Raw genomic sequence first — 57671 nt, 5'->3', positions numbered from 1 at the left:
TTGTCATAGCCTGACATAATTCGGCATAAAGTGGACTTCCCACAGCCGCTGGGGCCTAGCAATCCTACAGCCTCCCCTTGTTTCACCTGGACATTTGCTTCCCGGAACAGCCACTGCTCCCTGCCATACCGCTTGCTTATGTTGTGAGCTTCAAGCATCATGAGCTTATCTCCCTACCCTCGGGTTATGTTCGTATCTTCTGCGTTTAACACTGCCCTGGCAGTGAATCAGATCAGCTGCTCTTCTCTTGCTGCGGCTGCCATGGCATAGTCAATTTCCTCCGGCACGGCAAAATCGTTCTGAGGCAGCGCTCGCCATAATGCCTGTGTATACGGGTGACGAAGACGCTCGCCCTTCCCAGTAAAATCAGCAGCCTCCGCCATTTCAAGTACCGTCCCGGAATAGAACACGGCAACCCGGTCCGCAATGGACAAAGCCGCTTCCAAATCATGTGTTATAAACACAACAGCTGTGCCGGCATCCGCAAACTGCCTGAACATATTCAGCGTCTCCTGTACAACCCCCTCATCGAGTCCCGGCGTAGGCTCATCAGCAATGAGCAGTCTGGCGCCGCTGACCGATGCAATGGATACAAGCACACGCCGGGCCATCCCGCCCGACAGCTGAAACGGGTAGCGCTTCGCCGCCTTCGGACCAAGCCGCATTTTTCGAAAGGCTTTGATTTGCTCCTCGACAGGATCTCCAACCCGCACAGCTTGTCTGACCTGCATGCCAACTCTCATCAGTGGATCAAGGAAGTCAACAGATTGTGGCACAATTGCGATTTCTCTGCCTCTCAGCTTCTTAATCAGCTTTGGAGTAAGGGACTGTCCATCGAAGGTGAGACTTCCATTCCATTTAGCGTTTCTTGGTAAAATTCCTAGTATAGCGTGGGCCAGCAGGCTTTTACCTGAACCGCTGGCTCCAACGACCGCTACAATTTCACCTGGATCAATGGTCATGGAAAGATTACGGATCATGGGCATATCCATCTGCCTGAGTCCCTTGTCATATCGGGTAAACGAAATATTTAAATCGTGGATTTCCAATAAAGATGTTGTCATAGGCTCTCCCTTCTACTCCTGTGAACGATGCGGACTGATCAGCGCATGCAAATTCTCGGCCAGCACATCAAACGCACGTACGACAATAAGCAGGCATAGTCCCGGGAAGAATGCCAGCCACCACATGCCTGTGGACAAATACCTCATCGATTCCGACAAAATGATGCCGATTGCCGGCTGATGCGGTGACAACCCCATGCCGAGGAAGGTTATAGAGGCCTCATGCAGAATCGCGTGCGGGAACAGCAGGAGTGTCCCAACAATAAACTGGGGGAGCAGATGAGGCAGCAGATGCCTCGTCGCAATCCACCATTTGGACCTGCCCATCTGCTCGGATATAAGCACGAACTCGCTCGTTTTCAAATACATTATTTCTGCACGAATCAAACGGGCAAGGCTCGGCCAATGCGTCAGTCCTACCGCAATAATGACTCCCTTGACGCCGCCGCCCATGACAAATGCGAGCAATATAAGCAGAACCAGATGCGGTACACTCAGGAACAGGTCAATCAGCCATGTAATGATTCGGTCGACGGTTCTGCCAAGGCTAGCTGCCATCAGTCCAAGTACAGCCGCAATGATCCCACTTGCCAGAGCTGCTGTCAGGCCGACACCAAGACTGAGAACAAGTCCTTTCATCGTTCTGGCGAGCATATCACGTCCCAGCCAGTCTGTTCCGAACGGATGTGCAAGAGATGGTGCCTGGTTCCGCTCAGTCAAATGAGTATCTAACATGGAGCTGCTCTGCAAGAGTGCAAGCAGTACCGGAATAACTAGCAGAACGATCGCAATGACTGAATAGATCACCGTTCTCGTTCTGCGATTAAGCGTGGTCATCATAGCGATTGTCCCTCCCTGATTCGAGGGTCAATCCAGCGGTATACAAGCTCTGATAGGAGATTACCTGTGAAAACAAACAGCGTACTGAACAGCACAATGCCCATCAATAGCGGAACGTCGCCGCGCGTGCTCGCCTCCACCGTTGCTTGTCCCAGTCCGGGGTAAGAAAATACCTGTTCGACCAATACGGCACCACCAAACAGCTCGCTGAAGGAAGCGAACTGCAGCGTCACTGCGGGCAGGAGGATGTTGCGAAGTCCATGCCGGCGGAACAGGATGAAGCCGGCTTCGCCTCTTGCCTTCGCAAACAGTACATATTCGCTATCCAGCACCTCGACCAGCTTCTCTCGGGTATGCAGAGCAATATTGGATATTCCTACAATGCTGAGCGTGAGTGCTGGCAGGATCATATGACGCACCCGGTCCAGCCAGGTAACCTCTGCCGCTTCAACCCCTGCTGGAACACCCAGACCCACCGGAAAGACAGGAATCCATACCGTAAACAGAATGAGCAGCAGCAGACCCGCCCAGAACGTCGGTGTGGATGACAGGCCATAGCAGTACCACTTGATGATGCGGTCAATCCAGGTTCCCTGCTTCATCGCTGCCAGTACTCCGGCGGCAAACCCGATCAATCCCGACAGCACCCAGGCTGCAAGCATAAGCACGAGAGAGCTCTTGAATCGATCTGCAATGACATCCAATACAGGTTCGCGGTGAATCATTGAAGTCCCGAAGTCGCCTTGTACCAGCGCATTGCCCCATGCTAGAAACCGCTCTACAGGCGGATCATTCAGCCCCCAGTATTCGGATATCGCTGCACGCTGCTCTGGGCTTACACGGAGCATATCTGCTCCGATATAAGCCTGCGTCGGATCAATCGGTGTATTGCTGATTAATATGAAGGTAATGACGCTAACGGCAGCAAGCAAGAGAATAAGCTTGAAGAACTGCCGTGCCACAAATTTAACGGTAACGGTCATCACGGCCATCAGCTATTCCTTCCATTCCCATTCTTCAATATTGGCCGTAATCGGCCAGCCGTGACCATGCGGGTGAATCTGCTGCTCCCCAATATCCAGCTTCTCGTTCACGAGATATAGATGGTTCAGGTTGACGAGCCAGGCCCATGGTGCGTCACCCGATGTGCTGAGGCCGGTCGTGCCGTCCCACTGTGCTTTTTTCCACAGCTCCATTGCTTCATCTTCGTCCGCAGCAGCAAGCGCGGCTTCCATATACTCATCAACCTGCGGGTTGTTGTAATAACCCGGGTTATAATATTCCATTCCAGCAAATTGGCTGCTGTACACATTGTACATTTCGAGCGGATCATTGCTTCCGAACCCTAACAATACAGCATTTGAGAACATCAGCTTATCAATCTCGTCCCAGCTCTTCCCTTCTACTGTAATGCGGATTCCCAATGGCTTGACCATGTCGGCGGCTGCGATGGCAAGGGACTGTCTGGTAGAATCACCAGAGGAGTAGATCAGCGTAAATTCCGCTTCAATACCATTCTTGTCCACGGTTCCATCTCCATTGGAATCCTCCCATCCACCTTCAGCCAATATGTCCTTCGCCTGCTCAATACTGCCATCCTCGAATACGGTATCCGAATTCCACCATGGCAGGTTGTCGCTGATGGAATAGGCTGGTGTTCCTTCTCCTTCCAAAATCCCTTCTACGAGCGCATCGCGGTCAATGCCGACATTTATCGCCTTTCGAATCGAAATATCCGCAGTAACATCATTGCCGATCGGGTAGCCCTCTTCTGTTGTACGGCCTTCCTCTGGCACATACGGGAACATAATGCCCCGGTTGTCAACGGACTGCAAGGATTCGAGCTTCATCCCTGGAATTTGCTGTGTGCTGAATGCCGGGGTCACAAATGCAGCGTCAACCGTACCTGCTTTTGCTGCCGCAAAGGCAGCATCCTCCTCCAGGAACAGGAAGGTCAGCTTGGAGAAGCTGGGCTTCTCACCATAATATAGTTCGTTTCGCTCGACGATCAGCTGCTGCCCTTTATCCCACTGGACAAACTTGAACGGACCCGAGCCAACGGGGTTCTGCGCGTAGTTATCCCCATAGGCATGTTCGGGCACGATGCCGAGTGTCGCCAGAACATAGACGAAGGTTGATTGCGGCTGCTTGAGCGTGAGCTCCACCGTATAGTCATCCATGGCCATTACAGAATCTAGATTGGTGAGATCAACTACGGAGCTGCTATCCTTCGCTGTTTCATATGTAAACACAACATCATCCGCCGTCAGCGCCTCTCCGTCGCTGAACCGGGCATCCTCTCTCAGCTTGACGGTCCAGATGAGCCCGTCCGTACTTGTCTCATAGCTTGCAGCCAGATCACTTACGATCTCCATCTCACTGTTACGTTTGAGCAGTGTGCTCTGGAACAAGGGCGAACCATACCGGCCCCAGCCTGTCGTTGGGTCAAATCCTGTATCCGGCTCACCTCCGACGGCAAGTATCAGTTCTTCCTTCCCTGCTGACTTGTCCGCTGTCGATGCAGAGGCTTGAAGCTCACTTCCTGTCTCCTTCTTGACCGGCTGTGCAGAACAGCCTGCTGCAGCAATTACCGCAAAAGCCAAAACCGCCAGTTGAATGGAACGGCCTCTTAACTTCATACTCCCCCGCTTCCTCTCTATGAACAACATAAAATGAACTTCGACAATTTTACCACTGCTATGCGATCTGTCTGTTACCTCACGGTAAAGGAAATGTAAAATTCTTTATTTTTCAATAAAATCATTCAACTTTCTTCTCTCTTTGACATTGTCATGATTAGCTTGGTGTACGTTTCTGGACCTGGTATTTATGTGGATACACAAAAAAATAGCCAGATCATCATGGCTTAGATAAGCGATGATGATCTGGCTATGTGGTTAATGTAACTTAATATGCTCTTCAAGTGCAGGAGTATCGGGCACAATGCTGAAGAAGCTTTTTCCCGGAACGAGCGGCAGCTCCTTCTCGTCCTTATAGAACCGAATGATGTCCCCTGAGGATTTCATCCACTCTGCACGGATCAGCTGGCCCTGCTGGAACAGCATCGCTTCACCGCCGGATGACAGATCAAGGGCGAGTCTGCCTACATCATCCAGCACCCGATGTGAGGTCGACAGCACAACAATATTTGAAGCAGCTAAGCGTGTTCCATCATTTGCATCCAAATCCTCAGTACCATTCACGCTTCTTAAATATTGCTGCCTAGTACTGTCGTATTCGTAGCTTACGGTATAGCTGTCGTTCAGATAATAAATATCAAATGAACGGACTGCTTCTCCGCTTACCTCCGCTCCTTGCTCCAAATACGAATATACGGGTGCGTTGTTCTCTAGTGAGTATCCTCGGTTCTCTGCGCCTTCTCGCAGCTGATCGACAGAAGAATACAGATTGTGCGGTGCTTTGCGGTCACTGCTGCGGAAATAATAAGGTCCTCCATTCGAGATTTCATCGAGATATGGCTTCCCCTCATTTTGCAGTATCGAGTAGGCAGCCGGGCTTCCTCCCGCATGTGCCAGTATACCTCCATAGCTCTCGCCAAGCTCAATGAGGTAAGGGCGAATGCTGCGGATTGGACCTAACGTTTCGGCAGCTCCTCCGCTCTGGAAGATCGCAATCAGCCGGGTAATGCCCCCCTCAGCCAGCACTTCATATATATGATCGGCTTGACTAAGCCCGGATTGGGGTCTTGCTGCCGGGGCATTATTGATCATTACCGCAAGAGGTCTTTCATCGACAGGCTCTGCAGAGCGAATACCTGTTAACGGAGCAGCATAAGCCAGCTCAGGCTCGGGCTCGGCTTCGGGCTCTTCTGTCAACTCCTCAGCGGGCCCCGGCGTCTCCACTACCGGCTCTGACGGCTCAGCTTCCGGGGTGCTATTGGATGAGCAAGCGGTTGTAAGCAGGATGAGTAAGAATAAGATGTATAATGAGGGCTTCCATTTTTCTACGATCTGCACGTAAGTGTGTTCCTCCTTCATCATCAGGGAAAGTAGCAGCATGCTTTTCTACCATTTAATCACAAATTCGAGCGAAATGTCTTTGATTTCCTGCGAGAAATTGCACAGATCTGATGAGATTCATGGAAATAGGCGTTTTTTTTGATATATTGTGATTTTTATCACAAACATACGATGGGATATGTTTTAAGATAAAGACATCAAAAGAGTGATCACTTTTATAGATAGAACGAGCAAAAGAGTGTACAAAGATAAAGGCATTAACTTCTATCGCTCAATCTATCTTGATATTAACGAATGATCTTCAGACAAGGGGAATCCTACGATTCCTCACAAAAAAAGGATGGAGTGGTTTATATGTTTACAACATGGCTGAGAGAAAACAAGGTTGCAATGTGGCTGCTGACCGTACTTCGGGTATATCTCGGATATGACTGGATGACTCACGGCTGGCAGAAGCTGACGGGCGGAGGCTTTGATGCTACAGGATTCCTGACAGGAGCAATCGAGAAATCGACAGGTGAGGGTGCTACAGTTCAGGGCTGGTGGGGTGCATTTCTTGAAGGCTTTGCCCTTCCAAACGTAGAATTGTTTAACTTCCTCGTACCGCTCGGTGAATTCTTGGTCGGTGTAGGCCTCTTGCTTGGATGCTTCACTACCTTGGCTGCAGTGATGGCGATGGTCATGAACTTTGCGTTCCTCTTCTCGGGAACGGTGAGCACGAATGCACAGCTGGTACTTCTGCAGATCTTCATCGTTGTCGCTGGATACAATGCGGCTAAGATTGGTCTCGATCACTGGGTGATCCCTTATATCCGCGGAATGTACAACAAGTTTAGACATCGTAAGGACCCGGTGGCAAAAGTGAACACGAAGACGCAGCACACCTAAGCCTCGAAATAGATGATATAGAAACAGGGCAGGCCGCCCGACAAATCTTCCTCCATCGAAAAAACATGGGGAGCAGGTTTATCGGGGACCTGCTTTTTGCTATAACCGTTCATACCGGCACGCTTCCGTGGTATACTCTCTTCACGGCCCGCTTGTATGGGCATTTAATCCACGATGGAGGTGTGACAACCCCTTGGCTACGAATCGCCGTTTAATTACCAACCTTGACTTTGAAGAAGCCATGACTCGCAAAAGACGCATTCGCGTTTTTAAAGATAACCAGCAGATCGACTCCGGCGGTGTTATTATCCGCTATGATGAGATGACCATTGTCATTCAATCCAGTGTCAGCGATATTGCCTATCATCAGCGGCAGGACTGTGAGTTCTTCGAGCTTAAATCTTAGGACCTGCCGGTTGCTCGTATATAAACAATAAAAGGCATCCCCTGGGGGAAGATCGTCTCTTCCATTAGGGAATGCCTTTAACTTCGTTATAAGTTAACCGAATTGCCAGCAATTCAGACTCAAACTGCCGTACTGATAGGCTTGAAACCGCTTCTGTGCTCTGCGTTCCTTGTCTGCTGCTCCCATCGCATAGAATAAGGGTGCAAAATGCTCGGAAGCATAAGAAGGGACCGCATCTTGGGCATTCGGGGCTTTTTTCTCGTAATCATACAGGTCTCGAAGATTCCACTCCTCCAGCTTCAATGTGAGCCATTCATCAAACTCGGCAGCCCACGCTGCGGGTTCAGAATCTGGACTAAGCTTCCTCAAATTATGTACCAGCCCGCCGCTGCCAATCACTAATATATCCTCGTGTCTTAAAGGCTCCAGCATACAGCCGATACGGTATTGCTCCTGTTCTGACCGCATGGAATCGACAGACAAGCTGACGACCGGAATATTCGCTTCCGGATACATATGCCGAAGAATGACCCAGGCACCGTGATCAAGTCCTCTTCCTGTAACGAGCTTGTAGGGCAGATTCTGTGCTGCCATCAATTGGCCAATCCTCATCGACAGCTCCGGATCGCCCGGGGCAGGATATTCAATCTTGTACATTTCTTTAGGAAATCCGTAAAAATCATGCATCGTTGTATGAAACTCATCTACAGACAGTGACTGCACCGGCTCATCATAATGAGCGGAGAATAAGGCAATACCTTTCGGGACCGGTAAGCTGGCACCAAGCTCTCTCAAGAACGCTGTGTAGTTGTTGTCCTCTATGACGAGGGTGGGTGAACCGTGCGCAATAAACAATGCAGGTAACGTCATCGCTGCCAAGCCTCCAGACACAGGTAGAATGGGTGTATGTGTTTATTTTACATCTAGAGGTGGACGAAATAAAGTTGATTCATTCAGTACTGAAACATTTATTTCTTCCATTAGATCATCCAATGCTGCCAGTCTTGGCTCGCATTACGCTGCTCTGTTAACCACGCACGGGTACGCTTGATGAGCTGCTCACGTTCCGGTCCCGATGAAAAGGTATGGTCTCCTTGAAAAATAATATCCTTATCACAGCGACCCTCGCTGCGCATCCAGAATACCTTCTGATATAAAAAGGCGTAATCGACCGGGATCGTATCATCGCTCGTTCCGTGAATGACCAGCACATCACCTGAGAATTTGAGCGCCTCCTGAAACGGCTGGAAATCGGCGAGCGATTCAAAGTATGCCGGAGTAAAGCGATAGCCTAAATAATCTGCCGCCCCCTCTTTGACAGAGGTGTCGTATTTGTCACGGCCTGTTATTTTTATAATATCATTAAAAGGATACCCTACAGCAGACCACAGAATAAGCTTGGTTACTCGCTTGTCCCTTACTGCGGTATGAAGTGCTGTAGCTCCTCCGAGACTGTGACCTAGCAGCGTCACCTGCTGAGGATCGACATCACAGCAATCCAGGGCATAGTCAAGCACGCTCTTCGTCTGATTTATCATCGACTGCAGCCCTTCAGCGCCATATTCACCTGTACTCTCACCACAGCCGATATAATCAAACCGAAGCACCAGGTTCCCGTCCTCCGCCAGTTCTCTCGCCGTTTTGACAAATAAACGGTCAACACCAATACGATTACCAACAAACCCATGGCAAATAACGATCAGCGGTACTCGTGCCGGCTTCTTGCCTTCTGAGATTTCGGATACCACCGGATAATGGATCGTTGCTGCTATTTCCTCTTCCCCATGCTTAATGCCAATTTGTCGTTCCATATGACTTCCTCCCAGTAAAAAGTAACACCTAAACGAATACCAAACTATATTTCAATTAATTCCGATAAGTTTAATGTGAATTAGTTGAAGATAGTGTAGCACCATTCTTTACCGAAAGTCAATCCACTCCATGGAATTCTCTATGGCCTATTCATAGCTCCGGCGAAACATCGCATGGGTTTCTGATTTGCCCTTCCATTCCACAGGCTCCGCTTCAGTCTCCCCGCGCGGTATTACTCCCTCATCATCTGATCCAAACTCCGTATCCGCTATTGTCCGATAGACGGGTGCTACATTCGCAATCTCAGCACTGATCTGGGCTGTTCCCTTCACCCGCTGGGTCTCTGCAGAACGGCTCACTTGATGAGCCCATGCAAATTCCTCATTACGACTCGTTGTTTCTTCAATATGTTCTGCCTTCACAACCTCATCCTTGACTCCTCTCGACTGGCTGTTTAACAGATACTGTCTCGTTGCATCGTTCTGTGTCATGATCGAAACCCTCCTTATATATGCGTACTGCTCTTAGATAAGCACACGACATAGTGTGTGACAGGAGATAACTGGCTATACACTCCCGCTCTGACCCTGAATTGGCCTCATAAAACTTAATGAGACGGATTAATCCAAGCTCTGATTCGGAATAATAACAAGCAGCAATCGAAGATTACAGGAAAGGAAGATATCACATGAAGCTCATGTTCCACTGGATTGAACATCACCTGGGAAGTGTATTTCTCTGTCTTGCCGTCATCGCTGCCATAATATATGTAGCTGTTCATCATACTCAGCTGTTCTATAAAGAATAAGCCTACACCTAACTTTGCTAATTCCACCTTACTCCCGTATACTTTATTCATATGATGTACGGATATAGGACAGAGGAGTGGACAATAAAGTAATGAATCGCAGCAAACAAATCATGCTGATCAGGAATCGGCAAACTACGGTCATTGGTCAGATGACATCTCCTTCCAGGGAGTTCTATGCCCTGATCGAGGAACAGGTCAGGAACTCGCGCATTCCTGAGCTCGAGCTCGAGGAGCTGCTGCTCCGCATGGGACAGGAAATCTTAGAAGCACAACGTAAGGGCACTAATCTGAAGCAATTATTCGGCGGTAAACCGGACAAGTATATTAAAGAAGAAGAGAATAAATATGCGCTGGGAGCAGCACCCGCTGCAAATTCGAAAGCCTCCTCCACCGTCTCAGCTAAAGATGCGGATAAGATTAATAATGAAAATACAGATAATACCAAAGGAATTAAATTCAATCTCATGATTGCCTGGGCTGCGGTATCGATGGTATTTCTGCTAATGGGACTCATCGGGCAGGTGACTTCGTTAGCGGGCCAAGATCCATCACCCTATACGAGTATCAGCCTGTTTACATTAGCCCTCATCGCCGGTGGCGCGATTGTATTAATTCAGATTCTCCTCTCTTTTAATCATGCACCGGAGGATGAAGAGACCCATCGGTCACCGAGACGCGCTGGATTTAATCTGAAATCCATCATCAATTATCTCATCGTCGTGGTCATCATTTTGCTTCTGGGCTACATATTCGGCAATATGCTTCCCGCTATTCAGCTGTCTGCCATTGCCCTCATCGCTATTGGAGCCATCGGACTTGTGCTCGTTAAACCGATCTTCGGAAGGAAAAGAAGGGCTGAATAATTCATACATAAACCCTAGAGAATCCTCAGCCATTGCGGGATGCTCTAGGGTTTATTAACATGTGGATAACATACCAAAGAAGCTCGAATTGCCGCTAATCGCAATTCGAGCTTCTTCCTACTTCCGTCATGCTCCTAAACTGCAGCCATTATATATCCTTAGAAGCCGAGTCTTCTCCGTGTTCACCTGATGTGCTCTGTGATTGAGGTGCAGCTGCAGCAGGCAATTCCTCCATTACAATCGTGTCACTTGCTCTCGACAGGCTGTTCACAGTTGCCTTGTCTCCATCAGCTACGGATAATACAAAGATACGATAGGTAACGCCCGCCTTCAATGTGCTGCCATCTGCATCCAGCGCGTACGTATCAAGCACCGCGCTCAGGTTGTCTCCCGTTCTGGAAACCGCGGTATACTGGCTTCTTGGCAATGCATTCGCTTGCTCCAGCGTAAATTGATCTGCATTCGCCGCCTTCACCGCAATGACTGCGTAGAAGGACAATCCGGCTTCATTGCCTGCCTTATTGAAATCCACCTTTATAGCCGGATTCTCAGCAGGCTTATTCTCCACCTTCGTTATGACGGCAGTGTCCACTGCGACAGGTGCTTTATTGATTACGAAGGTGTTAGATGGCTGTGACAAAGCATTTTCCGAGCGTACTTTGCCATCTGCTAGCGACAACACGAACACCTTATAATTTGTTCCCGGAGTGAGACGATCACCCCTGACGTCCTTGGTATTCTCGTTCAGCACTTGTGACAGATCCGATCCTTTCTTCGCCACTGCTGTATAATTCCCCGAGTCCACCCGATTTGCCCATGCCAGATCAAACCTGCTCGCTTCATCCGCCCGCACTACCATAACAAGATAACGGGACAGCCCTGTCTCATCCGAAGCCTTCTTGAACTTCACGGTGACATCACGTCCATCCCCATTGGTTCCGTTCACTACCGCCTCTACCGAGGAAGCTGGCTGGGCACTACTCGCCGATAGCTGGATCACAGATGAAGCACCGGACAGAGAGTTCAGCTTGCTGTCACCTCTGTTACTGACCGCAAGAACGAATACGCGGTAGCTTACTCCGCTGCGAATAATGGAACCGTCTGTATCTCTCGCATCAGCTGACAAGGCTACAGATAGATTGCCGCCTGTTTTGTTTACACGCGTGTATCTTGAGCTGTTCATGCTGCTTGCAATAGATACATTTAAAGCCCCTGCATTCCCCGATTTCACGACGAATACGCGATAATGATCCACACTTGCTTCATTCGATGATTTGTTAAACGTCACTCTGAGGTCACGGCCATCCCCATAATCCTGAATATCACTTACCGCAAGTCCACTGATCGGCTTCGTTACCGAGTTGTTCACAAGGGTAATCTGGGCTGAGGCACCAGAGAGCAGATTGGAGTATCCCCCCTGCTGATTGCCCATGGATGCAACAAAGACTCGGTACGTCTCTCCTTCTCGGATTGTATTACCGCTGGTATCCTTCAGTTTTTCAGGCAAGGTGGTGGTGATATTGTTACCTGTCTTGGAGATATCGTAGTATCGGTCCGAGCCCAGCTTATTCGCTTCAGTCATATTAAAAGACGATGCTTGATTATTCCTAACCACATATATTCTATAAAAACCGACCTTGGCCTCATTGCCTGCTCTATTGAAGGACAATTGTATATCCCGGCCATTGCCATAATCATTTACATCATTGACTGCCGTGATGGATGGAGCCGTCAATGTAGCACTGTCGAGTGTAATCGCAGAGGAAGCACCAGACAGCTTATGCTGCTTATTATTCGTGTTCGAGCTAGCCGAATAGATGTAGACGACATACGGGATGCCGTTCTTGATCATCTCTCCCGATGAATCACGTGTGCCTGAAGACAACGTCGTCGTAATCGTTGATGAGCTCGACTTATTCACGGGTGTAGAATAGCTGTTCGCTGCTCTGCTGGCTGCGTTCACATCAAAGGATGAAGCATCCTTTTGCTTAACGACAAAGATGCGGTAATTGGTAATATCCGATGTCGTACCCGGCTGCTTGAAGCTGACTTCCATATCTCTTCCGTCCCCATGATTCGCGATATCTCGTATCTTAACCTCTGAGGCTGCAGCCACTGCCGGCTTGGCATTCATCGTAATCGGATCTTTAGCCGAGGACAGCACATAGGAGAAATCAGAAGCATCATTCCCCACGGTCAGCACATAGACCTTGTAAGCCGTGCCAGACTGTATCTTTTGACCCGCTGCATCCAGTGTGTTCTCTTTCAACGTCACACTAAGCTTGCCATTCGTTCTCGATACGGGGGTGTAGCTCGTATAAGATACATTTCTGGCTTCATTCAGATTAAAGCTTCCACTGTTTGAGGCTTTGACCAGTATGACCCGGTATTCATGCACCCCGCCTTCGTTCTGCGAAGGGGTAAACTCCACGCTGATATCTCTTGCATCCCCGTACTGTGTACCGACCCTGGTCGTTACAGTGGAAGAAGACAGATCATTGCTGCTCGTAATAATATCTACACGTTTGGCACTGGAGTTCCACAGCACTTCCTCACCAAGTGCCTCCGTCACGAAGCGGATGGGCACCATAGTGCTGCCTTTGATGATCGACGCCGGAACATCGAGTGTGACTCTGCTTCCACTGATCGTGGCATAGCTCGATCCGATCGTCATGGAGACCGTCTGGTCTCCTTTTGTCGCTGTAACTGTCTTCGTCTTATTGTTCCATATTACATTCGCATCCAGCCCTTCAAAGATCGAGCGCAGTGGAACGAGAACCCGATTGCCCTTCATTACAGGCGCTTGGGGAGACGGAAGTCTTTCATTATCGATATAAATTTGGATGGCAGTCGCCGCGTTTAACATACCTGGCGTATGACCAACGCCCGCGGATACCAGTGCAGCAATCACAACCGAGGATACCCATTTCTTCATCATCATTTCCTCCAGCTTCCCATTGGATTAAAAAACATCAGATCCATTTGCAACTTATGCGGCTCATTTCACGTCAGCAATCTTATAACGCAGAATAGTGGGATAATGTTCCATATTTACAAGTCAGAAGAAAATTATTTTTTTGCGTGGGCCAAATGTTGGCTCGCTTGCTGAATCAGTAGAGACCATTGTGTGCAATTCGATCATTATTGTGCCACATCATTTCAACTAGAGCAGGTGGGCCTCGGGTAATTAGGGTAAATACTTTAGGTAACCCATGTATGTAAATCTATCCATCATTTTTAGGAGGTTATAATTATGAAGAACACGATACTTCGGCATAAGAACAACCGGAAATCCACCGTAAAATGGATGGCTGTGTTAAGCAGTGCAGCATTGCTGCTGCCTGCCGGATGGAGCCCCGCCTTCGCCCAAAATACCGCGCAAGCAAATACATCAGCACCTGCAGCTGCTGAGGCAGTTTCATCGGAGTCGTCCGTTATCCTGAACAAGTTTCGAGCTTTGCTTAAACAACCGAACGGTCTGCCGGAAGCTGCAACTTATCTGAATAAAAATATATCAAAAGCATCTCCCCATCATGCGACGCTTATGGTGCTCTATTTAGAGAATGCACGGATCAAAGCCATGCCGTCCATTGATAAGAAGTTGTACCCGCAGGACGTTCAAGAGGAGCTGCAGACCTTTTTCAAAGAAAACGACACCATGAACCAGCTGATCCAAAAGGCAAAAACTCAAAAAGTGAAAAACCTGCTGACACAGGCTAAAAATTACGGATACAAGGTCATTACCGCTGAAGGCATGTATTTCCTGACGATGGATTATTCTGCTTTTGAACGTTACGAGGAGGATGTCAAAGAGGATATTTCTGCCTACATCAGCATCCAGTCAGAGCTCTCTCGCAAACAGCTGGGTAAGGATGCCGCTCTTGCGATCGGGTATCAGGAGCTTGTCAATCGTGCGTTACTGCTCGAAGGATTTGTTAATAACTATCCGAACTCTAATCGCACACGGCAAATGGAAGATCAATATGACTTGTACAGACACGTTATTTTTTACGGGATGAATAATACCCCTCTCTTCCAAGACAATGGAGCGATCAGACCCCATGCCAAAACAGCCTACACGTTCATTGCCGGTCGCCCGAATGATAACAACAGTCAGCTGCACGAGCTGCTGAAGCAGTTCGTTAACGTACTGAAGGATCATCAGTTCAAGCAAACCTCTGAGGTAAAAGATTGGCTCGAGGAGCATGTCGGAACGAACGGATAGAATGCTAATGTGCAGCACAAGAAGCCCCGCTTACGATTGTAAGCGGGGCTCTATTTTTATCACCTAAAATATATCAGATCAAGAGATTAAAGAGATTAAGATCCTTGTTCAGCTCGGTATATTGAATATTTTTTCGATTCATACGCTCGATGAGCGGCTCGTAATCCTCGGTGTACATCAGCTCAATGCCGACCAGGGCCGGACCGTTCTCTTTGTCATTCTTCTTCGTATATTCAAACCGGGCGATATCATCATTTGGACCGAGCACATCCTCCAAAAATTCACGGAGTGCCCCCGCACGCTGCGGGAAGTTAATCATGAAATAATGCTTGAGCCCTTCATACATGAGCGAACGTTCCTTAATCTCTTGCATCCGGTCAATGTCATTATTGCCCCCACTGATGATGCAGACGACTTTTTTTCCTTGAATCTGATCCTTATACTGCGCTAGTGCAGCAACAGACAAGGAACCCGCCGGTTCAACCACAATGGCATTTTCGTTATACAATTCAAGAATGGTTGTACACGCCTTGCCCTCCGGCACCTTTAAGATATCATCCAGTGCGTTCTTGCAGATATCATAGGTGAGATCACCCACACGTTTAACCGCTGCACCATCCACAAATTTATCAATCTGCTGCAGGGTAACGACCTGCTTCTGATCAATGGCCTCCGTCATGGAAGCTGCGCCTAACGGCTCTACGCCAATGACCTTCGTTTCCGGATGAACGGTTTTGATATAAGCACCTACACCTGCCGCGAGTCCACCACCGCCAATAGTCACAAACACATAATCCGCGGGGGTGTCCAGATCCTCCATGATCTCCATCCCAATCGTTCCATTGCCTGCAATGATCTTCGGCTGATCAAAAGGATGAATAAACGTAAGCTCCTGCTCCTTGCATACACGCATGGCCGCTTCATAGGAATCGTCATAAGTGTCGCCTGTAAGCACGACCTCCACATTGCTTCCTCCAAAACGTCTTACCTGCTTAACCTTCTGACTCGGTGTTGTGCTTGGCATAAAGATCTTGCCCTGAATTCCCAAGGCATTACATGAAAAAGCAACCCCTTGCGCATGGTTCCCAGCACTCGCGCATACAATCCCCCGTTCTCTCTCCTCCTGGGACAGACTCCGGATCATGTTGTAAGCACCACGGATTTTAAATGAACGAACGACTTGCAAATCTTCTCTCTTTAGATAAACTTCGCAATTGTATTTCGCAGATAACACAGCATCACGCTGGAGTGGTGTACGTACGATAACCTCTCTCAGCACATGGTGTGCTCTGACGATATCTTCCATTCCCACAACAGGGACATTTCCACTTTTTGATGTCTCTACTGGTTCCATTCTCTCCACACTCCGCTTGAATTTGGTACGCGCAAGGCATGTACTCGAATCCATTCCACAACTCATCAAACGATGGGTGATATGAAAAGAATTCTCTTACGCAGCATTTCTCTGTCTATGACTTAGCTATCAGCTATCATTTCTATGTATTGTACCACTTTCCTGCGCGGCATGCCCTCCTCATCTGTACTTATTTTTACCAGCGAATCGAACTCCAATCAGACCATATTTTTGGGGATCTTATTTTCAAGATACCGATAATCATGATAGCCTGACAGTATAGCAATAGAGAACAGGAGATGAACAGCCATGGTCAATGATACAGATCTTGCACATTTGAAACGCTGCATAGAGCTAGCAGGAAATGCTCTTGAAGCAGGTGACGAGCCCTTCGGTTCCGTCCTTGTATCCGCTGATGGCACCGTACTTGCCGAGGAACGTAACCATGTAGGAGGCGGTGACCCTACCCAGCATCCCGAATTTGCATTAGCACGCTGGGCTGCAGAGCACATGGACCCACTAGAACGAAGCCAAGCAACCGTATATACATCTGGCGAGCATTGTCCAATGTGTGCCGCTGCCCATGGATGGGTTGGCTTAGGACGGATCGTTTATGCGAGCTCCTCAGCTCAGCTGTCCATGTGGCTGAATGATATGGGCGCCCGCTCATCTCGGGTGCTGAGCCTCCCTATTCACGAAGTTATTCGTGATACCGTAGTAGATGGCCCTGTACCGGAGCTAGCCGAGCAAGTCCGGAAGCTCCATCACCAGTTACATACCTGCTAAAAAAGAAAAAGCCAGTATTCCCGGCACTGTGCCCTGTCTCCTAAACAAGGTATAATCCCGGACATACTGGCTTTTGTTATTGTGAGTTATCGCGTGAATTTCATTATCCCATGCTTACCGTTACATTGACATTTCCTTTAATGGCTTTGGAGTACGGGCAGTAATCATGAGCAAGCTCTACATACTTGTGAGCTGTCTCCTCATCCAAACCGTCGATTCGCACATCCAGCTCCACCTCAAGCTTAACACCGTTATCTGCCGGATCTGTTTTTAAATATACCGTTGCGGACACGGTGCTCTTCTCGATCTGCACATTGTTCTTCTTCAATTGGAACTCAAGTGCTGAGTTAAAGCAGGCACTGTATCCAGCTGCAAACAGCTGCTCAGGATTGGTAGCCGTTGTATCCTTGCCGCCGAGCTCCGGTGGTGCAGCCACCTCCAGCAAAAATACATTATCTGGAGATTGCACAATGCCTTGACGCCCTCCTGTATTGATTACCGTTGTTTCATACAATGTTTTCATTTTCCTCATTCTCCTTTTCATTATCCATATTGAATATAGCCACTATTTAATTCGCTTAAAATTATATTGTTTACAATTTAATTTTACTAAATTTATTTTTACATGTAAAGCATAAAAAAATTTATATAGTAAATCCATACCTTGCTTGAATTAAATAAAAATAAAAATGACTGCCGAGAATTTCTCGACAGCCTAAAGATCTTTAAGGGATTAACTGGTCTTGCTTGATTGGTGATGAGAGTACGATCATGGTCGTTGAGTCACCATATTTTCCAAGCTCATTAATTGCACTCTCCAAGGTTAGTAAAGATTCGGTAACCAGTTTGACAAGAAAATTGTACTGATGTCCGCTGATTCGATGCAACTCAACGACATCGCGTGCTTCTTTACAGTAACTGACGAAGTTATCACATCCTTTAGTATAGAACAGAATGAATGCGGATATTTGCTTGTTGATCTTCTCTGGGGTAATGACTGCACGATAGTGATCAATAATTCCGTTCTCTTCCATGCGGCGTACTCGCTCCGTAACGGCAGGCTGTGATAAGGAGACGGCCTTTCCTAGATCCGTCATAGAGATGCGCCCTTCCTCCTGCAACCGCAGCAAGATTTGCTTGTCCAGATCGTCCATCAATCATACTCCTTTATATTCAAGGTATAATTCATCAAATGAAATGAATTTAAAGATTCGAACTCCATATTAACTTTAAAACTCTATAGTACCTAACATCGATATTATATAAAATTATTTATTATATCAATTGAAAGAAGAGGCATGGATATGATAAATAACGAATTGTTACAGCCCGTTCGAATCGGGCCCTGGCAACTACAAACACGGATTGTAATGGCTCCAATGACGCGCTCATTTGCCAATGATGTTACGGGTACGGTTGGTGAGGATGTCATTGCTTACTATCAACGCCGAGCGGAAGACGGAATAGGCCTTATCATCACAGAAGGCATTATACCGACAATCCAAGGAAAAGGGACCTTTGGAGTACCTGGATTATATACAAGCGAGCAAGTGAGTGCTTGGCGCAAAGTCACGGAGGCAGTACATGAAAAAGGCGGCACCATTATAGCACAGCTATGGCATGTCGGCAGGCTGACCCATCCTGATTTAACAGGGGGCCGTCCACCCCTTGCCCCCTCTGCTCTGCGTGCTGAGGGGCTTGTACATCGGTTGCGTAAACCTTACGCTATGCCTAAGGAAATGACGAATGAAGATATTCGTATGACCGTACATCACTTTAAACAGGCAGCTAATAATGCTATACAAGCCGGTTTTGACGGGGTCGAAATTCACGGAGCCCATGGCTATCTAATCGATCAATTTGCATCGGAATCCACAAATCGACGTACGGATGGTTATGGTGGTCACAGGACTCAGCGTCTGAGACTAATGAGAGAAATACTCTCTGCCATTGGTGAGGATATCGGTATGGAGCGTGTCGTTCTACGCTTCTCTGAATTGAAAGACGATGAGCCCAGTTTCCGATGGTTAGACCCTATCGCTGAGATCGAGTCATACATCGAGATGTTTCACGAGGTTGGTCTGCAAGTCATCCATCCATCTACAAACCATTTCTCCCAGCCGATGTGGGAAGGTCTGACATTTCACGAGCTCGTGCGGAGTCGATGGGAAGGTTATATCATCGGAGTTGGCAATCTGACTCCCGATTCTGCTGTGACAGCCTTCCGTTCAGGTGTCATCGATTTGGCTGCATTTGGCCGTCCCTTGCTGGCGAATAACGATTTTGTTAACCGCCTTAAGAACGGATTGCCGCTCAATCCATATAATTCAGCAATCCATTTAGCACAATTGATCTAGAAGAGAGCATTTAGCACTTTTAATTCACTTTTAATGCACTTTTTTAAGCGACCCAGGTTAAACGATACACCACAGGTGTGTACTTTTCCGGTTACTTGAATAAGTGCTTTTTTGTGTTTATTTGCTTTTTCAAATGCTGGTGAACATCAGGTTATCTGCAAATAATCAGGATATTCAATCCATTTTTTAAAATTATTTACAATTATGTGGTCGTCCGATATAATAAGCAACAAGACTGTAAACGTTTACATTAAGTAATTAATAAGGAGATGACTGTTATGTTGGCAAAATTCAAGAAGATTCCAGCTCTCTTGGCATTATCCCTGATATTCTCCGTTATCACTCTCCTGATTCCGCCTTCCTCTACTGTCCTAGCGAGTTCAGGAGAAACGGCAAGTATTTCCGACATACTCAAATATCAGCAAGCCGATGGCGGATGGAAAAAGGATTACAGCACGACGAGCGGAGAATGGTCCAAATCTACGATTGATAATAAGGCAACTTATACCGAGATCAGAAGATTGGCCGCGGAATACCAGAAAACCAACAATGCTCAATATTCTGCTGCTGCGATCCGTGGAATCAACTTCTTGCTAAACATGCAATATGCGAATGGAGGCTGGCCGCAAATATACAACAGCTCCGGTTATCACAAGCACATTACATTTAATGACAACGCCATGATTAACGTTATGATTCTACTCGATGACGTCGCTAACAAAAAAGGCGATTTTTCCTTTGTGGACAGCACGTTAGCCAGCAGAGCCAGTAGTGCTGTATCCAAGGGAATCAACTTAATTTTGCAAATTCAGGTGTCTGTGAACGGTAAACTTACCGTTTGGGGACAACAGCATGATTCCTCAACACTAAAGCCGGCTGGAGCAAGATCCTATGAGGTTCCTTCTCTTAGCGCACAGGAAAGTGTGAACATCGTTAAGTTCCTCAAGACTAGAGCCTCTACTACGGCAATTGCAAATAGTATCAAGGCAGCGGAAGATTGGCTCAAAGCTGTAAAAATCACCGGTATCAAAGTAGTAAAGACTACGGATGATGTTGTGGTGGTTAGTGATCCGAGTGCGCCGGCCATTTGGGCTCGTTTCTATGAGATCAATACCAATAAACCGATCTTTGTCGGTCGAGACGGTATAGTGAAGTACAAGCTAAGTGATATTGAACAAGAACGAAGAGTTAATTATTCCTGGTATGGGAACTGGGCCAATAGCTTGGGCATCTATTAAGATGAAGCGGCTAATCCTCCAATGGCTGATGTGATAGGAATGAAATAACAAGCAGCTTCTTTTGCATGTCTATGGGTCATTATGGTTAAATAAGAGCATTGACCTGCAAAGGAGGAACGATCATGACTGTTAACTATGAACAAGACCTGCTGCCGATCGGTTCTGTAGTACGCATTAAGGAATGGAAGCAGAAGCTGATGATCTATGGCCGGCTGCAAAATGATACTGAGTCTCAGAGTACATGGGACTATGTGGCATGTTATTATCCACACGGCAATTTAACAGAAGACTCTAATGTCTTCTTTAACCACGAGGATATCAAGGATGTTATATTTAAAGGATTTGAGGATCATGAGGAAGTTGCTTTCCGTAAAATCCTTGCTGAAGCGATCAAGGAAGCCGAGTAAATACGTTCGGTTTTTGGCTGAATCGAGCGTTCGGTTTTTGGCTGAATCACTCCGGTTAGTCGTTCTTCATCCAAAAATCTCACTAAGTGGGTGTAAAGAAGTAGCCCAGCTGTAATTTAGCTGGGCTTTCTTCAAAAATCCTTTTCAAATCTCTCTTCGAGTAACGAAATCACTTTTTTCATTATTTCAGTGCCTTGGCTGTATAGATCAGCTCGGTTTCACGGACGTTTGTTTTTCCTGCGGATTGGATCGCTCCGTATTGGTGCATGTTGGTTACAATGACAGGTGTAATTGTTTCGTAGCCTGCTTTTTCGACCTCTTCCCTGTCGAACTCCATCAGAAGATCACCCACGGATACCCTCGCTCCAGCTTGAACCTTCGGACTAAAGAATTGCCCTTTCAGCTTCACTGTATCAATACCGATATGAATCAGCATTTCCGCTCCGCTGTCACTCACAAGGCCAATCGCATGACCGCTCTTGGACAGTGAGAAGACAGTTCCGTTAATCGGAGAGACAACCCGGCCTTCGGATGGCTGAATGGCAAATCCTTGACCCATAATCTCTTCAGAGAACGCAGGGTCATTCACCGCACTCAGCGGTTTGACCTCACCTGTAATCGGGCTGTATACTTCCTGATCTTCTGTTTTTACTTCCTCCTCATTCACGGACACGGAAGCTGCAGCTCCTGCATCAGCTGTCACAGAAGTTTGTGAAGCATTGGCGCCCTGTGTATTCACTTCTTTAGCTTCCTGAGTCTCCACCGCGATCTCTTCATCAAATCCAAGAATATAAGTGAGGACTGCAGCTGCAGCCGAACCAATCACAAGACCGATAACAGCATATACGAAAGTTTCACCCAGAATCATGGGAATACCGGACAAACCGGCAAGGCCGCCGACAACATAAGCTTTCGTATGGAACAAGCTCATGAAGGCACCGCCGATACCCGCCCCGATCAGGGCCGCGATAAACGGTTTCTTATACTTCATGTTGACCCCGTACATCGCGGGTTCCGTAATTCCCATGAAGGCCGTAACACTCGTCGACATTGCGAGTGATTTCGTTTGTTTGTTCTTGGACTTGAGCGATACGCCGAGCGCACTGCCAGCTTGGGCAAAGTTCGCTACCATCATCATCGGAATCAGGTAATCATAGCCCAATGTTGCGATCGAACCGATCATGATTGGTACAAGGGCATAGTGCATGCCTGTAATAATCAGCAGCGAGAAAGCTCCGCCAATAATAAGTCCTGCAAACAGTCCTGTGTTATCAAACAGCCAGGAGAAACCATCCGTCAAGCCATTACCGATAATAACACCCAGTGGACCAACGGCAATAAGCGTCACAGGTACAATGACGAGCAGCGTAACTGTAGGAACAACAATTAGCTTAAGTGATGCATGGGTAACCTTGTCTACGGCTTTCTCAACATAGGAGGCGAGCCACACCGCAATTAGGATCGGGATCACCGATGAAGAATAGGTGGCTGCCACAACAGGAAGTCCGGCAAAGGTTATACTTTCACCTGTTCCTAGCAAGGCGGTTATCGTCGGATGGAGTACAGAAGCCCCGATCGCTGCACCGATGTACATATTGCTTCCCAGCTTGCGTGCTGTGCTAATCCCCAAGATAATTGGCAGGAAGTAGAACGCTCCGTCTCCGATCGCCGACAGAATTTGATACGTCGAACTTGTCTCGGACATCCAGCCCAGTGTGACCAGGAGTGCGACAATCCCTTTGATCATCCCCGCTCCGGTAATCGCCGGAAGAATCGGGGTAAAGACGCCGGAGATAAAATCAAACAAAGCACTCAGCGGATTTTTCTTCGTCTTTGTTTCGCTGGATGCATTCGTACCCGCATCCGGTGATTTGCTCATATTGCCGACTAGTGCGTTGTACACTTTAGGTACCTCGTTACCAATGATAACCTGGAACTGACCCCCGTTGATCATAACACCCATGACACCCGGGGTATTTTGGAGTGTCTTCTTATCGGCCTTACTATTGTCGTTCAGGTTAAAGCGAAGACGGGTCATACAATGCGTTACTTGATCAATATTTTCTTCACCGCCGACCAGCTTCAATATATCTTTGGACAATTGTTGTTTATCCATGATGATCTGCTCCTTTTTAGGAAAAGTAATAAGTTCAAAGCTCGTATTGCACTTAGAATAGGAAAGAAAAAAACCTAAACACTGAAACCAAGACAAGATCAACTTATCTGTGATTCAACGTTTAGGTTTTGCCTGTACGACAGTAACAATCCCGTATTATTCGGTTGGCTGTTCGTTTCTGACGATCCGCTCAATATGAATGGTCAGATATAATATTTCTTCCTTTGATAATACCCGTCCATAAATTTTTCGGGTGTAATCGTTAATCTTCATGGCACAAGCGTAAGCATCAGGATATTGCTTGCTGACCAGGTCGTGAAGCGGGTTATCCTCTTCCTTCCCTTCAATGGCGGTCCCTGCTATCACCCGCTGTGCAAAGTATTTCAGATGCGTTAAGAACCGATAGTAACTGAGCGAATCTTCATCCAGCTCAATCACAAAGCTTCGTCTTACAATGTTTAGAATATCCTTGACGATATTCGTAATGCTGATCGTTTCCCTCATCTCGCCGTTCATCTGGGCATTTACAAGATGCATTGCGATGAATGCGCATTCGTCTTCCGGCAGGAGAACGCCGAGCGTTTCTTCAATAATATTCAGCGCCTTCAGACCAATGGCAAACTCCTTGCGGTACATCCGTTTGATCTCCCACAGCAGTGCGTTCCGCAGCTGCATGCCCTGCCGATGACGGTCTATGGCAAAATGAATATGATCCGTCAGCGAGATGTAGATGCTCTCATGAAGCTTCTCGCCAAGTACTGTTTCCGCATAACGGATAATCTCATCCGAGCATTCCACATATTCGGCAGGAATATCCGACAGCAGCGTTTTCAGCTTCTGTGATACTTCCTTGCTTTCGAGTGAGAATACTTTCTCAATAAGAGATTCGTCAATCGAGTCTCCTGTATGTTTCTTGAAGGCGATCCCCCGCCCCATGACGACTTGCTCGTTACCATTTAAATCGATGACCGTCACAACATTGTTGTTCAGCACCTTCGCTATTTTCATCTGTTCACATCACCTTGTACTGGCAAAAAATTAAAGGCAAAACCAAAGCCGAGCATTGTTGCAGCCCCGCCTCTGGTTTTGCCTGATTTAACAGTAACAATCCAGTAATATATTAGCTATAGGCCTATCTTACCATATCAGCAGCCAAATGACAACGGTTTTATGAAAGCGTTTAACATTCCCGAAGGTGCCACTATTCGGTAATTACTTTTCGGCAGCCGGATCTGTAAGACTCGCTCCATTTGTACCAATAACTTCTTTATACCAATCAAATGATTTCTTCTTATACCGTTCGAGACTGCCTGTACCGTCATTGTTGCGGTCTACATAGATGAAGCCATAACGTTTCTTCATCTCGGCAGTAGATGCGCTCACCAGATCAATACATCCCCAGGAGGTGAAGCCCATGACCTCGACCCCATCCTCAATCGCTTTACCGACTTCAACAAGATGATCGTTCAAATACTGGATTCGATAATCGTCAATCACGGTCTTATTCCCCTGCTCGTCCGTAACAAGCTCATCAATAGCCCCAAGTCCATTCTCAACAATGAACAATGGCTTCTGATAACGGTCATAATATTTATTGAGTGTAACACGAAGACCTTGAGGATCAATTTGCCATCCCCATTCGCTTGCTTTCAGATAAGGGTTTTGCACACCTGCGAACAAATTGCCTTTACCTTCATTCCGCTTGTCCGGATCGGCTGTTTCGCAAATGCTCACATAATAACTGAAGGATATGAAATCCACCGTGTGCTTCAAAATTTCAGCATCGCCATCTTCAAACTGAATGCTGATATTGTTCTCCTTGAAATAACGATTGATATATTTAGGATAATAGCCACGGGCATGCACATCGGCGAACAGATCATTTCTTTGCTCTGCATGCATCGCTTTAACCACATCATCCGGGTTCGGCGTGAGCGGATAAGTCGGCATACTGAGCACCATGCAGCCGATTTTGGCCTCTGGCATCATCTCATGTCCGATCTTCACGGCTAAGGCACTGGCTACCAGCTCATGATGGATCGCCTGATACAAATCCTGCTTGGAGAGCTGCTCCTTCGGAGTAAAGATGCCTCCGCTCATAAATGGCTCCTCCAGAATAGAGTTGATCTCGTTAAAGGTCAGCCAGTATTTCACTTTTCCTTTGTAGCGGGCAAACAGTGTTCTAACATAGCGTTCATAGAATCCAATCATTTGGCGGTTAACCCAGCCGTTATATGTCTTGGACAGGTGCAGCGGCGTCTCATAATGAGAGATGGTGACCAGCGGCTCAATACCATACTTCAAGCACTCGTCAAACAAATCATCGTAGAACTGCAGCCCTTTTTCATTCGGCTCAAGCTCATCTCCTTGCGGGAAAATACGCGACCAGGCGATCGACGTACGGAATACCTTGAAGCCCATTTCAGCAAACAGCTTGATGTCCTCTTTGTATCGGTTATAAAAATCAATCCCTACGAGCTTCAAGTTATCTGAAGTCGGTTCTTCCGTTCTCGGCGCTGATATACCCTTTGGCAGCACGTCTTGAACAGACAGTCCCTTACCATCTTGATTATATGCTCCTTCGAGCTGATTGGCCGCTACAGCACCGCCCCATAGAAAGGCTTTCGGAAATGGAGTTGTCATATTTATTCAATCCTCTCTCAATTGTTATATCCTGCACAGAAGCCGGGCTGTTCATTCTATCACCCGAAATCTTCTTTAGAGCACTTCGCCGTTAGTAGCAATAACGTTCTTGAACCATTCAAAGGAATCCTTTTTCGAGCGTTCGAGTGTACCGTTGCCTGCATCATCCAGATCGACATAAATAAAGCCATAGCGCTTGGACATTTCAGATGTAGACATGCTGACCAGATCAATCGGCCCCCAGCTTGTGAAGCCCATCAGTTCTACTCCATCCTTAATTGCTTCATTCATCTGCTCAATATGCTTTCTAAGGTAATCCATCCGGTACGTATCATGAATGGAGCCGTCCTCTTCGATCTTGTCATATGCGCCTAGTCCATTTTCTACGATAAAGAGCGGTTTATTGTAACGATCCCATAGATTGTTGAGTGTAACTCGAAGCCCAATTGGATCGATCTCCCAGCCCCAGTCGGAAGCCTCAAGATAAGGATTCTTCACGCCGCCAGCCAGATTGCCAGCTACCTCTTCCTCATCCGCAGATGCTGATTTCGTTACACTCATGTAATAGCTGAACGAAATAAAATCCACTGTATTGTTGATCAGAATTTCATCATCGCCCGGCTGGCGCTCGATAACCACGTTATTCTCTTCAAAGTATCGTGCCATGTAATTTGGATACTTACCACGAGCATGGACATCAGTAAAGAACAGGTTGATTTGATTTTCCTGCTGAGCCAGTCTTACATCCTCTGGATTGCAGGTCTTCGGATAGGTCTCCATACGAGCCAGCATGCAGCCTACTTGGGAGCCTGGAATAATCTCATGGGCCAGCTTCGTCACCAAGGCACTCGCCACAAACTGATGATGCAGCGCTTGGAAGGCCGTTTGGAGCTTGTTATCCACCTTGTCCACCAGAATACCGCCGCCCGTATATGGGCTGATCAGCATGACATTAATCTCGTTAAACGTCAGCCAGTATTTCACCTTATCTTTATAGCGCTTGAATACCGTTTCCGCATATCTCACATAATGGTCGATGACTTCACGTCCGGCCCATCCATTATATTTTTGCGTCAGACCCAGCGGTGTTTCATAATGGGACAGCGTTACGAGCGGCTCAATGCCGTATTTATGCAGCTCATCAAACACCTCATCATAAAATTTCAGCCCTTCCTCGTTCGGTACTTCATCATAGCCGTTCGGGAAAATACGAGCCCAATGAATGGACATCCGGAATACCTTAAAGCCCATTTCAGCAAACAGAGCGATATCTTCTTTGAAACGGTGGTAGAAGTCGATGCCATGACGCTTTGGAAAACGCTCTTCAATCTCTCCAGCGAGGATCTGTTCGATACGGTCCGAAGTAATGTCCATGGCATGACCGCCTTTACGAAGCTCCTTAGGAACATGGGCAATCATGTCTGCGGTGGAGAGACCTTTGCCACCTAGGTTATAACCTCCTTCAAGCTGGTTCGCTGCGGTTGCTCCGCCCCATAAGAAATTTTCCGGAAATCCTTTTTTGGCTAATGTCATTATTAACGACCTCTCTTCTATGTGATATAAATATAGAAATTTCGAAATATAGATAAAGATACTTAAATGATACACAGGCTTGATTGTTTTCGTAGGCAGACTCCCGAATACGCCGGCTGTCATCCGAGGTCAGAAAACAAAAAAAACCTAAACTCAAGGTAAAAGCACACTCCGCTAAGGAGCCTGTCATTTCACCATCAGTTTAGGTTTTGCCTGTCTTAAGCAGTAACAATCCATTAAACGATGCTTATAAGTTATGTGGTTGTCATGTAATGTAAGCGTAACACAGTGCAAATATAAAATCAACTTGGTCACTGAGATGCCATCAATTGTTGCTGTGCCTATAGCTGTCATTATCTACTTTACTCCGAATGTATACTGACCAAGCTATCATTTAGATCATTATAAGAGCAGACAATCGTTTGTTTCAAGCCATAGGCACAGCTTAGGCATCAGACTATTAACAGCCCCTCCCTCAGGAGAGATTCCATAAGAATGAATCCGTCATTTCTCCTCAGGATCCTATTTGCTTCTCTTTCAGAGTTCTTGACATGACTCGGCTGACTGGGCTGGATCACAGCTCAAGTCCTCTTTGAGCACAAGGTAATAATGCCAAACATTGTCCTCCGGACCGTTTATTATTCTGCGGTATACCTTAGATGGAGGATAGATCTCATGAGGATAGTCTTCTCCGTTAATCACCTTGCTCACGACAAGAGCAATCGTATCCTCCGATACACTGCTTCGCTGCCATTCTCCCCCCAAGTGTTTGATGATCGTTTCTCCCAAATAACCGCCCCAAGCCTTGGACATCTGAATCTTCTCGTGTTCTGAAGGGCCCCTTCTAAATATCTTTCTCACACCTCGGGGCAATTCTTCATGATAGCGTTGTAATATCCCTTCCAGGCTCTTGATGCTATCTTCACTGTAATCAAGCTTCTGACCCAGCTTCTCAGCTAACTCAACAGCGTCTTCAGCATAAGCCTTCATCATGTCTGCTACGGTCGGCTTCATTTCGTCTCTTCATCCTCTGCCTTAATAGTATGTTTCAGCCTATTCAATACCTGACCACAGCTTGAACATGGGCTATATCATTAGACGTAAGAGTGAATTAGAAGTTTTGTTATAATCTATAGTTTCTAAGCAGAATCATTCCTGGTTTTCCAGAAGGTAAGTCCATCCTGTTCATGCTGCCCATACCAAGCCTTTAGCTCTGGCAGCGTCCGGACCCCATAATCCACGACGGCTTCATAGATTCGGACCGACCTAGTATCTGATTTGCTGCTCTTAAATTATCCTGTGCTTGTTCAAAGATACTCATTGTCCCCCATCTCCTCCAAAGAATCTAATCTATTCTAGATTTAAATCATCTGTTCCTCAAGCCGCCTAAGCCGTTCCTTCGTCTATGTATGTTATTCCTCGGTCTGCTCTAGCTGCCGCCTTAAGTCCGCCTTGATAAGAAGGCACTGGCATCAGTTGATCAGCGTGATCCATATTAATCCAGGCGATTTCCCCGATCTCCTCGGGTGATGTGATTTGCAGTTCTCCTCCGATCACTTCACTGAGAAAAGTAAAGAACAGCACTTGCTCTCCGCGCTTTTCAATAATGCACTCACTTACCCCGACAAGCTCTCCTACTTGTATGGAAAGGCCTGTTTCTTCTCTTGCCTCTCTAACTGCAGCTTGCTCCAATGTTTCATTCGCTTCTACCGCCCCGCCGGGCAGTGACCAACGTCCGTTATCCATGTTTTGAACCATGAGCACCTTAGAGCAGGTATCATCCATAATTAAGGAGTAGACTACATTCCTTCTTTGCATCTCTAATTCCTCTTCCTACAATTAAGATTGGAAATATAATCCTATTGTAGATCTAAACCATATCAGGAACAAGTGTTCTTTCCCAAAAGAATAAGACACCCTTCTCAATATTGAAGAAGAGTGCCTCTTAATATAAAAATGATAAATATGCAAATGTACGATGATGATTGCTTTGCTATTCAAGTTACGCAATTACAGCGTACCGAGCACAGACCAAGGCATACTAAACGATTGATTAGCCTGACCCTTGAAGATCATTGAATTGCTGTTTGGATCTGCCGTAATGTCCACGATGTATCTAGCCCCGATCTTATCCCAGCGCTTCACCAGATGTCCGCTTGGATCGAACGCCACGACTGCCATTCCTACCCGATTATCTATATAGCTCAGCGGCCAGTAGGTATAACCGTCCGATTTAATGATCGGATATATCGCATTCGGTTGAAGCGTATCTGGAGAAGCCAAGCATGTCGGCTTCAAATCCGATGGAATAGCAGGCAGTGTACTTTCAGGGGCTTTGGCTATCAAGAAGACCTTATGAGGCCCAGGAGATTCCGAAGGTACTTCGTCTTCTGCTGTCCATGATCCACGCTGCTGATCGAGCTGATTCAGCTCAGCAATGACGTTCTGCAGTGTCACAGCATCGGCCTGAGCCAGAGCCGGCTCTACCGTTTTTTGCACAATATTGCGCACAACTGCATCACTGATCTCAATATTGCTCTGCTGAAGAGAATCCAGAGCCCGCTGAATGCTCTTCATGGACTCCACCATGATACTGGCTTTATCGAGAGAGAGCTTCAATGAACCGCGCACTTGATCCATCTGATGTATACCATGCCGCAGCTTGCTTCGTAGGATGGCCCCTTCGATCGCATCAATGGCTAGCCCGATACCTACAACGACAACCGCCGCAATGACTCCAGCAATGAGTCCGCCTGCAAGTGTTCCGACAGCTATCTCGACGCCGAGGACAGAGCCAAGCACCGTTGCAGCCGTCTCCGCTGCCATGATGCCCGAATCGACCAACACGGCGGTTACTCCTGGAGCAAGATATTGCACGGTGATAAGAAAGCTCGCTACATCGACTAAAATATTGGTGATCCCTACAGCCGTATCGCCTGTCGAGACATCATGTGCCGCTCCGCTTGCCTGCAGGATATCAAAGCTCGTAACATCGGGGACAGCCAAGCCATGCTGTATATATAGATCTGCAATCTTGGCGTTAATATCCTGGCTCAGTATCGTAAATTCTGCATAGTTACTTTTCAATTGATTCAAGAAACTTTGTGTATCCGAAGATAGCTCAATGAGTCTCGCCTGCCGCTTATCATTGTCCGGAAAAAAGATCGACATTAATTCGTATCCTCATTTGTCCAGGATTTGCGGTCAGTGTCCAGTCCGCTCAGTTCAGCGTTGACTACATCAAGCGTAATAGCCTGTGCTTTTTGCACACTTGGCAGCACGTCTTTCGTAATCAGATTGGTGATGATCTGCTCATTCAGCTCGATGCCTGCACCCGTAATTGCATCCAGCGTCGTCTTCACGGATTGAATGGAGTTTTTCAGCTCTTTGGTCTGATCAAGTGACATTTTTGCCGTTTGTCTCATCGGGTAAATCTGATGCAGCCCTGTTCTTAATTTGTTTTTGGCAATGGAGCCTTCGATCGCATCGATACCCAGATCAATTCCAGCAACGGCAACGCCTCCGGCGATCCCCCCGAGGATGCTCCCTGCCAGGTCTCCCGCTGTAATCTCTACTTCTCTGTCGATGAGTGGTACCGTAAATTTGGTCAAGACCTTAGCGGCCGTTTCCTCTGTCATAAGCCCTGCTCTGACCAGCATCTTGGTAGCCGCTGGCGCTAAATATTTAACCGAACCGATAAACCCGGCTACATCGACAATGACCTCAGCAATCGCAACAACCGTCTCCTCCGTGTTAATATCCGTAGAAGGATCTGCCTGCTTGATGACATTAATCTGGCTGATATCCGGCTGCTTCAATCCGGCTTCCTGATACACACTTACGATTTGAGCATTGACTTGAGTACACAGAGCTTTAAAATCGTTATAATTCGCTGTTGCATCATATAAGAAATTTTCAGTGTCCGTAGCGAGTTCAATCAATCTTCTCTTTCTATTGTCGTTGTCTGGATAAAAAATTGGCATAACCTATCCCACCTTCTCATTATTTGAGTTTGAATCATTAGTCTGTTGCTGAGAAATACACATTAAGTACGTATCCATCTTGTGGTACTCGGCCAGTCCTCGCCCGCTCCCAGGAATATCTAAGGAGTTTACCTGGATGCCGACTTCCGGCTGAGCGAATCCAAGCTCACTAGCAGGAAGCTTTGGCACAATATCCGGCGCATTATAGATACGCCATGTACTGGGGACCAACTTCTCATAGGCGGACGTAAAAGTCCGATCTCCGACCATGGGAGAACCAAAGGTGTATACCTCTGTCTCCATCCCGCAAAAGGCGGCCGCATACGCCGTCAGTACAGTCAATGCTCCACCGAGGCTATGCCCCGCAACAGTCAGGCTGCTTGCTTGGAGATTCTGGGTATACTCTGTCATGAGCAGGGATTTGTCTCCTTCAAGCAGGTGAACCTTAAGGGAGCGGTACATTCTGGCGAATCCCTCTTCCACCTTGCCAACGCCTCCAGGTTCCGTGTAGGACAGCAGGAAGAATTCAAAATCATCAATCCACTCCAGCTCTGTCTCCGTTCCCCGATACACAATTCCCTTGCGGGAAGGGTCGGTCAAGGATTCCATAACGCAGCCAATCCATTCTTCGGAATGCGATTTGAACAGAGAAGGCTCAATTGAAATCCCGGCGATGATCTTCCAGTTCGGCAGTTCAATCTCGAGGAGTGCGTTCGCATCACTGACTGTTCGATCTGCACTGTAGACGGACTTGATGAAGCCTCCCCATCGCATTGCCTCGTCGTGGTTAAACACCGAGCTACACATATCCGGGATCTCCAAAATGAACCTCAATGCTCTGAATTACAATGGCAGGATTGGACTGAATGAACATCCGTATAATCTCCATCCTTTCTAATTTAGGATAACTTCTTGACATTTCTTATCTTACAGACCCGCGTTAAATTTACGTTCAAGCCAATCTAAAGAATCGTTAAAGAAACGCTAAAGATACATAAAAAAACACCGTCTATACATAGACGATGTTCTATAACTAATATGAAGTTGATCATCTTCACATCATTGGTGCTTGTTATTGATCCAGTGCATTCAGTTTGCAAATGAGATCTTCGAGCTGTTCCTCGGAAGAGTGATTTTACGAGAATCTTCAATAAGTGGACAGGAATAACCCCGCTTCTATACCGCAAAAAAACGGGGATACGCGAGTAGTCACAATGATCGTGACTGACTCCGTATTCCCCGCATTGCCAGGTTTAACATCATCATTTATGTGATTAATATTTTAAGCTTTGAATTGGACCTTGAACCAGGCAGCTGCGGCAATGACTTCATTACGGCTCAGCTGGTGACCGTTATTCTCCCAATGCATCTTCACGTTGGCACCGGCGCCGGTAAGGAGTTCTTCAAGCTCTTCCGATTCCTGCGGAGCGCACATCGGGTCGTTTTTTCCTGCGGCAATAAATACCGGAGCACCTGCCAAATCCGGAAGCACAACGTCCCGAAGAGGTACCATGGGATGGTGAAGTATCGCCCCACGCAGCGAATCCGCGTAATGGAACAACAGGCTGCCCGCAATATTGGCACCGTTAGAGTAGCCGATGGCCACGATATTGCGGCGGTCAAAGCCGTACTGCTCTGCCGCTTCATCCAGGAATTCATGCAGCTCTCGTGTACGGAAGATCAGATCCTCTATATCAAATACCCCTTCAGCCAGACGGCGGAAAAATCGGGGCATTCCGTGTTCGCTTACGTTTCCTCTCACCCCAAGTACACTTGACTCTGGAGATACCAGCTCTGCAAGCGGAAGAAGATCGGTTTCTGTTCCTCCTGTGCCGTGGAGCAATAGGATCGTTGGTGCTGAGGGGTTGCTGCCTTCACGATAGATATGCTTCATATTCATACTTTAGTTCCTCCTTCAATATTACGGACAATGACGTCCGGCAAATTTGCTTCGATTGCTTCACGGTGAGGCTCATACCAGGATGGAAGCATGATCTTCTCACCCAGTTTATCAGGTGTTTCATCATTTGCGAACCCAGGAGGGTCTGTGGCGATCTCAAACAGGATGCCGCCCGGTTCTCTGAGATATACAGCGTTAAAATATTGACGGTCAATGATGCCTGTTGGATGAAGTCCAGCCTCTACGGCCATGTTCCGCCAAGCTTCATGTTCTTCGAAATCTTTGGCGCGCCATGCAATATGATGGACTGTTCCGGAGCCGCCGCGTCCAGGAGCCATTTTTACTTTGTTGATATCAATAATATTACCCAAATTTCCTGTTCCTTCGAAACGAACCCATCCTTCCTCTTCAGCTACTTTCGTCAGCCCAAGGAAATTTTCGAGCACCCGGATCGTTTGCTCCGGAGCCAGACTGTACAATACAGAACCGCCAAAGCCTTTGATCGCTTTATCTGACGGAACTCCATTGAAGGACCAGGTATTCAAATCCCCCGCCTCACGTTCAACGAGCTCAAGGACAAGTCCTGCGTTATCCAAAAACCGAATATAGCTCTCGCCAAAACGATGTTTCTCTTCAAAACGGATATCAAATGAGGTCAGTCTTTCCTTCCAGAAATCCATGCTGCCCGGTGGAATTGCATATACGGTTACTCCTGTTTGCCCGCCTCCGACAACACCTTTACGTGCACCAGCCTGCGGGAAGAAGGTGATGATTGTACCCGGACTTCCTTTCTCATCTCCGAAGTAGAAGTGATATACTTCCGGTGCATCGAAGTTAATGGTCTTCTTCACCAGGCGAAGTCCGAGCACGCCGGCATAAAAATCGACATTGCGCTGAGCATCGCTCACAAAAGCGGTAATATGGTGAATTCCTGCGGTTTGTAACATGTTAATTTCCTCCACTCCATTATTGAATTTTGGTTTATACATTTCCAATCTATATCTGAGCTGCTAAGCTTTGTAAAACATTTCAAATTATAATATCTTAAATTTAAGATAATTTCTATGTTCTTATCATAAACCCTCCACAACGAATTTGCAAGAGGAGATTTTCTATTGTTTTCCAACACAAAAAAACGGCCTCTTTGTATGATGAACCATAATGAAGTTCTGCATACAAAAAAGCCGTTATGGTTTAGTTATTCCTGTGTTGAAACTTATACCAGTGCTTTGGCCGCAATATCGGTCCGCTGATGCTTTCCTTCGAAATCAATGCCTTCCGCTGCTGCATAGGCTACCGCTCTCGCTTCTTCAATAGTGGCACCCCGTCCGACGATACCCAGTACGCGTCCACCGTTGGTTACCCATTCTCCCGCCTCGTTCTTCGCCGTTCCCGCATGGAATACAAGCGCAGACTCCCCGCTTGATACCTCATCCAGTCCTGAAATAACAATTCCTTTAGGGTAAGAAGCCGGGTAGCCGCCCGATGCCTGGACGACACACACGGCAGCTTCTTCACTCCACTCGATGTCGATATCAGCCAGTGTTCCGTTGACGGCGGCCAGGAAGATCTCGAGCAGATCGGTCTTCAGCCTAGGGAGCACGACTTGCGTTTCCGGATCTCCAAAACGTGCATTGAACTCTATTGTCTTTGGTGTTCCATCGGGAGATATCATCAGCCCGGCAAACAGCACTCCACGGAATGGACGTCCTTCTTCTACCATTGCCTTTGCGGTAGGAATGACTATGGATTCTATGGCCTTGTCAATAATGGCTTGATCAATATGAGGAAGCGGAGAATAGGTTCCCATTCCGCCTGTATTCGGCCCTTTATCTCCATCATACACCGGCTTGTGATCCTGTGCTGCCGGCATGCAGCGTACCGTTTCTCCATCCACAAATGCAAGAATGGACATTTCCTGCCCTTCCAGAAACTCTTCAATAACGACTTGAGTACCGGCATCACCAAATACCTTGTCCAGCATTATACTGCGAAGCGCCTCTTCGGCTTCTTCCATCGTATAAGCTACGGTTACCCCTTTGCCCGCAGCAAGTCCATCGGCTTTGATGACGATTGGAGCCGTGCGTGAGCGCAAATAAGCGAGTGCCTGTTCATAGTCACCAAACTTCTCGTAGGCTGCCGTAGGAATGTTGTATTTCCGAAGCAGATCCTTCATGAACGTTTTGCTGCCTTCGATTTCTGCTGCATTTTTGCGTGGGCCAAACACAGGAATGTCCTTCGCTTCGAATGCATCCACAATTCCGTCGGCCAACGGATCATCCGGTCCAACGACGACCAATCCGATTTCTTTTTCCAGCGCAAAAGCGGTCAGCTGTTCGAACTCGCTCACTGCAATCGGCACACACTCCGCAATCTGACCGATTCCTGCATTTCCCGGTGCACAGTAGATCTTGTCAGCCTTTTCCGATTTCGACAAAGCCCATACGATGGCATGCTCGCGGCCGCCGCCGCCAATAACGAGAATATCCATAGGTTAGGTTCCTCCTTAATATCATCCTATAAAAAAAGCTTCTATCTAGTGTAAAGCTGAGGACCGGCGACAAGTTATCGCTAAGCCCTCAGCTTCTTTTTCTGGGTAAAGATAAGGATCTGATCACGCTCCGCTTGTCCGTTCAAATCCCCTTTTTGATCTTTTGTGCGGATAACGCTCGAATCCTCTATTCAATTGTTTATCTATTGATTAGTGTTTGAAATGACGTACGCCCGTGAAGACCATGGCAATGCCATGCTCATTCGCAGCCTTGATGGATTCCTCGTCTTTGATCGATCCGCCCGGCTGGATGATGGCTGTAATGCCGTGTTTTGCAGCAAGTTCAACCGTATCGCCCATCGGGAAGAATGCATCAGATGCAAGCGCCGCCCCTTTGGCTTTGTCTCCCGCTTGCTCAAGCGCAATCTTGGCTGCACCAACGCGGTTCATCTGACCAGCGCCTACACCCACCGTCATATCATCGGCTGCAAGCACGATCGCATTGGATTTCACATGCTTAACAACTTTCCAGCCAAAGAGCAGCTGCTTCATTTCTTCGGCAGAAGGTGCACGATCCGTTACAACTTGAAGATCACCTTCATCGATGGAGTGAATGTCACTTTGCTGCACGACCATACCCCCGTCAATGGAAGTGACAACAAACTGGCTTGTACGCTCCTTCGCAGAGCCAAGCTCACCCATTTTCAGCAAGCGGATATTTTTCTTTTTGGTCAAGATTTCCAGTGCTTCCGGTGTAAAGTCCGGAGCAAGGACGATCTCAAGGAAAATTTCACTGAGCTTTACAGCTGTATCACTGTCAATTGTCCGGTTAGCTGCAACAATGCCGCCAAAGATCGAAGTTGGATCTGCATTGTAGGCTTTCATGTAGGCTTCATAGATATTCTCACCTGTACCTACGCCGCAAGGATTCATGTGCTTAACTGCGACTACAGCCGGAGCATCAAATTCCTTCACGATCTGCAGTGCTGCGTTCGCATCGTTGATATTGTTGTAGGACAGCTCTTTACCATGCAATTGCTCTGCAGTAGTGAGTGTCCCGTTCGGTGCAAGCGGTTTGCGGTAGAAGGCAGCCTGCTGATGCGGGTTCTCCCCATAGCGCAGATCCTGGATTTTTTCATAAGTCACGGTGTAGCGCTCTGGTAGTGGATCTCCGTTGACATTAGACAGATAATCAGAAATAAGGGCATCATAAGCCGCCGTGTGACGGAAAACTTTTGCCGCAAGCTGTTTACGAGTTTCAAGAGTCGTATCACCGCTCTCACGAACTTCAGCAAGCACCTGCTCATAGTCGGCTGCATCGACAACCACACTGACAAAAGCATGGTTCTTGGCTGCAGAACGAAGCATAGTCGGACCGCCGATGTCGATATTTTCGATCGCGTCCTCGTAAGAAACGCCCGGCTTCGCAATGGTCTCTTGGAATGGATACAAATTAACGACAACGAGGTCGATATAATCCAGACCCAGATCTTTCATTTGCTGCTGATGCTCAGCATTGTCTCTAACTGCCAGCAGTCCGCTGTGCACAGCAGGATGCAGTGTCTTGACGCGTCCATCCATAATTTCAGGAAAACCGGTTACGTCCGATATCCCGATCACAGGAACGCCTTCGTTCGACAGCAGGCTGCTTGTTCCTCCTGTCGAGATAATTTCCACACCCAAATTAGACAGCTCACGGCAAAAATCCACGATACCCGTTTTATCCGAAACGCTAACCAGCGCTCTTTTAATACCCACGATTAAGATCCTCCTCTTGTTCATCCCATTTTGGTGCTAAAAATTGTTGTTTTATTTCCCGAGAAATATCATATCTTGCAGCGAACAAATGAGTAATATCGCAAAATGTTACTTTTCCGAGTTCTGCCTCTTACTTTCTGACATCATTCTCCGCAATCGTAACTTTGCGTCCATCCAGCGTGACAAGCCCTTTGGTGAACCAAGATACGACCTCTGGATACAGCTCACGTTCCAATTCATGAATCGAAGCAGCAAGTGTCTCTGTTGTATCCTCCGGTGAAACCGTAATGGCTCTCTGGGCTATAATCGCTCCCGTGTCCATTCCTCCGTCCACAAAGTGCACCGTAATCCCCGTCATCTTTACTCCGTAATCCAGAGCTTGTCCAATGGCATCCTTACCCGGAAACGCGGGCAGCAAGGAAGGATGAATGTTAATCAGCCTGCCTGCATAACGGTCAACGACAACAGAGGTTAAGAGCCGCATATAACCGGCAAGGACTACAAGATCAATCTCGCGCTCCTCCAGCTTGGCGACAATCTCCTGCTCGTAGGCTTCTCTTGAAGCATACTCTTTAGGCTTAAACACATGGCATTCAATTCCAGCGGCTTCCGCCTTCTCCACTACTGGAGCCTGTGGTCGATCACTGACTAACAGCTCAATCGTTGCATCCAGCTTACCGCTCGCTGCAGCATCCACCAATGCCTGAAAATTGCTGCCCTGTCCCGAAGCAAACACGGCAATGCGATAGCCAGGCATTAGACTTCCACTCCTGTAAAGGTCACGATTCCGCTGCCTTCGGTCACACGGCCGATGGTGTAAGCTTCCTCACCATTCGCACGAAGGACTGCGAGTGTGTTCTCCGCATCCGCTTCACTGACAACAAGGACAAGACCAATTCCCATATTGAAGGTCGTGAACATATCGCGATTAGAGATGCTGCCTTTGTCCTGCATCAGCTTGAAGATTGGCAGAACCGGCCAAGAGCCATGATCGATGTCTACGTTCACGCCTTCAGGAAGCATCCGCGGAATGTTCTCGATGAATCCACCGCCTGTAATATGCGCCATGCCTTTTACTTTCACTTCATCCAGAAGTGCGAGGACTGGCTTCACATATATCTTGGTCGGCGTAAGCAGCGTACCGCCCAGTGTCCCGCCAAGCTCTGCAATCTCATCCTGCAAGCTGTATCCCGACTGCTCCAGCAGCAATTTGCGAACCAAAGAGAAGCCGTTGCTGTGCACGCCGCTGGAAGCAAGACCGATCACCGTGTCTCCAGGTGCAATCGTGCTGCCGTTAATGATCTTCGCTTTGTCCACGACACCTACCGTAAAGCCGGCAATATCGTATTCCCCTTCACTGTACATGCCCGGCATTTCGGCTGTTTCTCCGCCGATCAGCGCAGCTCCAGCCTGATGACATCCCTCAGCAATACCGGCTACAATCGCTTCGATCTTGTCAGGCACGACCTTGTCACATGCCAGATAGTCGAGGAAGAACAATGGTTCTGCACCTTGTACGACAATGTCGTTCACACACATGGCCACTGCATCAATGCCGATCGTATCATGCTGATCCATCGCAAATGCAATCTTCAGCTTCGTTCCGACACCATCTGTGCCAGACACGAGTACGGGCTCATCGTATTTATCCTTGTTCAATCCGAACAAGGCACCGAATCCACCAAGATCGGTCATAACTTCAGGGCGAAATGTACGTTTTACGTGTTTCTTCATTTTCTCAACCGCTTCGTTGCCTGCCGCGATATCGACGCCTGCATTTTTGTATGCTTCTGACAACTTGGTCACCGTCCCTCAAATATAAATTCACCCTCCTAAATCCTCCCTGACAGGGAGGACCCCAAAGAGGCCGCGGCCCCTCTGGACACCCGCAAAATGTTATCGCGGACCGGAGTTTGGTTGGATCCTGCTATGGTTACTGTAGTGCTGGGATTCGCTTTCGTCTTGCAGACACGCTCTACTGCTGATTGCGCTATGCGCGCGGGGGCTTCACCCGAGCTTACCCACTGTTTGCCTTCGGCAGATGCGCTGGGGCTCACGGGGAAGCTCTCTGGCACGCTGCGCGTGCAGCTCCGCTGGGACCTTCTGCTGTTTGCCTTCGGCAAATGTGCCGGGTCCTTGGCGGTGCCTTCTGCGCTGCGCGCCTTGCTTCATCAGAGCCATCCCCTGTTTGCTTCGCAAATGTAGGGCGGCTCTTCATGGAGCAATTGATTACTGCGGCGTATTAACAGCCGCAGCCCGCCTTCGCATCCTTGAAGTCCAGCGTCGTTGGGTAGTCATTATCGAAACAGGCAAGGCATAGGCCGCCTTTATATTCATCCTGGTGGTTTCCTTCTATAGAAGAGATCAAACCTTCGGGACTGAGGAATGACAGAGAGTCAGCATTAATCTCGCGGCAGATCTCCTCAATCGATTTGGAAGAAGCAATCAGCTCATCCCGGTTCGGGGTATCAATCCCGTAGAAGCATGGATTCTTGAACGGTGGTGAAGTTATGCGTACATGCACCTCAGTCGCTCCTGCATCCCGGAGCATGTTCACGATCCGGCGTGATGTCGTACCGCGCACGATAGAATCATCGATCATGACAACCCGCTTGCCTTCGACTACCCGGCGCACCGCACTCAGCTTCATCTTCACTCCCTGCTCACGCAGCTCCTGACTTGGCTGAATAAAGGTACGTCCAGTGTATTTGTTCTTGATCATCCCCAGCTCATAAGGAATACCCGTCTGCTCAGCATAGCCTATTGCCGCGGAAATACTGGAATCGGGAACACCTGTTACGACATCAGCATCCACAAACGATTCAATAGCTAGCCGGCTGCCCATCCGCTTCCGTGCACCATGCTGATTTGCTCCATTCATATCACTGTCCGGACGCGCAAAGTAGATATACTCCATCGCACACAGCGCTTTCCGGTGCTTTTTCTCCTCGAAGCGGTCTTCATGCAGCCCATCGCTGTCGAGAACCAGCATTTCTCCTGGCTCAATATCTCGGATCAGCTCCGCACCGATCGTTTCCAGTGCACATGTTTCGGAAGCAAAAATATAAGCATCGCCCAGTTTGCCCATCGTCAGTGGACGTAGTCCATGAGCATCCGATGCAACGATCAGACGATCGTTGGTCATGATCAGGAAGGCATAGCCTCCGACAATCCGGCGGAATGCATCTTTTGCCGCCTCAACCAAATCCTTAGGTGAACGAGCGATCAAGTGTGCAATAACCTCGGTATCACTCGTCGTTTGAAAAATCGAACCGCCTTGCTCCAGCTCCTTGCGAATCTCTGGCGCGTTCACGATATTTCCGTTCGTCGCAACCGCCAGATCGCCGTCACGATATTTAAATACGAGCGGCTGCGCATTCGTCAGCTTGCTGTCGCCGCTGGTTGAATAACGCACATGACCGATAGAGATATCACCAGAGAGGGAAGCCATGAGATCCTTGGTAAACACCTCTTTGACAAGTCCCATTCCGCGGTGATAGTGAAACTCACTGCCGTCACTGACACACATTCCGGCACTTTCCTCGCCGCGATGCTGCAATGCATGCAGTCCGTAATAGGACAAGGAGGCCGCGTCGGGGTGTCTATACACCCCGAACACCCCGCACTCCTCTTTCAATTTATCAAACAGTCCCTCTTTGCCCGAACCCTCGTTGTAATAATCGCCGGTCCAAAACTGCGGGGTCTTTACTTCATCAGACATGGAATAACATCCTCCCAGACCTGTTTCAGAACCGCTACCGGTTCGTCCACAGCTGATGTGCCGTTCAACTCCAATTTAAGATTGCTTCCTGTTACTTGTCCGATCACTTGAACCGGAACACCGCTGTTTCTCACGAACGCTTCCAGTTCCTCTGCCTGTGCTTGGTCTGCTGTCAGCAGAATACGGGATTGGCTCTCACTAAATAGAGCAATATCACCGCGAAGCTCCGTAGTAAAGTTCACGCTCGCGCCAATACCGCCGCTGATGCAGCTCTCGGCCAGTGCCACGCCAAGTCCGCCTTCAGACAAGTCATGTGCAGATTGTACGAGACCTTTTTGAATAGCACCCAGTACCGCTTCCTGCAGCTTCTTCTCTACTTCAAGATCAAGCTGTGGAGGGCGTCCCTCCGTCAAGCCATGAACCGCATATTGGAACTCGCTGCCGCCAAGCTCAGCATGTGTATCCCCAAGCAGCAGGATAACATCTCCTTCTTTCTTGAAGCCTTGTGTCGTAATGTGGTCTGTATCATGCACAAGTCCAACCATACCAACGACAGGCGTTGGGTAAATTGCACCTTTGGCATTCTCGTTGTACAAGCTCACGTTACCGCCGATAACCGGCGTACCCAGTACTGTACATGCCTCAGCCATTCCATCTACCGCTTTTTCCATCTGCCAGAAAATATCCGGCTTCTCCGGCGAACCGAAGTTCAGATTGTCTGTAATTGCCAGCGGCTCTGCCCCGGAGCAAACGATGTTACGGGCAGCTTCGCTGACTGCAATTTTGCCGCCCACTTCAGGATCAAGATACACATAACGGCCATTGCAGTCTGTTGTCATCGCAAGACCTTTACGTGTGCCATGAACCGTCACAACAGCCGCATCCGATCCCGGACGAACGGCAGTGCTGGTCCGCACCATATAGTCATATTGGTCATACACCCAAGCTTTGCTGGATACGGTCGGGGAGGACAGCACCTTTTTCAAGGCTCCTGTCAGGTCCGACACTTCTTCATAACGCAGGGTGTCGATTTTTTCATTTTCAATATAATAAGCAGGAACTGAGGATGGTTTGTTATACACCGGACATTCGTCAACCAATGCCGTTACCGGCATGTCGCCAACGACTTCACCGTGATGGTACAGCTTCAGTCGTCCGTCATCTGTAACCTTGCCGACCTTTGCACAGATCACGCCCCAACGCTCGAAAATTTCACACGCTTGTGCTTCGTCTTTAGGCTCAACGACGAACAGCATGCGTTCTTGAGATTCAGACAGCATCATCTCGTATGGTGTCATGCCCTCTTCACGCTGAGGCACTTGGTCCAGATACAGCTCCAGTCCGTTTCCTGCCTTACTTGCCATTTCCGCACTGGAGCACGTAAGACCCGCAGCACCCATATCTTGAATACCGAGCACGATGCCAGTATCAATCAGTTCAAGACAAGCCTCCATAACCAGCTTCTCCATGAACGGGTCGCCGACCTGTACTGCCGTACGCTTGGATTCAGATTCCTCCGTTAGCTCCACAGAAGCAAAGGTTGCTCCGTGAATACCATCACGTCCTGTTGGAGGTCCCACGTAAAACACCGGGTTACCTACACCTTTGGCGACACCGCGCTGAATTTTGTCGTGATCGATAAGACCTACACACATGGCATTTACGAGCGGGTTGCCATCATAGCTCTCATCGAACATCACTTCTCCGCCTACCGTTGGAATGCCGATACAGTTACCATAGCCTGCAATACCGGATACGACGTGTTCAAACAAATATTTCACACGATCGCTTTCCAGCTTGCCGAAGCGCAAGGAATTAAGGGATGCAATCGGTCTTGCACCCATGGAGAAAATGTCGCGGATAATTCCGCCAACCCCTGTAGCTGCACCTTGGAAAGGCTCAACCGCAGAAGGATGGTTATGACTCTCGATCTTAAATACGACCGCCTGGTTATCTCCGATGTCGACAATCCCTGCACCCTCACCCGGTCCCATCAGGACACGTTCGCCTGTTGTCGGGAAACGACGCAGCAGCGGCTTGGAGTTCTTGTAAGCACAGTGCTCTGACCACATAACACTGAATACACCGATCTCCGTGTAGTTTGGCTGACGTCCCATGAAGGACACGATCAGGTCATATTCACTGTCAGATACGCCCATTTGCTGATAAAGTTTATGCTCGGCAATCTGTGCTGCGGTTGGTTCTTTAGCGGATACTTGCTGTGTCATGCTGATCCCTCCAGGAGTTCAAAATCGATGTAAACATGCGTTTGCCGTCCGTCGTTCCAAGCACTTCGTTCACCGCACGTTCCGGGTGAGGCATCATGCCTACCACGTTACCGCGCTCATTACTTACGCCGGCGATGTTATTTAAGGAGCCGTTCGGATTGTTTTTATAAGTAAAGACGATTTGATTATTTGCTTTAAGCTTCTCAAGCGTCTCTTCATCACAATAATAGTTGCCTTCCCCATGCGCGATCGGGATAATAATCTCTTCCCCAAGTGCATACTCGCTTGTAAAAGGGGTGTTGTTGTTCTCCACTTGGAGTACGGAGTCATGGCACACAAACTTCATACCTGTATTGCGCAGCAATGCGCCAGGGAGAAGCCCTGCTTCCGTCAGGATTTGGAATCCGTTGCAGATCCCGATAATGTATTTACCTTGCTCTGCAGCCTTGGCTACTTCGTTCATCACAGGAGCAAATCTGGAGATTGCCCCGCATCTTAAATAGTCACCGTAAGAGAAGCCGCCGGGAACGATGATGCAGTCATAGGCAGACAGGTCTGTTGCCGTATGCCATACATAATCCACGGGCTGTCCAATCGTTTCTTCTACTGCCTTATAGCAGTCAATATCACAGTTGGATCCAGGAAACACGAGAACTGCAAATTTCATGAATTAAACCTCCAATTCAAAGCGGTAGTCTTCGACAACCGTATTTGCGAGCAGCTTTTCACACATGACCTTAACGCGTTCTTCTGCTTCATTACGATCACTTGTATCCAGTGTCAGCTCCAGATATTTGCCGATGCGTACCCCTTCTACTTCACTGAAGCCCATGGAATGGAGCGCGCCTTGTACGGCAACGCCTTGAGGGTCAAGTACGCTTTGTTTAATCGTAACGTATACAGTAGCTTTTATCATGATCGGAAGTTCCTCCTAAGGAATGTTTTTAAGGTTTGGACTATTAATGATGATAATGATTGCTAATATGAAGCTTTTATCTGCTAAGTTTCCATAATGGGGTTATGAATACTTCCCATGTACCACATCTTAAATTAACGGGTCAGCCTGTCCTTAATCTCTTTATAGCGTCTGCTCGTTTCCTCTACTACATGCTCAGGAAGCGGCTCCGGCTGGCTGTTCTTATCCCAATCCGTGGATGCCAGATAGGCTCTTACCGGCTCTTTATCCATACTGTCGATCTCGATGTCCAGCGCGTATTTCTCCTTGGCCCAGAACCGGGAGGCATCCGGTGTAAAGATCTCGTCGATCAAAATGACCTCGCCATCCACGATCCCGAACTCAAACTTGCAATCTGCCAAAATAATTCCTCTTTGCTCGCAATAGTCTCTTGCGAACTCATACAGCTGAAGACTCTTCGCTTCAAGCTCAAGTGCAAGCTCCTCGCCAACCGACGATTTCATCTGCTCCATGGAGATATCCTCATCATGGCCTACATCGTTCTTGGCCGCCGGCGTGAAGATCGGCTTATCCAGCTTCGCATTTTTACGAAGTCCTTCCGGAAGCTTAATCCCGTTAACTATTCCAGAGGATTGATACTGTCTCCAGCCATTGCCGGTAATGTATCCACGAACCACGCACTCGATATCAATACGCTCGGCTTTTCTCGTGACCATAATCCGATCCCTCAGCGCCTCTGTATCCAGCACGATATCGCCCAGTTCTTCTATATTGGTATGGACAACGTGGTTTGGCATCCATTCCTTGGTTTGGTCAAACCAGAAAGCACTAACTGTATTGAGTACATTGCCTTTCTCCGGAACAGCCGGCTCCAGCACATAATCAAATGCTGAAATCCGGTCTGTTACGACGATCAGGAAATGCTCACCCAAATCGTACAACTCTCTAACCTTGCCTTTGTATAACAGTGGTGCGTTAATGAGCTCTGCTGCGGTGGATAAAGCCATAACGTTAATCACTCCACGTTTTATTATTTTTTAAGCCGTATCAGCCCTTTAGATATCTTGCTGGACTAGTTCAATCCCAATTTGTCAAAAATCGTATCCACATGCTTCAGATGCCATGCCGGATTAAAGGCGTCCTCGATCTCCTCTGTGCTGAGCACTTCCGTAATCGCCGGCGTTGCTTCCACGATGTCGCGGAATTGGCGCTGTGTCTCCCATGCTTCCATCGCACGAGGCTGAACTGTATCGTACGCTTCTTCACGGCTGAAGCCTTTATCAATCAGCTTCGTCATAATGCGTCCGGAGAACGGAACACCGAAGGTACGGGCCATGTTGCGCTTCATGTTCTCAGGGAACACCGTCAAATTCTTGATGATGTTGCCAAAACGGTTCAGCATGTAGTTCAGCAGCATCGTTGCATCTGGCAGGATGACGCGTTCTGCTGAGGAATGCGAGATATCACGCTCATGCCACAGCGTTACGTTCTCATAAGCTGTCAGCATATGTCCGCGAATGACACGGGACAAGCCGGAAATGTTCTCACTGCCGATCGGATTGCGCTTGTGCGGCATAGCAGATGAGCCTTTTTGACCTTTAGCAAAAGCCTCTTCCACCTCACGGAATTCACTCTTCTGGAGTGCACGTACTTCGGTCGCGAATTTGTCCAGGGAAGTCGCGATCAGTGCGAGGGTTGCCATATATTCAGCATGGCGGTCACGCTGCAATGTTTGCGTTGAGATCGGAGCCGGCTTCGTGCCCAGCTTCTTACATACGAATTCCTCAACGAAAGGATCAATGTTGGCATACGTTCCTACCGCACCTGAGATTTTGCCATACTGGACATTGTCGGCAGCATGACGGAAGCGTTCGAGGTTGCGCTTCATCTCTTCATGCCACAGTGCCATTTTCAGACCAAAGGTTGTTGGCTCCGCATGTACACCATGTGTACGTCCCATCATTGGAGTGTGCTTGTATTCAATCGCTTTGTCTCTCAGGATCTGAATGAAGTTCAGAATGTCCTTCTCAAGAATTTCGTTCGCCTGACGAAGCAGGTAACCGTTCGCTGTATCAACCACATCTGTAGAAGTCAGACCGTAATGCACCCATTTACGTTCCTCTCCAAGACTTTCGGATACGGTACGTGTGAAGGCAATGACATCATGACGTGTCTCCTGCTCAATCTCGTAGATCCGGTCAATATCAAAGCTTGCTTTCTCACGTAGGACAGCTGCGTCCTCTTTGGGAATAACGCCGAGTTCTGCCCATGCCTCACAGGCACAAATTTCAACTTCAAGCCAAGCCTTAAATTTATTCTCTTCCGTCCATATCGCCCGCATTTCGGGTCTGCTATAACGTTCAATCATTTCTATTCGTTCCTCCATATATTGGTTTTGTCTATCCAATCCAGTGCATGCTGCACATCATGGCATAACAGGTTGATATGTCCCATTTTACGTCCGGTCTTGGCTTCGGCTTTGCCGTACAGGTGAAGCTTAGGCACGACGCCCAGTTCATCTGCGTCTGCATCCTTTTTGGCAAATCGATCAATAACGGCTTCGATATGTTCTCCCAGGACATTGACCATCACAACAGGGCTCAGCAGGCATGTATCAGCAAGCGGCAGACCGCATATTGCTCTTACATGCTGCTCAAACTGCGATGTACTGCACGCCTCCATCGTATAATGACCTGAGTTGTGAGGCCGAGGGGCCAATTCATTAACATACAGCTGTCCATCTCTTGTCACGAACATCTCGACAGCCAGCAGCCCAACGGCTCCCATCGATTCGGCGATCTTAGCTGCGAGCTGCTGCGCTTCGAGCTGGAGCTCTGATGACACTCTTGCCGGTACAACGGAAGTGTGCAATATGTTATTGACATGCACATTCTCAGCTGGAGGAAATGTCCGAATCTCTCCTTGGGGATTACGTGCAGCAATAACAGATATTTCGCAGTCAAAGGAGACAAACTGCTCTAATACGAGCTCTGTGCCAAGGCCCGCCAGCTCTTCGTAAGCCGCAAGGGCTGCCTCTCTGTCACGAATCACGCGCTGGCCTTTGCCATCGTAGCCTCCAGTTACGGTCTTAAGCACACAAGGAACGCCTAGCACCTCAACCGCTGCGCTCATGTCCTCCGCACTCTTAATTTCCCGATAAGGAGCAACCGGCACACCCGCCGCTTCAATGGCACGCTTCTCCCGAAGACGATGCTGAGTCGTATACAGCAGTCTGCTTCCTTGAGGGACATACGCTTCGTTCTCCAGCAAGGCTGCCACATCGGCATCCACATTTTCAAACTCATAAGTGATTACATCGCACTCTTCTGCAAGCTGGCGTGCTGCATTCTGATCATCGTAACCTGCCACAATCTGCCGCGCGACTTGCCCGCAAGGTGAATTCTCGGTCGGCTCCAGTGTAATAAACCGGTATCCCATGGCTGTACCTGATAATGTCATCATCCGCCCAAGCTGTCCGCCTCCAAGTATTCCGATCGTAGCTCCAGAAGGGAAGACCTTTATGCTCTCGCTGATTAGCTTATTTATCATAACGTATCACTGCTTTCTAGCACTTCTTTGCGGATTCGATCTCTGCGTTCCTGTGCTCTGCCCGCAACCTCAGGATCAAATGCACCGATGATCTGTGCAGCGAGCAGTCCTGCATTCGTTGCTCCCGCTTTGCCGATCGCGACCGTAGCTACCGGAATACCGCCAGGCATTTGCACGATAGAGAGCAGCGAGTCAAGACCATTCAGTGCCTTCGACTGAACAGGGACACCGATCACAGGAACCAAGGTTTTGGATGCGACCATTCCAGGCAAATGAGCGGCTCCTCCTGCCCCAGCAATGATCACTTTAATTCCGCGGTCATACGCGCCCTCTGCGAATTCAAACATAAGATCCGGCGTACGGTGAGCAGAGACAACCTTTTTCTCATAAGCAATGTCCAGCTCGTCCAGCACTTCACAGGCATGTCTCATCGTTTCCCAATCTGATGTACTCCCCATAATTACGGCAACTTGCACTGACATGATATCCACTCCCTTGAATTTGATCAACAAGCACCTTCAATTGACGAAAAAAAACCGAAATCCTCGAGTTATGATGACACTATACGGATTCCGGACGATATGAAGATATCAGAGCTGCAGCCTTACGGGAGAAACAATAAACCACCATGGATGTGCTTCCACACAAGCCAGACCCTGTCTTTAGCGGCGGCTCAAGCTCACCTATAAACAAGATACCCCATGCTTAAAGATTTTGATGTTGGCTTTGAAAAAGCATGGACATGAATTCCGGCATCAACCCGCTGCTCTCAACATTGATATCCTCGTAGTCCGAAAATTAACGGTTTTCGGGTAGAAACTTCCGGGCCGTATTCCCGGTACTATACGAGATCATTCTATATTTTGGACGAATCGATTTCATTAATACGACAAACATCGGTATTTTGAAATGGATTCTTTGCTCTACAGTTTACTTATTTCTTTGATTTTCGAGTTTATTCTTTTTACCTTTAACAGTTTAACAATCCCCTACACCCGATGTCAACTTAAAGACGAACATTTTAATCTTTACCATATTTAATGTTCGGATATTAATAAACTAAAAACATAAATAAAACCAGCAGCTTCCATGAAGTACAGGAAAGATACTGGTTTTTCTCGAACAAATGATCTGTTTCATATTGTTTATTTCACAACGAGTACAGGCACGTCTGCTTCCTGAACTACACGATGGCTTACACTGCCCAGCACAAATTCGCGTATTCCGCTCAGTCCTCTGCTGCCGATTACAATGAGATCCATATCGTTCTGTTTCACATACTCCAATATGACATCCACTGGAGACCCTTGAATGAGTTCAACCTTGGCTCCAATTTGCTCATTGACTAGACGTTTCTTAAGCTCGTCTACAGTCTCTTCAGCAAGCTCATATACATCACTATTTACCGAGGGCGGGATTGGGGCCAGACCTTCGCCGATAAATACCCGCGGGAAATCGTATACGTGAACAATATGCAGCTGTGTATTTTCAGATAATTTGGCTAACTCCACTGCGCGCTCAAACGCTTTGTTCGCTAACTCTGATCCGTCGTATGCAAGTAGAATATTGGAAAAAGTCATGAGGAACGCCACCTTTCTGTATGTACTTATATTTAACCGATTACGGATTTGTTTGAATCAACAAGCTGTCTGCAAGCTACACTGAGTCTTAAGCGAACCTCAGCTCAAAAAATAGCCATATAGTATCGCATTAACGAAGAGAAGAACAGGTACGCCAATGGTAAAGCTGGCATGCCTTGTTTTGTGCCGCTTCCGGTACATTGCAATCAGTATGCCGAGTGAACCTCCGATCGCAGCAAGTAAAAACAGCGTTCTTTCCGGAACCCGGTCTCGTCTTTTCTGTGCTCTTCTCTTATCCTCTGACATCACAAGATAGGCTACCACATTTATAAAAACAAACCATAGAATGATGCCTGTCCGCATTGGCAATTCCCCTTTCTTTAGGGATCACATTCCCCACTCCATTATAGCTTCTGAAGAAACAGAGTGACAATGAGTGCGGGCAGGCTCAGGTGTAGTCGGCTGAATTTAGTGTATCTATATGGGCATTATTCTATGCGTTACATAACTTCATGCTGCGCTTGAAACATACAGAAGAACCAGATTCGATATTGAATCTGGTTCTCATGCTGCCAGCTTATCACTGCAAAGAGCAAGTTTCAGCTTAGGATTCCTGCTTAGGAATGCCGTTTAAGCTTGGCGGAGTGTGGGCGGCCTTGGCTGGACGAATGGTTCTGCTTTCCTCTAGCACACTAGACTTATTTTGCTGGTTTTTAATTTTCAGCGGTTTATGATAAGGCATGTGTCGCTCACCCCCTAAGACATAGATTGTCATCTTCGGAGGCGCATTATACGAACACTTCATATTCCGCCTCACACTGCTTATTTGCCTTCTTTCTTTTCCAGTGCTGCTTTCAGCAGATCACCGAGGTTAGAGCCAATCGGCTCCTTTTTCTCAAACTGCTTAACGAGCTTCTGCTGCTCACGTTTATTAACCCGCTGCTTGTCCTTGTCCACGGTCTCCGTGATGCCGCATGGCAGACACTGCACATACATTCCTGCCTTGCCTTCTTTAAGCTCCATCTTCTTATGGCATTGCGGGCAACGCCGGTTGGACAAACGCTTCTCTGCCGATCGCTTGTAGCTGCAATCCTCCGCAGGACACACCAGGAACTTGCCTCGCTTGGATTTCTTCTCTAGCAGTCTTGTACCACAATCTGGACAATGGCTGTTAGATACATTATGCGGCTTGTATTCCGTGGTACTATTCTTGACACTGCGTACAAGTTCATCAGCCATTTTCCGAATTCCGTTTAAGAACGGTTCAGGAGAGCCCTGTCCTTTGGCGATGCGCTCCAGCTCAGACTCCCATTTGGCAGTAAGCTCAGGTGTACGAAGCTGTGGTGCTGCCAATTCAATCAGCTGTTTTCCTTTGCCGGTTGGGTGCATCACATTGCCCTGACGCTCAATGGTGTCACTGCTGACAAGCTTCTCGATAATATCAGCTCTGGTCGCAGGTGTACCCAGACCATGCTTCTCCATTTGAGCCAGCAATGCTGCTTCGTTATAGCGTTTCGGGGGCATTGTACGGGCAGATTTAATGATACATCGCTGTATCTTGATGATCTCCCCTTCGCGAAGCTCAGGGAGATCCTGCCCCGTTCCTCTTGAATCGGAGGCATCCTCTGAAGTCTCCTCATCCTCATCGCTGTAACCTTCTGCGCCATATACTTCACGCCAGCCGTGATTTTTGACTGTTGTTCCTTTCACAATAAAAGCTTCATTCTCTGCTTCAATCTTAACCTGCACCGCATCATATCTTGCTGCCGGATAGAACAGACTTATAAATCGCCTTACAATCAGATCGTAGAGCTTGCGCTCCTCCGTAGACAATTGATTGAGCAGAACCGTTTGCTCTGTAGGGATAATGGCATGATGGTCACTCACTTTACTGTCATCCACCACACGCTTCGTAATTGGAAGCTTGGTACGAAGCAGCGGTCTTGCTAATCCACTGTAAGGGCCTACCGCTACACTCTCCAGGCGCTCCTTGAACGTCTCTGTCATATCCGAGGGCAAGTATCTGCTGTCTGTCCGTGGATAAGTGACAAGCTTATGCTGCTCATACAATTTCTGCAGAAGATTAGAGGTTTGTTTCGCTGAGAAACCATATCGCTTATTGGCGTCTCTCTGCAGCTCGGTCAAGTCATATGCCAGCGGATGGGCTTCAACCTTCTCGCTTTTTTTCACTTGAACAACTTTGCCAGAGCGTCCTTCAAGCTTGCGCTTAAGCTCTTCTGTCCGGGCTTTATCAAAAATACGAGAGTCTCCCTGAGGCGCTCGCCACATCGCTTGGAAGCTGCCAAAATCAGCAGACAACGTTTCGTATTCCTCTGAGCGGAAGTTCATGATTTCTTTTTCCCGATTCATGATCATGCCGAGAGTCGGGGTTTGGACACGTCCTGCAGACAGCTGGGCATTATATTTGACCGTAAGGGCACGGGTGACATTCAGACCGATCATCCAGTCCGCCTCAGCACGGCAGCGTGCGGATTCATACAACCGATCAAACTGCTGACCCGGCTTCAAATTCGCAAACCCTTCTTTGATGGCTTTGTCCGTCTGAGACGAGATCCATAAGCGTTTAAAAGGCTTCTTGAAATGCGCCATCTGCATAATCCAGCGGGCCAATAGCTCACCTTCACGGGCAGCATCTGTTGCAATGACGAGCTCCTTGATATCTTGTCTCTTCATTAGCTGCTGTACAGCTTTATATTGATGCTGGGTTTCACGCAGTACCTTCAGCTTCGTCTGCTTCGGTAGAATCGGCAGATCAGCCAGATTCCAAGTTGCATATTTATGATCATAATCCTCAGGCTCAGCCAGTCCGACCAGATGGCCCAAAGCCCAAGTTACTACATATTTAGGTCCTTCAAAATAACTCTTATGCTTCTCTCTGCTTCCCATTACACGGGCAATCTCACGTGCCACGGAAGGCTTTTCGGCTAGAACAAGTACTTTCATGGAACTCTCCTTTCTATAACATCCTTCATTATATCATTCCTTTAAAGTACCTGCGAAAGAACAAGCCCTTACATACCAAGAACATTCATTATGAACGATGACACGAAGAGAATTCAAAATACGGAGTGGAGTAAGAAATAGAAAACCAAAAAAAGTGAGAGGACCCAGCTCTCTTAACATATTAGATAGATGTAGATGTATACGAGAGAGACCAACGAGGAGCGTTAGCACTACGCATTATGTCATGTAACATAACATTCCTTCTATGATAATAGTCTTATGACTCCTTACTCAATTTATTTTCATGGATATATTCAATCAAAATAATGAGCATTATCCAGTAAACAAGTGATGTAATCGCTTTATTCGATGTCCACTGTACTTGTAAGAATTTATGACATTAAATATGATCTAACTTACACGAGTTAGGATATGCTATCGACTCTGAGCTCAAGATTAACTTACAAGGAGAGTGTTTATATGAAAGTGGACAAGCCGTTACATCGGTGGAGAAAAAGTGGACAAGCCTTGCTTGCAGCTGCACTCCTCACCAGCTCCTTCCTCCTTCCAGCCTATACAGTGTCAGCAGCAGATGGAACGAATTCAATTGGTACTTCCTCTGCTGAGATCAGCCCTAACAAGCCGGCTGGCACCACCTATTTTTACGATCAAATGAAACGGGCTGCAGAGACGGCGGGCGTTCCTTTTACCTTGGAGAAAGCTACCGGCACCGTGATATCAAGACAAGCGGCAGCCCAAGCGATTCAGGATTGGCTCTCTTTGCCTGCAGCGGATCATACATTTAAAGATATCCCTCAGAACAGCTCCTATGCTGATGCGATTAGTGCTGTAGCTCAAGCTGGAATTATGACAGGCTACAGCAAAGAATCCTTCTTTCCCAGAACCCCACTCACCGTTTCAGATGTCCAGCTTATCTATGATCGTGTATTAGAATACATACAGCCTTTTGAAGTAGAGGAAGCTACCATTTCAGATATGCAAAAAGCGATGGAACAAGGCAAGCTGACCTCCGTCCAGCTTGTGCAAATGTATCTGGATCGGATTGAACAGTATGACGATCAAGGTCCTTCTCTAAATGCAGTGCTCACGATTAACGAGGATGCTCTTGATATCGCAGCTGAACTCGATAAGGAACGTACAAGTACAGGACCTCGCAGTGATCTTCATGGAATCCCGATTCTGGTCAAAGATAATTATGATACGAGTGATATGCCAACCTCAGCAGGCTGCCTATGCCTCAAAGATTCTGTTCCCGATGAAGATGCAGAGCAAATCGCCAGATTAAAAGAAGCCGGTGCAATCATCTTGGGCAAAACAAATCTGCATGAATTTGCCTTCGGCATCACAACATCCAGCTCTCTCGGTGGACAAACCTTAAACCCTTATGCACTTGATCACTATCCCGGCGGTTCAAGCGGGGGAACGGGTGCTGCGATTGCCGCCAACTTTGCAGCTGCAGGCTTAGGCACAGATACCGGAGGCTCGATCCGTATCCCTTCCAGTTTTAATAGTCTTGTAGGGATTCGTCCAACGATTGGACTAGCAAGCCGTGACGGCATTATTCCGCTTGCACTCACACAGGATGTAGGCGGACCTATGGCACGCACCGTTGAAGACGCTGCGATCATGCTGGATGCTATTGCAGGATATGACCCTGAGGATGTAAGCACCGCAGCAAGCGTCGGACGAATACCAGAGAGCTATCTCGATGAATTGGACCCACAAGGCCTGCAAGGCGCTCGCATCGGCGTAGCTTCTGAGCTCTTCTCCACCAGCAGTGATGCGGAACAAGAAACTTCCTCCATTATTTATAATGCAATTAATGAAATTGAAGGGCTTGGCGCTACTGCTGTAGAGATCCGGATCCCTAATTTGGCCGAGCTCTCTAAGTATCCAAGTCTCAGCAGCTATGAGTTCAAATTCCAGCTTAATGATTACCTTGAAGGACTTGGTGAAGATGCTCCATACACCACCTTGTCTGAGATCATTGCATCCGGCAATTATGATTTAGACCAAGAGCAATCAATGAAGTCCCGCGATGCCCGTGAAACATTGGAAACCGAGGAGTATAAAGATATCGTGCTGAAGCGAACGAAGCTGGCCAAGGACTCTCTTCTAAAAGTGATGGCAGACCATGACCTGGATGCCATTGTGTATCCTAGTACAGCTGCGGCTGCTGCGGTAATAGGTGAGCCTCAAAATGCCGGCGGTAATAACCGGCTTAGCGCATTCTCTGGATTCCCCGCCATCACGGTTCCAGCAGGTTTCACCAAGGACGGACTTCCTGTCGGGATTGAATTCCTTGGCAGAGCCTATGATGAAGGTAAGCTCATCAAGCTCGCTTACAGCTACGAGCAGGGAACACAGCACCGTAAAGCCCCCATGTTATCCGAGTAGTTATACGTGTTGCTTAACAGACACATAACGATTTCATATGATGAGCACATGCCGACCTGCCGGTATGTGCTCTTTTTTCAGGGAAATGATTTAGATAGCCGAGCGGCAAGAAGTTTTATATAATAGAACTCACTGTAAATATTTTGAATGTAGTGGAACTCAGTTTTGTTTAACTCGTAAATAAATGCCATAATCCAGCTGCGTTACATAAATTAAAAATGAGGTGGGCTATGCTTTTTTGGCGCAAGGCTTTCGAGAAAATGTTTAAAATGAGCAATATAACGCTCCTCTATTTTACACTCTCCTTTTTCTTCATTAGCCCGATTATCATTCATATTCTAGAGCCTGAGAAGTTCTCTACGTATATCAAAGGACTCTGGTGGGTTATTGTTACGACCACAACGGTCGGTTATGGGGACTACTTTCCTGAAACCACACCTGGGATGATTTTCGGTACGATTGTTATTTTTACAGGGCTTTTTCTCATCGGGACACTTATCGCTAAAATTTCGGAACGATTTATTAAATGGATCAAGATGAAGGAGGAAGGAAAAATGGATTACAGAGGTGAGGATCATTATGTCATTATTGGCTGGTCTGACGATAAGATCAAGGATACCATTAAGGAAATGCTGAACAGCGACAGTGTTCATAACATCGTTCTTATCGCTGATCTTCCTTCGAGTCCCATAGACCATAGTCAAATCCATTACATACAAGGCGAGCCGACAGAATACGAGACACTTGATCGTGCAAACGTGGCCAAATCAAAAGCGGTTATTATCTTTTCTCCTCAAGGAGTGCCGGCCAAATATGCAGATGGACAGACACTGCTGATTGCCACAACAATCGAAAGCTACGGTGAGAAAGTGAACCGCCATATATACACCATAGCAGAGATTCTTAAGGAGAATCACCTTATGAACTTTAGGCATGCGAAGGTAGATGAGCTCATCCTTTCACAGCAGTCTATCTCCTATCTGATCGCCCATGCAAGTGTACATAAAGGTTCTTCCAAGCTTTTTATGAATCTGCTCAGCACAGAGAGTGGCGAGAAAATATATGTTATTAACAAAAAGAAAGAATGGATAACATACAATGACGCCTTCGAGGATATAAAAGCAATGGGGGCCTTGTTGATTGCTGATCATGATGATACTAGTATTATAAGAAGACCTAACGCCATCATTCCAGAACAAGCTAAGTTATTTATTATCGCGGACGAAGATACATTCCAAAAGATAAGTGAGGGATATGTCATTATTTCATAATAGATTTTATTTACTCATGCTGCAAATTCATTGCAGGTCTCTGGATACTCAAATTAATTATGTAAGACTAAGATAGGAATGAGGACAATCTCCCCATTCCTATCTCTTAATTGCTATCCGGTACGGTCCAGCGCATAATGACTCCTGCATACGTTAGGCCTCCACCAAATCCAAACAATAACATCTTATCATTATATTTAAGACGCCCATCATCAAGTCCGAGCTGAATTGCCAAGGGGATCGAGGCAGCCGAGGTATTTCCTCTAAACTCCACACTAGTCAACGTACGCTCAATAGGAATCGGACCTTTCATACAAATGGATTCAATCATTCTTAAATTCGCGCTGTGCGGTACAAACCAATGAATATCCTCCGGCTGCAGCCCTGATTGCTCAATAAGCTGTTTAGAGGCCTCAGGTACATGACGTACTGCCCATTTGTAGACCTCCCGTCCGTTCTGAACAAGAAATGCATCCTTCTCAATATTCATCCCATCAATTTCGGTAGCAAATGTTCTTCTATATAAATGACCTCCACCACTGCCATGGGTGCCGGACATCGACGCTATAAAGCCAGGATGCTCATCATCTCTTTCGATCAACACAACTCCAGCCCCATCCCCAAAGAGGATACAGGTAGATCGGTCTGTATAGTCTGTGATTTTGGAAAGAGTCTCAGCACCAACTACAAGCACTTTCTTGTGAATACCACTGGATACCATTCCATCAGCCAGCTGCAATCCGTAAACAAATCCAGCACAAGCTGAGCCTAGATCAATAGCACCTGCTTGTTTAATATTAAAATGCTGTTGAATTCGGGAAGCGACGTTCGGAAAAGTATACTCAGCTGTACTAGTGGCAACCAGAATCATATCTACATCCGTTACATCAACAGCGTAGCGTTTAATCATGTCTGAAACTGCGTTATAGCTCAGATCAGACGTATACTCGTTCTCTGCAGCTATTCTTCGTTCTCGCATGCCTGTACGCTGTACAATCCACTCATCATTAGTATCTACCATTTTTTCGAGATCTTCGTTAGATAATATTTTCTCCGGTACATAAGTGCCTATTGCCGTGATTTTCGCCTTTGATTGATACATCCTGTTCACCTTCCTTACAGTTAGTATCCTTATTATATCATCTGGTACTAGTACTTGGTACTAAATTTAAGAAAATATTTTATGTTTAAGCTCTCGAGCAAAAAAAAGACACTATCGAATTTCATCGATAGTGTCTTATGTGTGCTTGGCGGCGTCCTACTCTCCCAGGACCCTGCGGTCCAAGTACCATCGGCGCTGGAGGGCTTAACGGTCGTGTTCGGGATGGGTACGTGTGGAACCCCTCCGCTATCGCCACCAAACATGATTTTTGCGCTGTGATATCTTCGGCGAATCATCACCAGCAAAATATCAATCCTTAAAAAGGACATACAGCGTAAAATCTTTACAAGGATTTGCTCCCTGAAAACTAGATACGAAACAATGTGCGATGTTAGAATTTTTGTTTACCCGGTTTTGTTCCGGGCCCCGAGAAAGTATTCGGATTCACCTTCGAAGCATTCGCTTCA

At 47.5% G+C, this 57671-nt stretch carries 52 protein-coding genes, 1 rRNA gene and 1 riboswitch (1 of these 54 running past the window's edge); of the genes, 10 read left to right on the top strand and 43 right to left on the bottom strand.

Going from position 1 to position 57671, the window contains the following annotated elements; genetic code table 11:
• The 6 genes from ACFSVM_RS00280 to ACFSVM_RS00255 form a co-directional block, all read right to left on the bottom strand.
• Positions 1–161, bottom strand: the 5' portion of a protein-coding gene (locus ACFSVM_RS00280; protein ID WP_379259763.1) for an ABC transporter ATP-binding protein. 448 nt of this gene lie to the left of the window's left edge; only the first 161 of its 609 coding nucleotides appear in the window; it begins with the start codon at positions 159–161; its stop codon lies beyond the left edge, outside the window.
• Between the two features lie 66 nt (positions 162–227).
• A complete protein-coding gene (locus tag ACFSVM_RS00275; protein ID WP_379259761.1) occupies positions 228–1064 on the bottom strand; it encodes an ATP-binding cassette domain-containing protein in 837 nt (278 codons plus the stop codon).
• 12 nt (positions 1065–1076) lie between these two features.
• Positions 1077–1904: an ABC transporter permease gene (locus ACFSVM_RS00270; RefSeq protein WP_047912816.1), complete on the bottom strand. Its 828-nt coding sequence runs from the start codon at positions 1902–1904 to the stop codon at positions 1077–1079.
• A complete protein-coding gene (locus ACFSVM_RS00265; protein WP_076312659.1) occupies positions 1901–2887 on the bottom strand; it encodes an ABC transporter permease in 987 nt (328 codons plus the stop codon). Before ACFSVM_RS00265 ends, ACFSVM_RS00270 begins: the two co-directional genes overlap by 4 nt.
• Positions 2888–2899: 12 nt before the next feature.
• Positions 2900–4543, bottom strand: coding sequence for an ABC transporter substrate-binding protein (locus ACFSVM_RS00260; RefSeq protein ID WP_076312439.1), 1644 nt, complete (start codon positions 4541–4543; stop codon positions 2900–2902).
• A 258-nt stretch (positions 4544–4801) separates the two neighbouring features.
• The gene (locus ACFSVM_RS00255; protein ID WP_379259758.1) at positions 4802–5881 is read right to left on the bottom strand and encodes a DUF3048 domain-containing protein; all 1080 of its coding nucleotides are present in this window, start codon (positions 5879–5881) and stop codon (positions 4802–4804) included.
• A gap of 357 nt (positions 5882–6238) precedes the next feature.
• Between ACFSVM_RS00255 and ACFSVM_RS00250 the strand changes: the two genes are divergently transcribed.
• A complete protein-coding gene (locus ACFSVM_RS00250) occupies positions 6239–6772 on the top strand; it encodes a DoxX family protein (protein ID WP_047912813.1) in 534 nt (177 codons plus the stop codon).
• Between the two features lie 193 nt (positions 6773–6965).
• On the top strand, positions 6966–7178 hold the full coding sequence (locus ACFSVM_RS00245; RefSeq protein ID WP_047912812.1) for a hypothetical protein: 213 nt from the start codon (positions 6966–6968) through the stop codon (positions 7176–7178).
• A gap of 93 nt (positions 7179–7271) precedes the next feature.
• Here the strand turns inward: ACFSVM_RS00245 and ACFSVM_RS00240 are convergent, their stop codons facing one another.
• From ACFSVM_RS00240 to ACFSVM_RS00230, 3 genes are all read right to left on the bottom strand, one after another.
• A complete protein-coding gene (locus ACFSVM_RS00240) occupies positions 7272–8048 on the bottom strand; it encodes a DODA-type extradiol aromatic ring-opening family dioxygenase (protein ID WP_047912811.1) in 777 nt (258 codons plus the stop codon).
• 110 nt (positions 8049–8158) lie between these two features.
• On the bottom strand, positions 8159–8989 hold the full coding sequence (locus ACFSVM_RS00235) for an alpha/beta hydrolase (RefSeq protein ID WP_047912810.1): 831 nt from the start codon (positions 8987–8989) through the stop codon (positions 8159–8161).
• A gap of 147 nt (positions 8990–9136) precedes the next feature.
• Entirely contained in the window at positions 9137–9481 is a 345-nt protein-coding gene (locus ACFSVM_RS00230) for a hypothetical protein (RefSeq protein WP_047912809.1), read from the bottom strand.
• Positions 9482–9890: 409 nt separating this feature from the next.
• On the opposite strand from ACFSVM_RS00230, the gene ACFSVM_RS00225 reads away from it, so the two are divergent.
• Positions 9891–10664 carry a DUF1129 family protein gene (locus ACFSVM_RS00225; RefSeq protein ID WP_076312441.1) on the top strand — a complete coding sequence of 258 codons (774 nt, stop codon included), beginning with the start codon at positions 9891–9893 and terminating at the stop codon, positions 10662–10664.
• A 148-nt stretch (positions 10665–10812) separates the two neighbouring features.
• Here ACFSVM_RS00225 and ACFSVM_RS00220 read toward each other — a convergent pair whose 3' ends face one another.
• A complete protein-coding gene (locus ACFSVM_RS00220) occupies positions 10813–13605 on the bottom strand; it encodes a copper amine oxidase N-terminal domain-containing protein (RefSeq protein WP_379259754.1) in 2793 nt (930 codons plus the stop codon).
• 312 nt (positions 13606–13917) lie between these two features.
• On the opposite strand from ACFSVM_RS00220, the gene ACFSVM_RS00215 reads away from it, so the two are divergent.
• On the top strand, positions 13918–14889 hold the full coding sequence (locus tag ACFSVM_RS00215; protein WP_076312443.1) for a hypothetical protein: 972 nt from the start codon (positions 13918–13920) through the stop codon (positions 14887–14889).
• Between the two features lie 73 nt (positions 14890–14962).
• Here ACFSVM_RS00215 and ilvA read toward each other — a convergent pair whose 3' ends face one another.
• Entirely contained in the window at positions 14963–16243 is a 1281-nt protein-coding gene (ilvA, locus tag ACFSVM_RS00210) for a threonine ammonia-lyase IlvA (protein ID WP_047912806.1), read from the bottom strand.
• Between the two features lie 309 nt (positions 16244–16552).
• Between ilvA and ACFSVM_RS00205 the strand changes: the two genes are divergently transcribed.
• Entirely contained in the window at positions 16553–17029 is a 477-nt protein-coding gene (locus ACFSVM_RS00205) for a nucleoside deaminase (protein ID WP_379259751.1), read from the top strand.
• Between the two features lie 103 nt (positions 17030–17132).
• On the opposite strand, the gene ACFSVM_RS00200 is transcribed toward ACFSVM_RS00205, so the two are convergent.
• Positions 17133–17552: an organic hydroperoxide resistance protein gene (locus tag ACFSVM_RS00200; RefSeq protein WP_205054256.1), complete on the bottom strand. Its 420-nt coding sequence runs from the start codon at positions 17550–17552 to the stop codon at positions 17133–17135.
• Positions 17553–17754: 202 nt separating this feature from the next.
• A complete protein-coding gene (locus ACFSVM_RS00195) occupies positions 17755–18183 on the bottom strand; it encodes an Lrp/AsnC family transcriptional regulator (RefSeq protein ID WP_047912803.1) in 429 nt (142 codons plus the stop codon).
• Positions 18184–18333: 150 nt separating this feature from the next.
• Between ACFSVM_RS00195 and ACFSVM_RS00190 the strand changes: the two genes are divergently transcribed.
• The 3 genes from ACFSVM_RS00190 to ACFSVM_RS00180 all read left to right on the top strand — a co-directional run bounded on the left by ACFSVM_RS00190 (position 18334) and on the right by ACFSVM_RS00180 (position 21031).
• Positions 18334–19386, top strand: coding sequence for an oxidoreductase (locus ACFSVM_RS00190; RefSeq protein ID WP_379259748.1), 1053 nt, complete (start codon positions 18334–18336; stop codon positions 19384–19386).
• 278 nt (positions 19387–19664) lie between these two features.
• Positions 19665–20624 carry a pectate lyase gene (gene pelA, locus ACFSVM_RS00185; RefSeq protein ID WP_081872609.1) on the top strand — a complete coding sequence of 320 codons (960 nt, stop codon included), beginning with the start codon at positions 19665–19667 and terminating at the stop codon, positions 20622–20624.
• A gap of 122 nt (positions 20625–20746) precedes the next feature.
• Positions 20747–21031, top strand: a complete 285-nt coding sequence (locus ACFSVM_RS00180) for a DUF4176 domain-containing protein (protein ID WP_076312445.1) — start codon at positions 20747–20749, stop codon at positions 21029–21031.
• Between the two features lie 181 nt (positions 21032–21212).
• Here the strand turns inward: ACFSVM_RS00180 and ACFSVM_RS00175 are convergent, their stop codons facing one another.
• The 28 genes from ACFSVM_RS00175 to ACFSVM_RS00040 all read right to left on the bottom strand — a co-directional run bounded on the left by ACFSVM_RS00175 (position 21213) and on the right by ACFSVM_RS00040 (position 52413).
• On the bottom strand, positions 21213–23147 hold the full coding sequence (locus ACFSVM_RS00175) for a beta-glucoside-specific PTS transporter subunit IIABC (protein WP_379259746.1): 1935 nt from the start codon (positions 23145–23147) through the stop codon (positions 21213–21215).
• Positions 23148–23303: 156 nt separating this feature from the next.
• Positions 23304–24155, bottom strand: a complete 852-nt coding sequence (gene licT, locus ACFSVM_RS00170; RefSeq protein ID WP_379259744.1) for a BglG family transcription antiterminator LicT — start codon at positions 24153–24155, stop codon at positions 23304–23306.
• Positions 24156–24359: 204 nt separating this feature from the next.
• Positions 24360–25790 carry a glycoside hydrolase family 1 protein gene (locus ACFSVM_RS00165; RefSeq protein ID WP_379259742.1) on the bottom strand — a complete coding sequence of 477 codons (1431 nt, stop codon included), beginning with the start codon at positions 25788–25790 and terminating at the stop codon, positions 24360–24362.
• A gap of 75 nt (positions 25791–25865) precedes the next feature.
• Positions 25866–27323 (bottom strand): glycoside hydrolase family 1 protein, encoded by a 1458-nt coding sequence (locus ACFSVM_RS00160; RefSeq protein WP_379259740.1) that lies wholly within the window; start codon positions 27321–27323, stop codon positions 25866–25868.
• A gap of 537 nt (positions 27324–27860) precedes the next feature.
• A complete protein-coding gene (locus tag ACFSVM_RS00155; protein WP_076312447.1) occupies positions 27861–28337 on the bottom strand; it encodes a hypothetical protein in 477 nt (158 codons plus the stop codon).
• 372 nt (positions 28338–28709) lie between these two features.
• Positions 28710–29141 carry an NUDIX hydrolase gene (locus ACFSVM_RS00150; protein WP_379259738.1) on the bottom strand — a complete coding sequence of 144 codons (432 nt, stop codon included), beginning with the start codon at positions 29139–29141 and terminating at the stop codon, positions 28710–28712.
• 192 nt (positions 29142–29333) lie between these two features.
• A complete protein-coding gene (locus ACFSVM_RS00145) occupies positions 29334–30494 on the bottom strand; it encodes a hypothetical protein (protein WP_379259736.1) in 1161 nt (386 codons plus the stop codon).
• Positions 30494–31306: a hypothetical protein gene (locus ACFSVM_RS00140; protein WP_047912793.1), complete on the bottom strand. Its 813-nt coding sequence runs from the start codon at positions 31304–31306 to the stop codon at positions 30494–30496. The genes ACFSVM_RS00145 and ACFSVM_RS00140 overlap by 1 nt, the downstream gene beginning before the upstream one ends.
• A 3-nt stretch (positions 31307–31309) precedes the next feature.
• Complete coding sequence (locus tag ACFSVM_RS00135; protein WP_052512105.1) at positions 31310–32113, bottom strand: lipase family protein; 804 nt, start codon at positions 32111–32113, stop codon at positions 31310–31312.
• Between the two features lie 475 nt (positions 32114–32588).
• Positions 32589–33206 carry an alpha/beta hydrolase gene (locus tag ACFSVM_RS00130; protein WP_076312450.1) on the bottom strand — a complete coding sequence of 206 codons (618 nt, stop codon included), beginning with the start codon at positions 33204–33206 and terminating at the stop codon, positions 32589–32591.
• The gene (locus ACFSVM_RS00125) at positions 33203–34153 is read right to left on the bottom strand and encodes a ring-cleaving dioxygenase (protein ID WP_379259733.1); all 951 of its coding nucleotides are present in this window, start codon (positions 34151–34153) and stop codon (positions 33203–33205) included. The genes ACFSVM_RS00130 and ACFSVM_RS00125 overlap by 4 nt, the downstream gene beginning before the upstream one ends.
• A gap of 269 nt (positions 34154–34422) precedes the next feature.
• Complete coding sequence (gene purD / locus ACFSVM_RS00120) at positions 34423–35697, bottom strand: phosphoribosylamine--glycine ligase (RefSeq protein WP_379259731.1); 1275 nt, start codon at positions 35695–35697, stop codon at positions 34423–34425.
• Positions 35698–35907: 210 nt separating this feature from the next.
• Complete coding sequence (gene purH, locus ACFSVM_RS00115) at positions 35908–37455, bottom strand: bifunctional phosphoribosylaminoimidazolecarboxamide formyltransferase/IMP cyclohydrolase (RefSeq protein WP_379259729.1); 1548 nt, start codon at positions 37453–37455, stop codon at positions 35908–35910.
• A gap of 130 nt (positions 37456–37585) precedes the next feature.
• Positions 37586–38212 carry a phosphoribosylglycinamide formyltransferase gene (purN, locus tag ACFSVM_RS00110; RefSeq protein ID WP_047912788.1) on the bottom strand — a complete coding sequence of 209 codons (627 nt, stop codon included), beginning with the start codon at positions 38210–38212 and terminating at the stop codon, positions 37586–37588.
• On the bottom strand, positions 38212–39252 hold the full coding sequence (gene purM / locus ACFSVM_RS00105) for a phosphoribosylformylglycinamidine cyclo-ligase (protein WP_076312454.1): 1041 nt from the start codon (positions 39250–39252) through the stop codon (positions 38212–38214). Before purM ends, purN begins: the two co-directional genes overlap by 1 nt.
• 210 nt (positions 39253–39462) lie before the next feature.
• On the bottom strand, positions 39463–39654 hold the full coding sequence (locus tag ACFSVM_RS00100) for a hypothetical protein (protein ID WP_379259726.1): 192 nt from the start codon (positions 39652–39654) through the stop codon (positions 39463–39465).
• Between the two features lie 43 nt (positions 39655–39697).
• Positions 39698–41176 carry an amidophosphoribosyltransferase gene (gene purF, locus ACFSVM_RS00095; protein WP_047912785.1) on the bottom strand — a complete coding sequence of 493 codons (1479 nt, stop codon included), beginning with the start codon at positions 41174–41176 and terminating at the stop codon, positions 39698–39700.
• Positions 41161–43404, bottom strand: coding sequence for a phosphoribosylformylglycinamidine synthase subunit PurL (purL, locus tag ACFSVM_RS00090; protein WP_379259723.1), 2244 nt, complete (start codon positions 43402–43404; stop codon positions 41161–41163). Before purL ends, purF begins: the two co-directional genes overlap by 16 nt.
• Positions 43382–44071, bottom strand: a complete 690-nt coding sequence (gene purQ, locus ACFSVM_RS00085) for a phosphoribosylformylglycinamidine synthase subunit PurQ (protein ID WP_076312457.1) — start codon at positions 44069–44071, stop codon at positions 43382–43384. Before purQ ends, purL begins: the two co-directional genes overlap by 23 nt.
• 3 nt (positions 44072–44074) lie before the next feature.
• Positions 44075–44320 (bottom strand): phosphoribosylformylglycinamidine synthase subunit PurS, encoded by a 246-nt coding sequence (purS, locus tag ACFSVM_RS00080; protein WP_047912782.1) that lies wholly within the window; start codon positions 44318–44320, stop codon positions 44075–44077.
• A 134-nt stretch (positions 44321–44454) separates the two neighbouring features.
• Positions 44455–45336 carry a phosphoribosylaminoimidazolesuccinocarboxamide synthase gene (locus ACFSVM_RS00075; protein WP_379262809.1) on the bottom strand — a complete coding sequence of 294 codons (882 nt, stop codon included), beginning with the start codon at positions 45334–45336 and terminating at the stop codon, positions 44455–44457.
• Positions 45337–45392: 56 nt separating this feature from the next.
• A complete protein-coding gene (gene purB, locus ACFSVM_RS00070) occupies positions 45393–46688 on the bottom strand; it encodes an adenylosuccinate lyase (protein WP_076312458.1) in 1296 nt (431 codons plus the stop codon).
• A gap of 2 nt (positions 46689–46690) precedes the next feature.
• Positions 46691–47869, bottom strand: a complete 1179-nt coding sequence (gene purK / locus ACFSVM_RS00065; protein WP_379259720.1) for a 5-(carboxyamino)imidazole ribonucleotide synthase — start codon at positions 47867–47869, stop codon at positions 46691–46693.
• A complete protein-coding gene (purE, locus tag ACFSVM_RS00060; protein WP_076312460.1) occupies positions 47866–48351 on the bottom strand; it encodes a 5-(carboxyamino)imidazole ribonucleotide mutase in 486 nt (161 codons plus the stop codon). Before purE ends, purK begins: the two co-directional genes overlap by 4 nt.
• A gap of 285 nt (positions 48352–48636) precedes the next feature.
• A riboswitch (purine riboswitch) is annotated at positions 48637–48738 on the bottom strand.
• A 276-nt stretch (positions 48739–49014) separates the two neighbouring features.
• The gene (locus ACFSVM_RS00055; RefSeq protein ID WP_379259718.1) at positions 49015–49449 is read right to left on the bottom strand and encodes a universal stress protein; all 435 of its coding nucleotides are present in this window, start codon (positions 49447–49449) and stop codon (positions 49015–49017) included.
• 99 nt (positions 49450–49548) lie between these two features.
• On the bottom strand, positions 49549–49812 hold the full coding sequence (locus ACFSVM_RS00050; RefSeq protein ID WP_076312462.1) for a DUF1294 domain-containing protein: 264 nt from the start codon (positions 49810–49812) through the stop codon (positions 49549–49551).
• A 241-nt stretch (positions 49813–50053) separates the two neighbouring features.
• The gene (locus ACFSVM_RS00045) at positions 50054–50191 is read right to left on the bottom strand and encodes a hypothetical protein (protein WP_177178806.1); all 138 of its coding nucleotides are present in this window, start codon (positions 50189–50191) and stop codon (positions 50054–50056) included.
• Positions 50192–50271: 80 nt separating this feature from the next.
• Positions 50272–52413 carry a DNA topoisomerase III gene (locus tag ACFSVM_RS00040; RefSeq protein ID WP_379259715.1) on the bottom strand — a complete coding sequence of 714 codons (2142 nt, stop codon included), beginning with the start codon at positions 52411–52413 and terminating at the stop codon, positions 50272–50274.
• A 480-nt stretch (positions 52414–52893) separates the two neighbouring features.
• Here ACFSVM_RS00040 and ACFSVM_RS00035 point away from each other — a divergent pair, with 480 nt between their 5' ends.
• Positions 52894–54831 (top strand): amidase family protein, encoded by a 1938-nt coding sequence (locus tag ACFSVM_RS00035; protein WP_076312464.1) that lies wholly within the window; start codon positions 52894–52896, stop codon positions 54829–54831.
• A 269-nt stretch (positions 54832–55100) separates the two neighbouring features.
• Positions 55101–56102, top strand: coding sequence for an ion channel (locus ACFSVM_RS00030; RefSeq protein WP_177178805.1), 1002 nt, complete (start codon positions 55101–55103; stop codon positions 56100–56102).
• A 106-nt stretch (positions 56103–56208) separates the two neighbouring features.
• Here the strand turns inward: ACFSVM_RS00030 and ACFSVM_RS00025 are convergent, their stop codons facing one another.
• On the bottom strand, positions 56209–57204 hold the full coding sequence (locus tag ACFSVM_RS00025) for a ketoacyl-ACP synthase III (RefSeq protein ID WP_076312466.1): 996 nt from the start codon (positions 57202–57204) through the stop codon (positions 56209–56211).
• 143 nt (positions 57205–57347) lie between these two features.
• Positions 57348–57464 (bottom strand): 5S ribosomal RNA (rrf, locus tag ACFSVM_RS00020).
• Between the last annotated feature and the right edge of the window lie 207 nt (positions 57465–57671).

Origin of the sequence: Paenibacillus shunpengii, assembly GCF_042684905.1 — a bacterium.
Classification (GTDB): Bacteria; Bacillota; Bacilli; order Paenibacillales; family Paenibacillaceae; genus Paenibacillus; species Paenibacillus shunpengii.
The sequence above is the reverse complement of the archived record's forward strand: the minus strand, read 5'-3'. Positions and strand labels throughout refer to the sequence as shown.

What these genes read in the sequence shown, in the direction of transcription:
- ACFSVM_RS00275 (WP_379259761.1), bottom strand. Translation starts at nt 1,064, where the DNA reads ATGACAACATCTTTATTGGAAATCCACGATTTAAATATTTCGTTTACC.
- ACFSVM_RS00270 (WP_047912816.1), bottom strand. Translation starts at nt 1,904, where the DNA reads ATGATGACCACGCTTAATCGCAGAACGAGAACGGTGATCTATTCAGTC.
- ACFSVM_RS00265 (WP_076312659.1), bottom strand. Translation starts at nt 2,887, where the DNA reads ATGACCGTTACCGTTAAATTTGTGGCACGGCAGTTCTTCAAGCTTATT.
- ACFSVM_RS00260 (WP_076312439.1), bottom strand. Translation starts at nt 4,543, where the DNA reads ATGAAGTTAAGAGGCCGTTCCATTCAACTGGCGGTTTTGGCTTTTGCG.
- ACFSVM_RS00250 (WP_047912813.1), top strand. Translation starts at nt 6,239, where the DNA reads ATGTTTACAACATGGCTGAGAGAAAACAAGGTTGCAATGTGGCTGCTG.
- ACFSVM_RS00240 (WP_047912811.1), bottom strand. Translation starts at nt 8,048, where the DNA reads ATGACGTTACCTGCATTGTTTATTGCGCACGGTTCACCCACCCTCGTC.
- ACFSVM_RS00235 (WP_047912810.1), bottom strand. Translation starts at nt 8,989, where the DNA reads ATGGAACGACAAATTGGCATTAAGCATGGGGAAGAGGAAATAGCAGCA.
- ACFSVM_RS00230 (WP_047912809.1), bottom strand. Translation starts at nt 9,481, where the DNA reads ATGACACAGAACGATGCAACGAGACAGTATCTGTTAAACAGCCAGTCG.
- ACFSVM_RS00225 (WP_076312441.1), top strand. Translation starts at nt 9,891, where the DNA reads ATGAATCGCAGCAAACAAATCATGCTGATCAGGAATCGGCAAACTACG.
- ACFSVM_RS00220 (WP_379259754.1), bottom strand. Translation starts at nt 13,605, where the DNA reads ATGATGATGAAGAAATGGGTATCCTCGGTTGTGATTGCTGCACTGGTA.
- ACFSVM_RS00215 (WP_076312443.1), top strand. Translation starts at nt 13,918, where the DNA reads ATGAAGAACACGATACTTCGGCATAAGAACAACCGGAAATCCACCGTA.
- ilvA (WP_047912806.1), bottom strand. Translation starts at nt 16,243, where the DNA reads ATGGAACCAGTAGAGACATCAAAAAGTGGAAATGTCCCTGTTGTGGGA.
- ACFSVM_RS00205 (WP_379259751.1), top strand. Translation starts at nt 16,553, where the DNA reads ATGGTCAATGATACAGATCTTGCACATTTGAAACGCTGCATAGAGCTA.
- ACFSVM_RS00200 (WP_205054256.1), bottom strand. Translation starts at nt 17,552, where the DNA reads ATGAAAACATTGTATGAAACAACGGTAATCAATACAGGAGGGCGTCAA.
- ACFSVM_RS00195 (WP_047912803.1), bottom strand. Translation starts at nt 18,183, where the DNA reads ATGGACGATCTGGACAAGCAAATCTTGCTGCGGTTGCAGGAGGAAGGG.
- ACFSVM_RS00190 (WP_379259748.1), top strand. Translation starts at nt 18,334, where the DNA reads ATGATAAATAACGAATTGTTACAGCCCGTTCGAATCGGGCCCTGGCAA.
- pelA (WP_081872609.1), top strand. Translation starts at nt 19,665, where the DNA reads ATGTTGGCAAAATTCAAGAAGATTCCAGCTCTCTTGGCATTATCCCTG.
- ACFSVM_RS00180 (WP_076312445.1), top strand. Translation starts at nt 20,747, where the DNA reads ATGACTGTTAACTATGAACAAGACCTGCTGCCGATCGGTTCTGTAGTA.
- ACFSVM_RS00175 (WP_379259746.1), bottom strand. Translation starts at nt 23,147, where the DNA reads ATGGATAAACAACAATTGTCCAAAGATATATTGAAGCTGGTCGGCGGT.
- licT (WP_379259744.1), bottom strand. Translation starts at nt 24,155, where the DNA reads ATGAAAATAGCGAAGGTGCTGAACAACAATGTTGTGACGGTCATCGAT.
- ACFSVM_RS00165 (WP_379259742.1), bottom strand. Translation starts at nt 25,790, where the DNA reads ATGACAACTCCATTTCCGAAAGCCTTTCTATGGGGCGGTGCTGTAGCG.
- ACFSVM_RS00160 (WP_379259740.1), bottom strand. Translation starts at nt 27,323, where the DNA reads ATGACATTAGCCAAAAAAGGATTTCCGGAAAATTTCTTATGGGGCGGA.
- ACFSVM_RS00155 (WP_076312447.1), bottom strand. Translation starts at nt 28,337, where the DNA reads ATGAAGCCGACCGTAGCAGACATGATGAAGGCTTATGCTGAAGACGCT.
- ACFSVM_RS00150 (WP_379259738.1), bottom strand. Translation starts at nt 29,141, where the DNA reads ATGCAAAGAAGGAATGTAGTCTACTCCTTAATTATGGATGATACCTGC.
- ACFSVM_RS00145 (WP_379259736.1), bottom strand. Translation starts at nt 30,494, where the DNA reads ATGTCGATCTTTTTTCCGGACAATGATAAGCGGCAGGCGAGACTCATT.
- ACFSVM_RS00140 (WP_047912793.1), bottom strand. Translation starts at nt 31,306, where the DNA reads ATGCCAATTTTTTATCCAGACAACGACAATAGAAAGAGAAGATTGATT.
- ACFSVM_RS00135 (WP_052512105.1), bottom strand. Translation starts at nt 32,113, where the DNA reads ATGTGTAGCTCGGTGTTTAACCACGACGAGGCAATGCGATGGGGAGGC.
- ACFSVM_RS00130 (WP_076312450.1), bottom strand. Translation starts at nt 33,206, where the DNA reads ATGAATATGAAGCATATCTATCGTGAAGGCAGCAACCCCTCAGCACCA.
- ACFSVM_RS00125 (WP_379259733.1), bottom strand. Translation starts at nt 34,153, where the DNA reads ATGTTACAAACCGCAGGAATTCACCATATTACCGCTTTTGTGAGCGAT.
- purD (WP_379259731.1), bottom strand. Translation starts at nt 35,697, where the DNA reads ATGGATATTCTCGTTATTGGCGGCGGCGGCCGCGAGCATGCCATCGTA.
- purN (WP_047912788.1), bottom strand. Translation starts at nt 38,212, where the DNA reads ATGCCTGGCTATCGCATTGCCGTGTTTGCTTCGGGACAGGGCAGCAAT.
- purF (WP_047912785.1), bottom strand. Translation starts at nt 41,176, where the DNA reads ATGTCTGATGAAGTAAAGACCCCGCAGTTTTGGACCGGCGATTATTAC.
- purL (WP_379259723.1), bottom strand. Translation starts at nt 43,404, where the DNA reads ATGACACAGCAAGTATCCGCTAAAGAACCAACCGCAGCACAGATTGCC.
- purQ (WP_076312457.1), bottom strand. Translation starts at nt 44,071, where the DNA reads ATGAAATTTGCAGTTCTCGTGTTTCCTGGATCCAACTGTGATATTGAC.
- purS (WP_047912782.1), bottom strand. Translation starts at nt 44,320, where the DNA reads ATGATAAAAGCTACTGTATACGTTACGATTAAACAAAGCGTACTTGAC.
- purB (WP_076312458.1), bottom strand. Translation starts at nt 46,688, where the DNA reads ATGATTGAACGTTATAGCAGACCCGAAATGCGGGCGATATGGACGGAA.
- purK (WP_379259720.1), bottom strand. Translation starts at nt 47,869, where the DNA reads ATGATAAATAAGCTAATCAGCGAGAGCATAAAGGTCTTCCCTTCTGGA.
- purE (WP_076312460.1), bottom strand. Translation starts at nt 48,351, where the DNA reads ATGTCAGTGCAAGTTGCCGTAATTATGGGGAGTACATCAGATTGGGAA.
- ACFSVM_RS00055 (WP_379259718.1), bottom strand. Translation starts at nt 49,449, where the DNA reads ATGACTTTTTCCAATATTCTACTTGCATACGACGGATCAGAGTTAGCG.
- ACFSVM_RS00050 (WP_076312462.1), bottom strand. Translation starts at nt 49,812, where the DNA reads ATGCGGACAGGCATCATTCTATGGTTTGTTTTTATAAATGTGGTAGCC.
- ACFSVM_RS00045 (WP_177178806.1), bottom strand. Translation starts at nt 50,191, where the DNA reads ATGCCTTATCATAAACCGCTGAAAATTAAAAACCAGCAAAATAAGTCT.
- ACFSVM_RS00040 (WP_379259715.1), bottom strand. Translation starts at nt 52,413, where the DNA reads ATGAAAGTACTTGTTCTAGCCGAAAAGCCTTCCGTGGCACGTGAGATT.
- ACFSVM_RS00035 (WP_076312464.1), top strand. Translation starts at nt 52,894, where the DNA reads ATGAAAGTGGACAAGCCGTTACATCGGTGGAGAAAAAGTGGACAAGCC.
- ACFSVM_RS00030 (WP_177178805.1), top strand. Translation starts at nt 55,101, where the DNA reads ATGAGCAATATAACGCTCCTCTATTTTACACTCTCCTTTTTCTTCATT.
- ACFSVM_RS00025 (WP_076312466.1), bottom strand. Translation starts at nt 57,204, where the DNA reads ATGTATCAATCAAAGGCGAAAATCACGGCAATAGGCACTTATGTACCG.